Source organism: Streptomyces sp. WAC 04229 (assembly GCF_003947455.1).
Classification (GTDB): Bacteria; Actinomycetota; Actinomycetes; order Streptomycetales; family Streptomycetaceae; genus Streptomyces.
In genome coordinates this window covers 56,935-106,219 of record NZ_QHJH01000008.1, presented here as the reverse complement: position 1 = coordinate 106,219, position 49,285 = coordinate 56,935, and the positions used below count along the sequence as shown (strand labels likewise).

30 protein-coding genes and 1 pseudogene are annotated in these 49,285 nt (G+C 68.6%); 15 read left to right on the top strand and 16 right to left on the bottom strand.

Translation table 11 applies throughout. The features are described 5' to 3' along the window. Positions 1-28: 28 nt before the first annotated feature. From DMH12_RS04055 to DMH12_RS04045, 3 genes are all read right to left on the bottom strand, one after another. Positions 29-2,233: an MMPL family transporter gene (locus tag DMH12_RS04055; protein WP_125490141.1), complete on the bottom strand. Its 2,205-nt coding sequence runs from the start codon at positions 2,231-2,233 to the stop codon at positions 29-31. A gap of 188 nt (positions 2,234-2,421) precedes the next feature. After that, positions 2,422-3,327 carry a serine hydrolase gene (locus tag DMH12_RS04050; RefSeq protein ID WP_260474039.1) on the bottom strand — a complete coding sequence of 302 codons (906 nt, stop codon included), beginning with the start codon at positions 3,325-3,327 and terminating at the stop codon, positions 2,422-2,424. A 99-nt stretch (positions 3,328-3,426) separates the two neighbouring features. Next, complete coding sequence (locus tag DMH12_RS04045; protein WP_125490140.1) at positions 3,427-4,599, bottom strand: non-reducing end alpha-L-arabinofuranosidase family hydrolase; 1,173 nt, start codon at positions 4,597-4,599, stop codon at positions 3,427-3,429. Between the two features lie 665 nt (positions 4,600-5,264). Here DMH12_RS04045 and DMH12_RS04040 point away from each other — a divergent pair. Beyond that, positions 5,265-6,698, top strand: coding sequence for an endo-1,4-beta-xylanase (locus tag DMH12_RS04040; protein ID WP_125490139.1), 1,434 nt, complete (start codon positions 5,265-5,267; stop codon positions 6,696-6,698). A gap of 278 nt (positions 6,699-6,976) precedes the next feature. On the opposite strand, the gene DMH12_RS04035 is transcribed toward DMH12_RS04040, so the two are convergent. Both DMH12_RS04035 and DMH12_RS04030 read right to left on the bottom strand, forming a co-directional pair. After that, positions 6,977-7,630 (bottom strand): zinc-binding dehydrogenase, encoded by a 654-nt coding sequence (locus tag DMH12_RS04035; protein WP_260474037.1) that lies wholly within the window; start codon positions 7,628-7,630, stop codon positions 6,977-6,979. Positions 7,631-7,976: 346 nt separating this feature from the next. Next, positions 7,977-8,642, bottom strand: a complete 666-nt coding sequence (locus DMH12_RS04030; protein WP_125490138.1) for a TetR/AcrR family transcriptional regulator — start codon at positions 8,640-8,642, stop codon at positions 7,977-7,979. A 66-nt stretch (positions 8,643-8,708) separates the two neighbouring features. Here DMH12_RS04030 and DMH12_RS04025 point away from each other — a divergent pair, with 66 nt between their 5' ends. From DMH12_RS04025 to DMH12_RS03990, 7 genes are all read left to right on the top strand, one after another. After that, a complete protein-coding gene (locus DMH12_RS04025) occupies positions 8,709-10,223 on the top strand; it encodes a monooxygenase (protein ID WP_125490137.1) in 1,515 nt (504 codons plus the stop codon). 648 nt (positions 10,224-10,871) lie between these two features. Next, positions 10,872-12,191, top strand: coding sequence for a helix-turn-helix domain-containing protein (locus DMH12_RS04020; protein WP_125490136.1), 1,320 nt, complete (start codon positions 10,872-10,874; stop codon positions 12,189-12,191). After that, on the top strand, positions 12,188-12,925 hold the full coding sequence (locus DMH12_RS04015) for a toll/interleukin-1 receptor domain-containing protein (protein ID WP_125490135.1): 738 nt from the start codon (positions 12,188-12,190) through the stop codon (positions 12,923-12,925). The genes DMH12_RS04020 and DMH12_RS04015 overlap by 4 nt, the downstream gene beginning before the upstream one ends. Next, entirely contained in the window at positions 12,922-14,910 is a 1,989-nt protein-coding gene (locus DMH12_RS04010; RefSeq protein ID WP_125490134.1) for a hypothetical protein, read from the top strand. Before DMH12_RS04015 ends, DMH12_RS04010 begins: the two co-directional genes overlap by 4 nt. Then, the gene (locus DMH12_RS39615; protein ID WP_260474034.1) at positions 14,907-15,974 is read left to right on the top strand and encodes a hypothetical protein; all 1,068 of its coding nucleotides are present in this window, start codon (positions 14,907-14,909) and stop codon (positions 15,972-15,974) included. Before DMH12_RS04010 ends, DMH12_RS39615 begins: the two co-directional genes overlap by 4 nt. Before the next feature lie 10 nt (positions 15,975-15,984). After that, positions 15,985-16,434: a hypothetical protein gene (locus tag DMH12_RS03995; RefSeq protein ID WP_125490133.1), complete on the top strand. Its 450-nt coding sequence runs from the start codon at positions 15,985-15,987 to the stop codon at positions 16,432-16,434. Between the two features lie 1,494 nt (positions 16,435-17,928). Then, complete coding sequence (locus DMH12_RS03990) at positions 17,929-18,306, top strand: DUF1330 domain-containing protein (protein WP_125490132.1); 378 nt, start codon at positions 17,929-17,931, stop codon at positions 18,304-18,306. 57 nt (positions 18,307-18,363) lie between these two features. Here DMH12_RS03990 and DMH12_RS03985 read toward each other — a convergent pair whose 3' ends face one another. After that, complete coding sequence (locus tag DMH12_RS03985) at positions 18,364-19,740, bottom strand: alpha/beta hydrolase domain-containing protein (RefSeq protein WP_221763106.1); 1,377 nt, start codon at positions 19,738-19,740, stop codon at positions 18,364-18,366. 342 nt (positions 19,741-20,082) lie between these two features. Between DMH12_RS03985 and DMH12_RS03980 the strand changes: the two genes are divergently transcribed. After that, positions 20,083-20,967, top strand: coding sequence for an alpha/beta hydrolase (locus DMH12_RS03980; RefSeq protein WP_125490131.1), 885 nt, complete (start codon positions 20,083-20,085; stop codon positions 20,965-20,967). A 219-nt stretch (positions 20,968-21,186) separates the two neighbouring features. Here DMH12_RS03980 and DMH12_RS03975 read toward each other — a convergent pair whose 3' ends face one another. Continuing rightward, complete coding sequence (locus DMH12_RS03975) at positions 21,187-22,470, bottom strand: cellulase family glycosylhydrolase (RefSeq protein ID WP_125490130.1); 1,284 nt, start codon at positions 22,468-22,470, stop codon at positions 21,187-21,189. Positions 22,471-22,961: 491 nt separating this feature from the next. Here DMH12_RS03975 and DMH12_RS03970 point away from each other — a divergent pair, with 491 nt between their 5' ends. The 3 genes from DMH12_RS03970 to DMH12_RS03960 all read left to right on the top strand — a co-directional run bounded on the left by DMH12_RS03970 (position 22,962) and on the right by DMH12_RS03960 (position 26,939). Continuing rightward, a complete protein-coding gene (locus DMH12_RS03970) occupies positions 22,962-24,611 on the top strand; it encodes a cellulose binding domain-containing protein (RefSeq protein WP_185832133.1) in 1,650 nt (549 codons plus the stop codon). Positions 24,612-24,662: 51 nt separating this feature from the next. Continuing rightward, positions 24,663-25,898 (top strand): mannose-6-phosphate isomerase, class I, encoded by a 1,236-nt coding sequence (manA, locus tag DMH12_RS03965; protein ID WP_125490128.1) that lies wholly within the window; start codon positions 24,663-24,665, stop codon positions 25,896-25,898. 87 nt (positions 25,899-25,985) lie between these two features. After that, positions 25,986-26,939, top strand: coding sequence for an ROK family protein (locus tag DMH12_RS03960; protein WP_125490127.1), 954 nt, complete (start codon positions 25,986-25,988; stop codon positions 26,937-26,939). A gap of 159 nt (positions 26,940-27,098) precedes the next feature. Here DMH12_RS03960 and DMH12_RS03955 read toward each other — a convergent pair whose 3' ends face one another. Together DMH12_RS03955 and DMH12_RS03950 are read right to left on the bottom strand one after the other, a co-directional pair. Further along, positions 27,099-28,127, bottom strand: a complete 1,029-nt coding sequence (locus DMH12_RS03955; protein ID WP_125490126.1) for a LacI family DNA-binding transcriptional regulator — start codon at positions 28,125-28,127, stop codon at positions 27,099-27,101. After that, positions 28,124-30,559, bottom strand: a complete 2,436-nt coding sequence (locus DMH12_RS03950) for a glycoside hydrolase family 2 protein (protein ID WP_125490125.1) — start codon at positions 30,557-30,559, stop codon at positions 28,124-28,126. Before DMH12_RS03950 ends, DMH12_RS03955 begins: the two co-directional genes overlap by 4 nt. 272 nt (positions 30,560-30,831) lie before the next feature. On the opposite strand from DMH12_RS03950, the gene DMH12_RS03945 reads away from it, so the two are divergent. The 3 genes from DMH12_RS03945 to DMH12_RS03935 all read left to right on the top strand — a co-directional run bounded on the left by DMH12_RS03945 (position 30,832) and on the right by DMH12_RS03935 (position 34,106). Then, positions 30,832-32,154, top strand: coding sequence for an ABC transporter substrate-binding protein (locus DMH12_RS03945; RefSeq protein WP_125490124.1), 1,323 nt, complete (start codon positions 30,832-30,834; stop codon positions 32,152-32,154). A 108-nt stretch (positions 32,155-32,262) separates the two neighbouring features. Then, on the top strand, positions 32,263-33,237 hold the full coding sequence (locus tag DMH12_RS03940) for a carbohydrate ABC transporter permease (protein WP_125490123.1): 975 nt from the start codon (positions 32,263-32,265) through the stop codon (positions 33,235-33,237). Continuing rightward, positions 33,234-34,106, top strand: a complete 873-nt coding sequence (locus tag DMH12_RS03935; protein WP_125490122.1) for a carbohydrate ABC transporter permease — start codon at positions 33,234-33,236, stop codon at positions 34,104-34,106. The genes DMH12_RS03940 and DMH12_RS03935 overlap by 4 nt, the downstream gene beginning before the upstream one ends. Positions 34,107-34,664: 558 nt before the next feature. Here the strand turns inward: DMH12_RS03935 and DMH12_RS03925 are convergent. The 7 genes and pseudogenes from DMH12_RS03925 to DMH12_RS03895 form a co-directional block, all read right to left on the bottom strand. Beyond that, entirely contained in the window at positions 34,665-35,057 is a 393-nt protein-coding gene (locus DMH12_RS03925; RefSeq protein ID WP_125490121.1) for a type II toxin-antitoxin system death-on-curing family toxin, read from the bottom strand. Continuing rightward, positions 35,054-35,248 (bottom strand): ribbon-helix-helix protein, CopG family, encoded by a 195-nt coding sequence (locus DMH12_RS03920; protein ID WP_125490120.1) that lies wholly within the window; start codon positions 35,246-35,248, stop codon positions 35,054-35,056. Before DMH12_RS03920 ends, DMH12_RS03925 begins: the two co-directional genes overlap by 4 nt. Positions 35,249-35,755: 507 nt before the next feature. Then, positions 35,756-36,016: pseudogene (locus DMH12_RS03915) on the bottom strand (VapC toxin family PIN domain ribonuclease); the annotation flags it as partial. Between the two features lie 176 nt (positions 36,017-36,192). Continuing rightward, a complete protein-coding gene (locus tag DMH12_RS03910) occupies positions 36,193-36,606 on the bottom strand; it encodes a hypothetical protein (RefSeq protein WP_125490119.1) in 414 nt (137 codons plus the stop codon). Continuing rightward, a complete protein-coding gene (locus tag DMH12_RS03905; protein ID WP_125490118.1) occupies positions 36,603-43,436 on the bottom strand; it encodes a polymorphic toxin-type HINT domain-containing protein in 6,834 nt (2,277 codons plus the stop codon). Before DMH12_RS03905 ends, DMH12_RS03910 begins: the two co-directional genes overlap by 4 nt. Before the next feature lie 98 nt (positions 43,437-43,534). After that, the gene (locus DMH12_RS03900; protein ID WP_260474032.1) at positions 43,535-47,137 is read right to left on the bottom strand and encodes a LamG domain-containing protein; all 3,603 of its coding nucleotides are present in this window, start codon (positions 47,135-47,137) and stop codon (positions 43,535-43,537) included. A gap of 62 nt (positions 47,138-47,199) precedes the next feature. Next, positions 47,200-48,729, bottom strand: coding sequence for a VCBS repeat-containing protein (locus tag DMH12_RS03895; RefSeq protein ID WP_125490116.1), 1,530 nt, complete (start codon positions 48,727-48,729; stop codon positions 47,200-47,202). Between the last annotated feature and the right edge of the window lie 556 nt (positions 48,730-49,285).

Genomic DNA, 49,285 nt, shown 5'->3' with positions numbered 1-49,285 from the left:
GGGCTCCTCCGAGCGGGGGGGGACGGGTTCAGTTGCCGGGGAGGTGGCCCGCCGGCGCACCGACGGGGTCGGCACCGTTCTCCTCGGCCGTGACGCCGCGCGGGCCGCGCTCCAGCCGCTCTCCCTCCACGTCGAGGTCGGGCACGAGCCGGTCCAGCCACCGGGGCAGGCTCCATGCGCTCCGGCCGAGCAGGGCGAGGACGGCCGGGACGAGCGTCATGCGGACGACGAAGGCGTCGAAGAGGACGGCGGCGGCGAGCCCGAAGCCGATGGTCTTGAGGATCTGCTCCTCGGATCCGAGGAACGCGGCGAACACCGAGATCATGATCACGGCGGCGGCGGCCACCACCCGCCCGCTGTGCTCGAACCCGCTGATCACGGAGTCCTTGGGCGACTGCCCGTGGACGTACGCCTCGCGCATCCGGGTCACCAGGAACACCTCGTAGTCCATGGCGAGGCCGAAGACGACACCGACCATGAAGACGGGCATGATCGACACGATCGGCCCCGGCTCGGTGACCCCGAGGACGGAGCCCAGCCATCCCCACTGGAAGACCGCGACCACCGCGCCCAGACCGGCCAGCACCGACCCCAGGAAGCCGAGCGCCGCCTTGAGCGGGACGAGCAGCGAGCGGAAGACGGCGATCAGCAGGAAGAACGCCAGACCGACCACCAGGCCCAGGTACGGGATCAGCGCGTCCGACAGCTGCTGCGAGACGTCGGCGTTCATCGCGGTCGTACCGGTGACCAGCACCCGGGTCCCGGTGTCCGCGGCGAACGCCGGATCGCGCAGGGCGTGCACCAGGTCGGCGGTCTCCGTGCTGCTCGGAGAGGCGGCCGGTACGACGGTCAGTACGGCGGTGCCGCCGGACGCGCTCAGGCGGGGCTGCCCGACGGCGGCGACGTCCTCGCGTCCGTCGATCTGCCGGGCGACGCGCCGCGCGGCGGGCTCGGCGCCGGTGTCGTCGTCGGCCTCGACGACCACGGTGAGCGGGCCGTTGTGTCCCGGGCCGAAACCCTCGGCGATCATGTCGTAGGCCCGGCGCTGGGTCGTCGAGGCGGGCTTGCTGTCGTCGCCGGGCAGACCCATCTCCAGGGACGCGGCGGGGAGCGCGACCACACCGAGCAGTGCGGCGCCGGCGAGAAGTACGGCGACCGGGCGGCGGACGACGAACCGGGCCCAGCGCACGCCCATGGACTGCCGCCGTGCGGTCTTCCGCCGCGGGCGGGCCGGGCCGATCCGGCGGCCGCACAGTCCGAGCAGGGCGGGGATGAGGGTGACGGCGATCAGCACCGCGATGACGACCGTGCCGGCCGCGGCCAGACCCATCTGCGTCAGCAGCGGGATGCCCACCACGGCCAGCCCCGCGAGGGCGATGACCACGGTGAGCCCGGCGAACACGACCGCCGACCCGGCGGTGCCCACCGCGTGCGCGGCAGCGTCCTCGCGCCCGCGGCCGCGGGCGAGTTCGGCACGGTAGCGGGAGACCACGAACAGGGCGTAGTCGATGCCGACGGCCAGCCCGATCATCACGGCGAGGCTGGTCGTCGTGGAGCCGAGGCCCAGTGGCTCGGCCAGCACCCGGATGGTCAGCGCACCGATGCCGACGCCGAGCACGGCGGTCAGCAGCGGAAGCCCGGCCGCGAGCAGCGAGCCGAAGGTGAGGACGAGCACCACGGCGGCCACGGCGAGGCCCAGGGCCTCCGAGGAGTGACCGGCGGCCCTGGCGTCGACGGCGTTGCCGCCCGCTTCGACGGTCAGCTCCCGCGAGGCGGCCTGCTCGACGGTCTCGCGCAGCGCGGCGCGGGACTCCTCCGCCAGCTCCGCGGAGGACACCTCGTAGGAGACCTGTGCGTAGGCGGTGGTGCCGTCCTGGCTGACGGACCGGGTGGTGAACGGGTCGGTGACCCGTTCGACCTGAGGATTGGCACCGAGGGCGCGGACCGTCTCCCCGATCGCCCCGCGCGTTTCGGGATCGGTGACCTTGCCGTCCTCGGCACGGAACACCACCCGGGCGCTCGCTCCGTCGGCGTTCAGCTGCGGAAAGTTCTTCTCCAGCAGGTCGTACGCCTGCTGCGCCTCGGTGCCGGGCATGGAGAAGTCGTTGGGCGGCGCGGCGGGAGCCCGTCCGGCCAGCACCCCCGTCCCCACGAGCAGTACCACCCACAGCAGCGCGACCAGCCGGCGCCTGAGGAAGGAGAACCGGCCCAGCCGGGAGAGGAATGTCGCCACGGAAAGGGCTCCAAGTCAGGTCGAGGCTCACAGAAGAAGTACTGGGCCCCGAACCTGTCAGCCCTCCCTGACCGAACTCGGAGAGATGCTGGGAGCCTCCTGAGAGTTCCCGCCGCCGTCACCGGGAGCAGTCGGACATGTCGCATGCCCGGCACGGCCCGATTCACAGAAAGTTCCCGGACCCGCGGTCAGCCCAGACCCGCGAGGTGCGTCCCGATCCGCAGGAAGGCCTGGGCGAGCGGGGCGGCCGGCACGGAGGGCGAGACGACCTGGGAGCCGAAGTGGACGACGACGAGGTCGAGACCGGGTGAGACGAAGAGCCGCTGGCCGTGGATACCGCTGGCCATGTAGGAGTCGTACGGGTCGTTCAGGATCCACCACAGGTCGTGGTACGACAGCGTCGCGGGCGACGTCGAGGGTGCGGCGGGGAAGCGCACGCGACGCGGATAGCCGTCGGGGGCGCAGGTGATGGACCTGACCACCTGTTCCGGCACGACCTGCCGGCCGCCGACCGCCCCGCCGCAGCGCAGCATCTCCCCCACGCGGGCCACGTCCCGGGCCGTCGCGCTGAAGCCGCCGCAGGCAGCCTCGACGCCATCGTCGTCGACGATGTAGTAGGCGTCCTCCTCCGCACCGATCCGGGACCAGACGACTTCGCTCAGCAGGGCCGACGTGCTCGATCCGGTGACGCGGCGCAGGACTTCGGCGAGAGCCTCGACGTTGCCGTTCTCGTAGCGGAACCCGGTGCCCGGCTGTCCGGTGGCGCGGGCGGTCAGGAGGTGTTCGCGGATGGTGGTGGGGCCGTTGTAGCCGAAGGGGCGCAACCGGGGCGCGATGACGGCGTGGTAGCGCTGGGCCTCGAGCGCCTTGTCGTAGGGCCGGCCCGCGTAGCCGACCTGGGTGCCCATGTGCAGCAGGTCCTCGATCCGGGCCTCACCGAAGGCGGTTCCGGCGAGTTCGGGGACGTGGGCGGCCGTCCGGGCGGAGCGGTCCAGGAGCCCGTCGTGCGCCAGCACGGCCGCGAGGAGGCCGACGTAGGACTTGGCCGAGAGGTGAGAGGAACCCCGGCCGTCGCACGGCCGGGGTTCCTCTATGCGGTGGTGTCGGTCAGCGGCAGAACCGGCCCAGCCGCGAACCGCTCACTCACCCGCCCGCGGACCGCGCCACGTCACGGTCACCGTGAACCGGGAAGGTCAGCGTTGCAGGGTGAGGACGCCCGGCCGCCACGGCAGCCGGTTGTACTCGCCGCCCGCGTCAGGGTCCTTGCCCTGGTAGAGGAACCGCAGGTTGCAGGGGTCGATGGTCATGGTCTGGTCGGGGTTGTCGCGGACCAGGTCACCGTGGCTGATGTCGTCGGTCCAGGTGGCGCCGCTGTTGGCCCTGCCCGCGAAGGGGTTGCTCTCAGTGGCGGCCTGCGGGGTCCACGCCCCGTTCAGACTGGAGGCCGTGAAGGAACGGAAGTAGCGCCCGTTCGCGCCCATCGCCTCGACGATCATGAGGTACTGGTTCTGACCCTGGACCTTGTAAACCTGCACGCCCTCGAACAGGTTGGCCTTCGTGTCGCTCATGATCGTCGAGTACGACGAGCCGAAGTTGCCGGGGAAGTTCCCGATCGGCATGCTCGCCCGGTAGATCTTGCCGTTGTCACCGGCGAAGAACAGGTACATGTTCTGGCCGTCGGCGATCAGCGTCTGGTCGATCGGGCCGGTGTCGGAGCCGGAGATGCTCCCGGTGAACAGCGGCTGCGGGGAGGACCAGCCGTTGGGGTTGGTGGGGTCGCTCGACGTGCGGTAGATGAAGGGCCACGAACCCCACTGGTACGCCAGCACCCAGATGTTCTTGGGTGCGAAGTAGAACAGCGTGGGCGCCACCGCGGCCTGGCTCATCGCGTTCTGGCCGGCCGACGCCATGTCCGGCCAGTCGGTGAAGGGACTGAACATCATCGAGCCGTACGACGATCCCGAGAAGTTGGACGCGTAGACCAGGTGCTTGCCGTTGTGCGTCACGGTGGTGAAGTCCTTCACCGCGGCCCACCCGTTCGCCGGCTGCGCCAGTACGCCCGTCGACGTCCACCGGTACGTCGACGGAAGCGAACACGCGCCGTCCGTCGGCGGCGTCCCGGACAGGCCGGTCCGCTTCTGGCTTGTTCCTCCCCAGCAGTCGTAGATCTGCGGGTATGTACCGTTGGTCCGGTCGGCGCCCGACACATCGAGACACCGGTTCGAACCAACGCCGCGCAAGGCGCCACTGGTGGCCGCCTGGGCCGGGGTGGTGGCGACGAGCAGTGCCGCCAACGCGGCCAGGGCCGCAATCATGGTGGTGATCACCGCAGACGGATGCCTGCGGCTCAAACTTCCTCTGCGCATGGGAACTTCCTCAGCCTTGAGACGAAGAGAGTGCCGACAAGAGTTTGACAAGGTCATGACATACGAGCGCATGCGGCACGACTCCTTGCGGCTCCGTTCGATCGGGCGGTGCAGTCGGAGTCGCCCCGCTGCGACGGAACGCCCCGAGTGTTCGATATGTCGAACGCGATGCGAAGTATCGAGCACCCAAATGATAGGGAGCCGGAGAATGGCGTCAACACCCCTCGCACACGTCGCCCTCGGTATCGAAAGATTCGCGTCAGCCCCAACACGAAGCGCCCCACACCACCTCACCGACGCCGACGCATGACCCGTCGATCCCGTCTTACGAAGTCCGACGACATGAGGGTGGCGCGCCGCATTCGATGCCCACCCAGCGGGTTCGAAAGTTTCGACTATGAGACAGAAACTTTTCTTGCCGCAAGGATTGACGATGCGTCATCAACCCCTCGATCATTCCTGTCTGGAAAACGGGCCGCGGCTCGATATCCCGAACCGCAACAGTCTTGGGCAATCCGTACCGCTCGCAGATCCCGCACGACCGCCGTGTCCGTGATCCCGTGCCGCCCGGGCCCCGGCCCGCACCGTCCGTCTGCCGAATGGGGGCGGACGGCGATCCCCTGACGCTCCAGTCCTTCCGTGATGTCCCCTTTGGAGGCACAGCAATGGGCTCGTCCACCTTTCCCAGATCCACTGTCCGCCGGAAGATCCGCGGCCTGCTGTTGGCGCTGGTCGTCGGCGCCACCGGTACGGCCACCGCACTGGTCACGCCGCCGCCCGCACACGCCGCCGAGAGCACGCTCGGCGCAGCGGCGGCGCAGAGCGGCCGCTACTTCGGCGTCGCCGTCGCCTCGGGCAGGCTCGGTGACTCGACCTACACGTCGATCGCCAACCGTGAGTTCAACTCGGTGACGGCCGAGAACGAGATGAAGATCGACGCCACCGAACCGCAGCGGGGCCAGTTCAACTTCAGCGCCGCCGACCGCGTCTACAACTGGGCGGTGCAGAACGGCAAGGAGGTGCGCGGTCACACCCTGGCCTGGCACTCCCAGCAGCCCGGCTGGATGCAGAGCCTGAGCGGGAGCGCACTGCGCCAGGCGATGATCGACCACATCAACGGCGTAATGGCCCACTACAAGGGCAAGATCGCGCAGTGGGACGTCGTGAACGAGGCTTTCGCCGACGGCAGTTCGGGTGCCCGGCGGGACTCCAACCTGCAGCGCACCGGCAACGACTGGATCGAGGTCGCCTTCCGCGCCGCGCGCGCCGCCGACCCGTCCGCCAAGCTCTGCTACAACGACTACAACGTCGAGAACTGGACTTGGGCCAAGACCCAGGCGATGTACGCCATGGTGCGGGACTTCAAGCAGCGCGGCGTGCCGATCGACTGTGTCGGCTTCCAGTCGCACTTCAACAGCGGCAGCCCCTACAACAGCAACTTCCGCACCACCCTGCAGAACTTCGCCGCCCTCGGCGTCGACGTGGCCGTCACCGAACTCGACATCCAGGGCGCCTCGCCCACGACCTACGCCAACGTGGTCAACGACTGCCTGGCCGTCTCGCGCTGCCTCGGCGTCACCGTCTGGGGTGTGCGCGACAGCGACTCCTGGCGATCCGAGCAGACACCGCTGCTGTTCAACAACGACGGCAGCAAGAAGGCCGCCTACACCTCCGTCCTCAACGCGCTCAACGGCGGCAACTCCACGGAGCCCCCCGCGGACGGCGAACAGATCAAGGGCGCCGGCTCGGGCCGCTGCCTGGACGTGCCCAACGCCAGCACCACCGACGGCACCCAGCTCCAGCTGTGGGACTGCCACAGCAACAGCAACCAGCGGTGGACGTACACCGACGCGGGTGAGCTCCGGGTCTACGGCGACAAGTGTCTGGACGCCGCGGGCACCGGCAATGGCGCCAAAGTCCAGATCTACAGCTGCTGGGGCGGCGACAACCAGAAGTGGCGCCTCGACTCCGGCGGATCGGTCGTCGGCGTCCAGTCAGGCCTCTGCCTCGACGCCGTCGGAGCCGGCACCGCCAACGGCACCCTGGTTCAGCTCCACGCCTGCTCGAACGGCGGCAACCAGCGCTGGACCCGCGCCTGACACGGCCTGCCACGCGGAGATCGCCGATGCCCGCGAGGGTCGCCGCCGTGACGGCGGCGGCCCTCGCGGTCGGCATGCTCGCCGCGGTGCATCCGGCGGCGGCTCGCCGCCCCTGCCGACGTGCAGGAGAGGTGTCCGCTGCGAAGGCCGTCCGAGCGTCCGGAATCTCCGAACGCCCTCCCCTTGCCCGCAGGTTCCGGATTCGCCACGCAGTTCGACCACGGTCCACGCCCTCGTACACCGCGGATCGTGCATCCGTCGGGCAGTGCCCTCGCACGTCACGGGACGATTGTGATCTTGCCTACGTGGGTGCCGGCCCGGAACGCCTCCTGCGCGGCGTGGATGTCGCTCAGGGGGAAGCCGGCCGCGACGCGGGGCCGCACGATCCCGGTGCGGGCCAGGTCGGCCAGGGCCGAGAAATGGGCGCGGGTGTGCATGGAGGAGCCGATGAGGCGGAGGTTGTGCAGGTAGAGGCGGCGCAGGTCGAAGGTGACGACAGGGCCCGCGACAGCGCCGGCGATGACCCAGCGCCCGTCTTCCCGCAGGGCGGGCAGGAACTGCTCGACCCACGGCCCTCCCGCCACGTCCGCGACGGCGTCCAGGCCCTCGGGTGCCGTCGCCGCCAGCCGGCGTTCCAGGTCGGCGGGGTCCGCGTTCCTGGGCAGTGTCTCCGAGGCCCCGGCATCCCGCAGCGCGGCGGTCTTGGATGCGCTGGTCAGGGCCACCACCCGTGCCCCGCGAGCCGCCGCGAGCTGCACCAGGGCCAGCCCCACCCCGCCGGAGGCGCCGGTGACGAGCACCGTCTCACCGCTCCGGATCCCCGCACGCTCCAGCATCCCCATCGCCGTGCCGTAGGCGACCGGGAGGGCGGCCAGCTCCTGGTCGGAGAGCGGGGAGGTGCTCATGTCGTGCAGGCGGTCGGCATCCACCACGACGTAATCGGCGAAGCCGCCGTTCCGTGCCTGACAACGGCTGAGCCTGCCGGTTTCACCCACCTCGTTCCCGGCCCGGTGCCTCGGCTGTCACCGGGTCTTCGACGGCCCGCACGGGCCGCTCGCTTCGTCGGCCCCGGCTCGTCCGAAGAGGCAGGCGTCCCGGGCGCTTGGCCGTCAACGCACCGCCGGGCGGTGCCTCATCGGCAGAACGCAACCGAGGTGCGGAGTGTCACCGGCCCATCAGGCGTTGATGGCAGCTGCGGCCGAGGCGGGTGGCCGGCACCGGCTGCACGGGCGATCGCTCACGTCCGCACGGGTACCGCGGCGGGGACCGCCGGCGGGCTCACCGGTGGATGGCACGCAGTCCGTCCAGGAGCAGCCGCAGTCCGAACTCGAAGTGCGCCGTGAAGTCCGTACCGGTGAGCACCGGGAGGGAAGCGGCGAGGTGCGGATACGTGCCTGCCACCACCGCCTCGCGCAGGGCCCCGGCGTCGGTGGGCCCCCCGTCCCCCGGCGTGAGGGCGGCCTGTTCCTCCAGTGTGTGGCCGACGGTGAAGTTGGCCACGGAGTACAGCGCCCGTGCAGCATCGCCGTCACCGAAGCCCGCCTCGCGCAGCACGCCGACGAGGGCGTCGGCGAAGCGCAGGGTGTTCGGGCCGGTCGCGTGCGTGCCGGCGAAGACCCGTGCGCCGTCGCGATGGGCGAGCAGGGCCGTGCGCAGTGCGCGGGCGAGGCACGCCGTTCTCTCGCTCCAGTCACCGTCACCGGCGGGTCCGGCGGCGTCGGCGACGCCGTCGACCATGTGCTCGGCCATCGCGGTGAGCAGGTCCTGCTTGGCCGCGAAGTAGCGGTACAGCGCACCCGCCTGGACGTTCATCGCCTGGGCGAGCCGGCGCATGGTCAGCGCGTCGAGACCGGACTCGTTCAGCAGGTCGAGGGCGGTCAGGACGGTGCGGGTCCGGTCGAGTCGGGCGGGCCGGCCTCTGGTCGGGGTTGACGGGGTGCTCATGGACCCCACTATAGTGAACATCGTTCACGTGAACAGCGTTCATTAAATAAGGGAGGAACATCTCCGATGGACACCGACGTGATCGTCGTGGGCGCGGGCCCGACCGGGCTGATGCTCGCCTGCGAGCTGGCACTGGCGGGCGTACGGACCCGGATCCTGGAGCGCCGCACCGAACCGCAGCGCGACTCGCGGGCGCTCAGCCTGCACCCGCGCAGCGTGGAACTGATGGACCAGCGAGGGCTGCTCGACCGGTTCCTCCCGCTCGGCCGGACCGTGCCTGGCTGGCACTTCGCGGGCCTGCGCACTCAACTGGACTTCAGCACCCTCGACTCCCGGCACGGCTACACCCTCTTCCTGGCCCAGGCGCGAACCGAGGCGATCCTCGAGCAGCGTGCGCACGAGCTGGGGGTGGAGATCAGCCGGGGACACGAAACCCTCGGTGTGCGCCAGGACGGCGACGGGGCCGAAGTGGAAGTGCGCGGCCCCGGCGGCGGCACCGAGACCGTTCGTGGCCTGTACACGGTCGGGTGTGACGGCGGGCGCAGCGTCGTACGGCACGCCGCAGGGATCGACTTCCCCGGTACCGACGAGACCTTGACCGGGGTCCTCGGGGACTTCAAGGTCGTCTGCCCACAGCCCGGCGCTCTCGATGCGGCACGGGCCCGGGGTGTGATCGTCGCGCCCCTGGAGGGCGGGCTCACCCGGTTCGTCTATCTGGACCCGGAAAGGATGCGGGTGCCGGCCCGGGAGCCCGTGACCCTGGAGGAGTTCCGTACGTCGCTCACCCGCATCACCGGCTCCGACTTCGGCGTCGCCGAGCCCCGCTGGCTGTCGCGCTTCGGCAACGCCACCCGGCTCGCGGAAAGCTACCGCTCGGGACGCGTCCTGCTGGCGGGGGACGCCGCCCACATCCATTTCCCCGCAGCGGGCCAAGGGCTCAACACCGGGCTCCAGGACGCCGTGAATTTGGGGTGGAAGCTGGCCGCCGTGGTCGGCGGCTGGGCCCCGCCCGGGCTGCTGGACAGCTACGACGGGGAGCGCCGCCCGGTCGGCCGGTCGGTCACCGAGAACACCGAGGTCCAGACGCTGCTGGCGGAGCTGACGCTGGTCGCGCAGTACCAGCGCCCGGCCGCGGCCCTGCGCAAGCTCTTCGACCAGCTGCTGACCATGGCGGAGGTCAACCGCAGGCTCGCCGACCAGGTCTCCGCGCTCGGCACCCGCTACCCGCCGCCGGACCCGGGCACCGATCCGCTGGTGGGACGGCGCATGCCCGACGTCGGACTGACGGCCGCCGGTACGGGGGCGACACGCGTGTACGAACTGCTCGCCCGGGGCCGCTTCGTCCTGCTCACCCTGTCCGGGGCTCCGACCCCGCGGGAGGCCGTCGCCGCGGGCTGGGAGTCCCGGGTCACGGCCCTCGCCGTCGACCGGCACGACGAGCACGCGGAGCTCGACGGCGTGACCGAGGTCCTGGTCCGTCCCGACGGCCACGTTGCCTGGGCCACCCGTACCCCCGACGACGGCGCACGCGGCGACGAGCGCGCCCGGGCACTGGCCGCCTGGGCGGGCACGCCCTCCTGATGCAGCCGGTCATGCCCGTGAACCGCGTCGGTCCACCGCCCGTGCACAAGTCGTCCGACCAGATCAGCCAGGCCGCCACCGTCGACGGAACCCGGCCCGTACATCTCTCCGGGCAGGTCGTCCGGGATGCGCAAGGGCGCAATTGTGGGGCTCGGCGACCAGGCCGAGCGCGCCCGGCCTCGCCGAAAGGCGTCGACCTGAGCGCTCGTCTTCAGCAGCCCGCACACCGCGGCGACACCGTCGCCACCTCGGTGTCGCGTGTTCGGCGTAGCGGCTCCAGGAAACGTGACTACGTTCCTGACGGTGGAGTGGCTCGTCGGCTGTGCCGCGGGCCCGGCCGTATAGGCGGGGGCACCATGCGCTTTCCTTCGGGTCGTCGTGCGGACCCCATGGTGCCGAACGAACCGCATCTCGGCTCAGGCGCCCGAGTGCCCTCCCACACCCACTGAAACGAAGGCAGCCCACCCGCCAGCCGAAACACGAGCACCGGTCTTCGGGAAACCCAACTGCCCCGCACGAGCTTGCCGCGCCCGCCGTAGGAGAAGGAAACGGGAAACAGCTTCGATCGCCTTGTCCGTCCGGGAGTTGGTGCCGCACTCTTCCGTGCAGTACCGCCTCAGCCCGGACGACCGGGTTCGGGAGGTTCCCGTGCCACATCCGTCCACATCGTTCGGCGAGGAACTGAGGAAGCGGCGTCTGGAGGCCGGACTGAGCCTGACGAACCTGTCCGGTCTCGTGCACTACAGCAAGGCGCAGCTCAGCAAGGTCGAGCGGGGCATCAAGGCGCACAGCCGTGATCTCGCGCGGCTGTGCGACGCCGCACTCGGTGCCGATGGAGCACTGATCGCCCTGGGCACCCCTACCGCTGTCGACTCACCTGCCGTGTCGGCGCCAGGCCGGGTCGAGGAGGAGAACTGGATGATGCAGCTGTCACCGGACGGCCCGAATTCGTTCGGACCCGTGGGCCGGCGGGAGGTGATGAATGCCGGCGTCGCCTCGCTGATGACCTGGAGGTCGGACGGATCAGGTCCGGCTTCCCCAACCGCCGGCGCGGGCATGCTGGAAGCCTCACGCTCCCTGTTCACGCACTACCGCAGACTCGGCCAGACCGTGGATCCCGGCCTGCTCCTGCCCGTTCTGATCGCGCAGACACACACGCTGCGGGAGCTGTCGGCGCAGAGCGACAGCGGCACCAGGCGTCGCCTGCTGGCACTCGGTTCCCGGTACGCCGAGTACGTGGGCTGGTTGGTGCAGGAGACAGGGGACGAACGTGCGGCGCTGTGGTGGACACAGCGTGCGGTCGACCTGGCCGCCGCCGGCGGTGATCAGGCACTGGCCGGTTACGCGCTGGTCCGTAGGGCGTTGGTCACGCTGTACAGGGAGGACGCCGAGCAGACGATCGCGCTGGCCCGCCGGGCGCAGAGCGACGTGCTGCCGTCGCGGATCCGCGGTCTCGCCGCACAGCGCGAAGCGCAGGGTCACGCCCTCGCTGGTGATGTCGGCGCCTGCCTACGTGCCCTGGACCGGGCTCGTGCTCTGCTCGCCCGCCAGGAACGCACTGCCGAAGGTGCTGACGGCCCGGTGATCGGCTCCATGCACCTTCCCGATTCGGTCGGCATGGTCACCGGCTGGTGCCTCGTCGATCTCGGTCGACCGCGCGAAGCGGGCGAGGAACTGGATCGCCAGCTCACTCTGGTCGGCCCCGACGCGGTGCGTACGCAGGTCCGGTACGGCGTACGTCGCGCGCTCGCCTATGCCTGCGCCGGCGAGATCGACCACGCCTGCGCGCTGACGGAGCCACTGCTCGACGGCGTGACGGCGGTGCGCTCGGCGACTGTCACGACCGACCTCAGACGGCTCGTCAGGGTGTTGGGTCGCTATCCGGACCACCCGCCGGTACGTCGGTTGGCACCGCGGCTCGGCACCTTGTCACGCCCGACCATCCCTCTTGAGGAGTCACCGTCATGAGCGAGATTTTCATCAACTACCGCACAGGAGACGGAGAGAAGACCGCGGCTCTACTGCGTCAAGGACTGTCGCACCGCTTCGGTCCGGGACACGCGTTCCACGCGTCACAATCCATCGTCCCCGGTGAAAGCTGGCCCGAACGGCTGTTGGCCGCGGTACGGCGCAGTTCCGTACTCCTGGCCATCATCGGTCCGGACTGGACGAACTTCCGTACCCGGTTGGAGGATCCCGAGGACTGGGTGCGCAAGGAGATCGAGGAGGCTTTCGAGTGCGAGGTTCCGGTGGTCCCTGTCCTGGACGGACGCAAAACCAGTCGGCTGAGTAAGGCTGATCTGCCGCACGCGTTGCAGCGGCTCGCCGATCTCCAGTCCATCGCGTTCGACTCCGGTGACACCGAGGTGTGTGTCGCGCGCATCGGTGACCTGATGGCCGACCTGGTTCCCGGCCTTGAAGACCGGTCCGGGACAGAGACGGGGACGCCCGCGCCGGGCAGCGTTACCAATTCCATCGGGACCGTGAACGGTACAGCCGTACAGAGCCGTGACTTCAGCGGTGACGTCGGCACGGTGGTCAAGGGCACCCACGGTCCTGTTCACACCGGGAACGGCAACATCTACTCGCATTCACGTCATGTCTCGGGTGGAGACGGGATGACGTACTCCGAGGGTGACCACCACGGCGCCGTCCAGCACCGGTTCGGTGAACGGGGCGGACGCGAGGACGAGGACCGGTGAGCCAGCAGACCAGTACCTGGGTCCGGGACTCGGGCGTCACGGTCACGGGCCCCGGCGACGTCTACATCGGAACGCAACTGCAGGACTCGGACAAGCCGGCGTTCCGCCGCATCGCCGAGGACCAACTCCACCGACTGCGCTACGTACTGGTCGCTCCGCCGCGCATGGGTGAGGCTCGTGCCGTACTCGCCGACACCGGCACCGTCATCCTGGACGGTGCCCCGGGCATCGGCCGGTCGGCTACGGCCCGTGTACTGCTGCACGAACATCACCGGGACAGTGGTGTCTTCCACGAACTCCTGCCCGGTGAGGAGGAGGAGCTGGCCCTCCAGGACCCCGCTCTGGTCGGGACCGGTGATCAGTTGCTGCTGGATCTGTCCGCCGCGGACGACCGCCGCTGGGCCGCGGCCCAGGCCGACCTCCCGGCGCTGCGCAAGGCCGTGCACGAGCAGCGGGCTCACCTGGTCGTGGTCATGCCGACCCGCGGCATTCTCGACCCGGACCTCCAGTACTGCCGTGTGGAACTCGAACAGCCACCCGGAATCGGCGTTCTGCGGCGGCATCTGCGCCTGCACGGTGTGCCGCCTGAGCAGTATCTCCGGCCGGATGGCACCGTCACCGGGTTCCTGACGGCGAACAGGCCGATGCGGGAGATCGCGGAATTCGCCGACCTGGTGCGCCGAGCACGCGAGGCCGGTCAGCCCGGAGACGGATTCGGTCAGTGGTGTGAGGCGGCCCGGCGAGCGCGAAACGACGGCCGACGAGAGGCCGCCGCGCTCGTCACCAAGCTACGGGAGGCGCCCCAACGGGCCCTGATGATCGCGGTGTCCATGCTGCACGGGGCGCACGCCGATGTCGTTCACCGCGCGGCCGAGCAACTGCTGAGCGCCCTCGGGCCTCCGTCGGAGGGCGACTCGCCGCTGCAGCACCGGGACCTCGCCGAGCGACTCCATGAGATCTCGGCCACTGCCACCCTCAACGGACAGGTCCGGTTCGAGAGGCTGGACTTCGACTCCGCCGTTCGTGCCCATTTCTGGGACCACATGCCCGATCTCCGCCCTCACCTCGGCACCTGGGCCGCGAGCGTGGTGGAGCTGAACGACCCGCACGTCGTCCCCGTCGTACGCGACGGCCTGGTGGAACGAGTGGCCGGTGAATATCTGCGGACCGGACGTGCGGACGGGCTGGGGACCCTCATCGAAGGCTGGAGCACCGGTGGGACGAGCCGCCCTCGCCTGGAAGCGGCCGTTCATGCGCTCACCTGCGGGTTGGCGGACCCGGTGCACGCCAGAGCCTTCCGTGAGCAGATCTACCAGTGGTGCGCCAAACGGAGCCTGAAGGGGGAGCTCGCGCAGGTGCTGGTCCGCGTCTGTGCCGACGTCCTCGCGACCAGTCATCCCGATCAAGCCCTGGTCAGGCTCTACCATCTGGCCCGGCGCGAGCGCGGCACGACGCGTGCCCGGCAGGCGCTGTGCGAGCTGGTGGCGCGCAGCCGCCGACTGCACCGCGTGCTGATCGACCGTCTCGCCCATTCCGACTTCTCACCCGCCAATCTCGGGATCTTCCTCCAGGCCAGCGACCCCGGACTGTTGACGCAGCACACCGGCACCTCGCACACGCTGGTCGACGAACCGGGCGCACAGGGCTCCCTGACGACCTGTTGGCACGCAGTGCTGGCCGAACTGCCGCCTCCGCAGTGGCAGGCCGAAGTACGCCGTTGGTTTCACTGGGCGGCCGCCGACGCCGGACCGCACGGCGGGCTCCTGCTCGACCTCCTCGTCAGCGCGGCACAGCGGTGCACAGAGAAACGGGGCAAGGTCTTTGCTCTGCTGTACGCGTGCGCCCGAGACGCCGAGCGCACCGGCCCGGGAGATGCGGCGCGGGCCGCGGAGATCACCGGTCTGCTGCTCCGCAAGATCAGCGCGGCTCAAGGCACCGCTCCGGCCACACCGCCGACGACCTCACCCGGGGGGACTCGACCATGACCACCGCACGGAAAACCACAACCGTCTTCCTCACCGTTCTGAGCGGCCTCCTGCTGAGCATCGTCGGTCTGACTCAGCGGTGGCCGGTATGGACTTGGCCACTGCTGGCAGTGCTGCTGCTCGTCGTCCCCGCAGTCGTCTTCCGGATCGCCGCGATACGCCGCGGCACAGTACCGGTGGCTTTCGAGGAACAGCTCACGGCCGCCCCCGTGGAACGCACGGAACACCGTGTCAGCCGGGTCGTGCTGCCCAGCAAGTGGGCCGACTACGACTTCGTCTTCTCTGCGACCGTGCGTTGGTACCTCGCCGACGCTTCCGTGAGGGGCCCCGTTCTCAACCCGGCGGGTCTCGCCGTCGACGCGGTCCTGAAGCGGGCCCGCGCCATCACCGAGCAACGAGAACCAGTCCGGGCCTCGCTCGTCGAGCAGGAACTGTCCGGCGCCCTCAGCCGGATGCTGCCCGAGCCCACCGGGCACCTCCAGGCGATGGCGGAGAACATCCAGCTCGTCCTGGCGGAACAGGACCAGGAACGCCTCGACAAACTCGCCGACGTACGCAAGGACGAGGAAGTCTGGGTGCACCAGCGCAAGTACGAACAGAGCAGGCGCCGGTACCTGGGCGAGGACGTCCTCAAAAACACCGGCAGCGCCGTGGTCTGGTGGCTCACCAAGAACGACGAACACGTGGAACATACGGTGCACGACCTGGCCCTGCTCGCTCAGCTCACCTCGGCGGCCAACGACACCGACATTCCCGAACGGCTTCGGGAACTGATCTCTCAGCAGGCCGGCGAGCCGACGACGTCGGACTTTCCCAGGGCGGAGCCTCCCTCAGCGCCGCAGGGACGGGAGACGGCCACGATGCATCTCTCCGACTTCCTGAACAGCATCGGTTTCACCGACGGTGATGTACGCCGTCCGATGCTCGCCGCACAGATCGCCGGCCTCATCAAGGAGCAGAACCGCCACGAGACCGCCGAGGAGATCCAGCGCCACTTCGATCCGCCGGCGTCCCTCACCCCGGACGACGACGAGGCACCCGCCTCCGGCTCTCCCCTTACCTAGGAGAAGACATATGGACAGCGAACTGGCCGTACTCGCGGCGTCGGGTGCCACCACACTGGTCTCTCTCATGGTCACCGATGCCTGGACACACGCCCGGGGACTTGTCGGGCGGTACCTGACCCGCACAGGCGCGGACCCCGGCACGTTCGACGACCTGCAGGACGCGAGGAACCTGCTCCTCGCCGCTGACGCCACGGAACGTGAACGGACCGCCCGCGAGATCAGCCGACGATACGGTGGCCGTCTGCGCCGACTCGCGGAAGCCGATGACGGCAGCGGTGAGGCCCTGCGTACTCTGCTGACCTCGTTACTACAACTCTCGGCGTCCGCGGCAGACAGCCGGCGCACGGTGGACAACCGCATCAGCGGTGGAGTCCAGCACGGCCCCGTCGTCCAGTCGGGCACCGTTACTGGGCTGACCTTCCACGTGGATCACGTCGATCCCACGGATCGCCAGTAGTGCCGGCGCAGCGAGGGCACCTGCCCGGCTCGGATGATACGGGTGCCGTGGCAACGCGAGTTGACCGCCCCGCGGCAGCCGCGTAGAGCTACGCGACGCCCGATGCTCACGGCACCCCGGAACCCATCCGGCGAGGTCGCCGTCATCGTCGGCATTGCGTCGAGCGACGGGGCGGGAATCGGCAGGAGGTGTCCGTCGACCCAGGTCCCCCCCGGTTGGCCCAGGAGGCGTCGATCGCGACAGAGCCGGGTACGAGACGCCGTGGCAGAGGCCCCAGTGCGGCGCGTCGAAGCCCTTTGATTGGCACAGCCCGATACTCCCGAACCAGCCAATGCGGCCATGTGGGGGTGGCGTTCGAAAGCTCGTGGGCAGGGCACGCGCGTGCCCTGCCCACGAACGTCAGGAAACGGGGAACCAGACCGCCAGACGCTTGGCAATCCATTCCTGGCATCGCGCAGTCGGAGATGGTGTCTCGCAGCTATGGGCGGAGGTCCAGAAGCGACTTCCGCTCCGGGCGTCGTCCGAGCGTCAAGATTCTCCGAACGCCCCTCTCCGTGCGTCACCCATGCAGCACCTCGCTCACGGAACCGCAGGTCAGCATGGTGCGAGGATCAATCCCCCGCTCAAAGCGTTACTCATGGGGAAACAGGTCGAGCAACCCACCCGGACGACAAAAGCGCAGGTCAGGACCCCTTGCCTGCAGGCTCCAGAATCGCCACGCACTCCACATGATGCGTCATCGAAAAGATGTCGGCCTGGACGCTGCCGGTAAAGTGCCAGGTCAGGGAGTCTTCCGAGTCCGGCTTGAGGACCGGCGGGCACCCAGAGCGTCAAACGAGCGTCACAGCCGTACGTCAATTCGACCTCGGTGATCATACGCCCGTGGCAATCACGCCTCTTGGTGCAGCGGAGCGCTCAGCATGCGCACGGGCGCGTGCCGGTGCGGACGACCGTGAAACGGTACGGGTGACCCGAACGACGAGCGGGTGCACACTCATCCCCGTTGCTCCGCGATGGCAGGCCGGGGAAACAAGGCGATGACCGCCGCGAGCGACAGGAGTACCGCGAGTCCTGCTGCGGACGCGGCCTCGGGAACGAAGCCCGTGACTCCACTGCACCCCGGTCGGCGGCGAAGTCCGGTCAGGAGGGAGGTCCAGCAGGTTCTCCGTGCGGGTGAGCGAATACGCCTGAGCGCGGGTGAGCAACACTGCTGCCCTTTGCAACCTGCTTTTCGAGCCCGGCCGTTGGTGAGCCGACGCTGGCCAGTTGCCACATGGGCGGCATTGTTGTCGCCCTGGCCGGGTCGGCAGGCGACCGCGCCATGCTCTGGGCGCACTCCCCGAATGCGGGTGGTGTCTCCGCAAGCTTGCTGATTGCGATGGCACCGCTCAGAGCAAGACGTACCGACTGGATGGTATCCCGCGCCGGATTGCCCCTAAGCTTCGGGCGTCCCGCCGGCCGTCACGGGCCGGACCAGACGAAAAGGAGGCCGCTATGGCCGTCGATCCCACGGGCGCGGCGCTCGCCGGACTGGGCGCGCACACCCCGGACGGGCCCTTTGTCATGCTGAACCTGTTGCGCTTCGCTCCCGGCGGACGGGCTTCGTACGCCGACTACTCCCGGCGCGCGGCCGAGTTCCTGCACCGGTACGGCGGCGAACTGTTGTATGCCGGGGACGGCGGCACCCCCCTGGTCGCCGAGGACGGCCAGGCGTGGGACGCCGTACTGCTCGTTCGCTACCCGAGCCGGGAGGCATTCGGCCGCATGGTGGCCGACCCCGGATACCAGGAGGTGACCGCGCTGCGGAGCGGCGCCCTCGCCGAGGCCGTGCTCCAGCCGACCGTGCCCTGGGAGGGCCGGCGGCCACGCTGAGCCCCGCGTCATGCCGCGTACCGCGGCGGGGGCCGGGCCGCGCCCCCGCCGCGCACCTCAATTCAGGTCCGCCTTCGAGGACAGCGCGTCTCGCAGATTGGCGCGTGCGTCGGCAGGCAGCAGATGGCCGTGCCGTACGGCGCGGACGTCGGCGTCGACGACCCGGGCGACGTAGCCCGCGTGGGTGGGGTACAGGCGGTCCAGTTGCGCGGCGGTGAACGGCACATGCGTTCCGAACAGCACGCAGAAGGTCTCCCCCGTGTTGTCCCCGGTGTTCAGCGCCCTCGGGACCTCCACCTGGGACAGCCTGATTCCGCCGAGGGCGAGTCCGTGGGCGTCGCGGGCCTTGGTGCCGTCCGCGGAGAACCGCAGCCCCGGTGCCGACGGCGGGAGCACCTTCCGCTCCACCCACCGCTCGAGGTGGCTGTAGGCGGCGGCGATCACATGATGCAGGGGCACCTCGCTGAACGGCGGACGGTCGCAGGCGAACTCCGGTGCGGCACCGAGGTCGCGGGTGAGCAGCGGTTCTCGGGATGCCTGTCCGAAGCGGCCGGAGTGCGCGGCGCCGGCCACCTCCCAGCGCCGGTAGTGGTCGTCGTCGGGGCGTCGGACCGGCGTGCGCACATCGGTCTCCGAGAGCACGTGGAAGACGGGTTCGTCGCCCTCGCGAGCGGGGGCCTGGCCCACGATGAAGCCGTAGCCGTCGAAGACCGGCTCCGTCTGCGGGAGCACGTGGTCGTAGTACACCGTCATCCGGCCCGCCGACTGCGAGGCGCCGATCCCGAGGATCGTCTTCGCGCGGAGGGGGCCCAGCAGCCCTCCGGTCCCCGTGCGCAGGGCCCTGGCGGCCTGCGCGTACACGTCGTAGGACAGTTCGTCGGCCGTGAACCGCCCGCCTCCGGTCACGTCGAGGCCGCCGTAGCGGGCAGGGCTCCAGGACCTGAGCTGGTCCACGCCGACGCGCTGCGCGGACACCCCGACCCAGACCTGCCCGGCGCGCGTGATCTGGTCGGGTGCCCACAGGGCGTCCAGGTCGTAGCCGCCGCTGACGTTCTGCCACTCCGTCAGGACCGTGCCGTCGAACCGCGCCGGGTGGGCGGGCCTCCGTATCACGACGCGCGTGGTGTACGGCACGTCCTCGGCGAGCCGTGCACCGGTCGGGCTGTAGGCGTCCGCCCGGCCGGAGAGGAAGAACTCCTGCTCGACGTAGCCTGCTTCGGCCAGCCCGGGCGCGGACAGCCAGGGATAGGTGCCCGCCGCGTCCGGCGCTTTCGGATCACCCGGCACGGTCCCGGGTACCGGCCCCTCCACAGCCGGTGTCCCGGCCTCGGCCTGCGGAGCCTTCGGCGTTGCCGCCGCTGTCGCGCCGGTGCTCGCGACGACGACGGCCAGTGTTGCCGCGGCCAGTTTCAAGGTGGTGCGCCACGTTCGCAAGGGCTTGCCCCTTTCCACGTTCCTCCGCCGGCGGGCGGATCCCGCCATCCCGGGCCACGGTGCCCCTGAGCCTCCCAGCACGCATCGGTGGGATCACCAGCCTTCACGGTGGCCGAGCCTTCGCGCCCTCGGCCGGGCTGCCGTACCGCGACACGTACGGCCGGCTCGTGGGGGCGGGCAAGGTGCAGGTGCCGAGCAGCGGCGGCACACCTCACCGGGCGCTCCCCCGCATGACTGGTGATTTCGCCGATGGCCGTCAGCCGCCGGTGCGCTTGTCTGACACGTCAGGCCAGGCGGTGAAGTCCTCGAGGTTTCACCGCGCCCCCTGACAAGGAGACATGCATGAGAAGCACGAGCTCTCGTCCCGGGTTTCTGCGCCGTCGCGCTCTGCAGGGCCTGACCTCCCTGCTGCTGGCGGTCGGGCTGAGCGCGGGCGGCGTCCTGACCGCCGCGCCGGCCAGCGCCGATGAGATCGGCCAGGCTCCGACCCCGGCCAACATCATCGGCAACGGAAGTTTCGGTGTCGCGTCGACCGGCATCGGCAACCCCTCCGGATTCGGAGGTGGCCAGGCGTACTACCCCACCACGCCTGGTACCTACCCGGTGATCGCCGTGGTTCCCGGCTACCTGTCCTACTGGTCGAGCATGAGCTGGATCGGCCCCCGCCTGGCCTCCTGGGGCTACGTCGTCGTCGGCATCGAAACGAACACGATCTACGACCAGCCGGCCAGCCGCGGCAGCCAGCTGCGCTCCGCGCTCAACTGGGCGGTCAACTCATCCCCCAGCGCGGTGCGCTCACGCGTGGACGCCAACCGGCAGGGAGTGGCCGGCTGGTCGATGGGGGGCGGCGGCTCGCTCGAAGCCCTCAAGGCCGACACCAGCGGAAGGATCAAAGCGGCGGTCCCGATCGCTCCCTGGAACGGTGACAAGTCCTGGCCCGAGGTCAGTGAGCCGGTGGCGATAGTCGGCGGCCAGTCCGACTCCGTGGCACCGGTGGGATCACACTCGATCCCGTTCTACAACAGCCTGCCCGGGCAGAAGGCGTACGTCGAACTCGGCGGTGCCGACCACTTCTTCGTCAACCGGGACAACGCGCACCTGTCCTGGATGCTCGTGTCGTGGTTCAAGCGGTACCTCAACAACGATGCCCGCTTCACCGCGTACACCTGCGGCTTCGACGATGCAGGCGTCCCCGGCGTCTCCAGTTTCCGCACCAACGCCTGCTGACGGAACGCTTCTCGCTCCCCTTCCCGGAGACGGGGCACAGGACCGCACCGTCCTGCCCCCGGCTGCCGGCGCGCGACTCACGGGAGGCCGAGCACGCGCCGTAGCGGCCCCAGGCGACCCGAGGTCGGCACCTCACGTCCGTGGTGAACGTCTGCGTCCTGCGGCCGAATGCCCCGCCCCTGGGACTTCCCTCGGGCGGGGCATCACCGCATCCGTCGGTCAGCGATCCGCAGCGCTGCCCCGGACGACACAGGACCGGCTGTTCTCCCAGCCCCACCCGTCACCGTCCGGGTCGGAGGCGCTGCCGTTCACGCAGTACGAGTAGCCGTTGGGCGCAAGGCCGCCGGAAACCACGCACGAGCTGCTGTTCTCCCAGCCCCACCCGTCACCGTCCGGGTCGGAGGCGCTGCCGTTCACGCAGTACGGGTAACCGTTGGGCGCGGTACCGCCCGTGCCACCGTCGTCACCGCCACCGTTGTCACCACCACCGTCGCCGTACACGGTGGCCGTCTTGGAGGTGGCGGCGATCCCGTTGCTGCCGTTGAAGAAGCGGTCGCCCCAGCTGGTCAGCGAGTTCGGGTCGAAGCCGTTGACCATGTCGAGGTACTCGACACCGCTGCCGTTGCCGCTCCACGACCAGCCGATGTAGCCGACGCCGAGGGACTGGGCCGTCGCCATGATCGCGCCCTCGTCGGGGTTGCCGTCGCTGTGCTGGTCGCCGAACTCACCGACGACGATGGGCAGTCCGTTGCCGACGAAGGCGTTCAGGTAGTCCTGCACCTCGGCCGCTGTGTCGTAGACCCCGTACATGTGGATGGAGAAGATGGTGTTGCGGTCGGGGTCGGAAGCGAAGACCGAGGCCGCGTTGGACCGCATCGTGCCGGACCAGTCCTGGCCCCAGTTGGGCGCGTCCACCATCAGGGCGTGGTCGATGCCGGCACCGCGGAGCTTGCCGATGGCCGACTTGGTGGCGTCGGTCCACGCGGTGTAGTTCGTGTTGCCGAAGGGCTCGTTGCCGATGTTGACGACGACGTAGTCCTCCTGGCCCTCCAGCGCGCTCTTCACGCTGATCCAGTAGTCGGCGGCCTGGTCCAGGCTGGTGGCAGCGCCGTCCTCGCCGTACCCGGTGGTGTCGTGCACTTCCAGGACGCAGATGACCTTGTTGGCCTTGCACTGGCCGATGAGCGTGGAGACCTCGGACGCGCTCGTCTTGGTCCAGCGGCCGCCACTGCCGAGCACGACCCGGACGGTGTTGGCGCCCTTGGCCGCGATGTCGGCGATGGAGCTGGTCTGCTCGGGGTACCAGGTGTAGGCGTGGTTGACGCCGCGCATGACGAACGCGTTGCCGTTGCCCTCGACGACGCGTCCGTCGCTGACGTGGATACCGCCTTCCGCCGCCTCAGCCTTGCCGGTGGACGGCCCGGCGAGCGAGAGGAGCAGCCCGAGGACGGCGGCGAACGCCATCCCCGCCGTCGTGATGAGCGTGCTTCTTGGCTTTCGCATGTGTCTCCTCGGGTGAGTGGGACGGAGTGACGGCACCTGACCCGGCCTGGACGCACCGTGCCGACGCATGCGAATGACAACGATGTCAGGTGGCGGGAAGTACCGCCCGACACAGGCCCTCACAGGCGTCGGAGGTTGCGAAGCAGGCACCGCGCAAGCGGTGTGACGGGTCGTGGAGGCGGCCGGAAGTGGGCCGCGACCGCCCAGCGCCACACCATGAGGCACCGGATGTTCCATCCATGTCAAGAGACGGTTCAAGATTCACATCGGCGAGCCAGGAAGCCTGCGAAAGGTAAACCGCTAAACTTGCTGCCCAACCCCAAGAGGCGCCCATGAGTGGGCATTTACCAGCAGGAAGAGACTCTGCGCGACTGATTGACAGCCGAAGTAGCCGCCTCTACGTTCCTCCCCGGTTAACCGGTACATGCAGTCATCCTCCGAACGGGAGAGCCGCTATGCATGGTCACCCCCTCCCCTCGACCAGACGGTGCGTGACGCCTCTGGTGCTCCTGCTCGTGGCCGCGTTGGCGGGCGCGTGTCTGTCGCTCATGCGCCCGCCCTCGGCCTCGGCCGCCGAGGACTCCTTCGTCACGCGCTGCGGGATCCGCTTCTGTCTGGACGGGGAGGAGTACTACGTCGCCGGCGCCAACGCCTACGACCTGTTCACCTTCGGGTCGGGCTCCGGCGACACCGAGACGCAGTACATGGACAAGGAACGCATCGACGCCCACCTCGCCCGCATGCGTGACGACGGTGTCGACGTCGTCAGGCTGTGGATGTTCAGCCACGAGAGCTGGCACGGCTTCGAGAAGTCCGAAGGTGTCTACGACGAGCAACAGTTCGCGCTCTTCGACTACGTCATCGAGTCCGCCAGGACGCACGGGCTGCGCCTCATGCCGGTCTTCGAGAATTACTGGGAGGCGTATGGCGGCATCGACACACGTTTGCGCTGGGAGGGGCTCTCCGGTGGCCAGCCGGCCCGTGCCGCGTTCTTCGACAAGGCCCGCTGCCCGGGATGCTTCACGTCCTACAAGAACTACGTGAGCCACGCCCTCAACCGGACCAACCACTACAGCGGCGTCAAGTACAAAGACGACCCGACCATTTTCGCCTGGGACCTGATGAACGAGCCGCGCTACGAGGGCCAGAGCGACGTGGAGAACGTCCAGGGGACCACGCTGCGTGCCTGGGTCGACGAGATGGGGGCCTTCGTCAAGGAGATCGACCCCAACCACCTGCTCGGCGCCGGCATCGAGGGACACGGCACGCAGTACGGCTTCGGCGGCGACGAGGGCAACCCCTTCGTCCATCTCCAGCAGTCGCCGTACCTCGACTTCACCTCGGCGCATCCCTACCCCACGGAGCACTGGGCCGACCTGCCCCTGGACGAGACGAAGGAACTGATCCGGGCCTGGATCACCGACTCGCACGAGAAGGTCGGCAAGCCCTTCTTCATGGGCGAGTTCAACGTCCACAACGTCGACCGGGCGGCCTGGTGGAGCGAGATCTACGCCGACTTCGAGGCGGCCGGCGGCGACGGCAGCGCCTTCTGGTGGTATCAGGACCGCGAGATCGACGGGAAGTTCGGTGTCACCCAGGGTGATCCGGAACTCGACGTGTTCCGCGCCCACTCCGACCGCATGGCCGCCAAGAGCGGTCACACCTCCCCCACGGGCTCCCCGACCTCCTCGCCCTCCACCGGAGAGCCGACGACGACCCCTGAGCCGACCACCACACCGGACCCGACCGGCACGCCCACCGCGTCACCCACGGCCGGTACACCGTGCCGGGTCGACTACCGGCTGTCGGACTGGGGGGCCACCTTCAACTCCGACGTCACCATCCACAACACCGGCAGCACGACGCTCGACGGGTGGGAGCTGTCGTTCACCTTCCCCGGCAGCCAGTCCATCACCCAGATCTGGAACGCCACCCACGTCCAGGACGGTCGCAGCGTGACCGTGGCCCATCCCTCCGGCTACAACACGTCCATCGCCCCCGGTGCGACAGTGAACTTCGGGTTCAGCGGCGCCTCCCAGGCCGGCACGAACGGCGCCCCGGCCTCCTTCACGCTGAACGGAACGGCGTGCTCATCAGCCCGATCCGAAAGTCGACGACCCACTACTATACCGGTTCAATAACAGGGGTCGGAAAACCTGCGGAATCTGTTCGGACGCGGTTAACGTACCGCCGTGGATCTACTTCAACCGATCATCAAGCCGTACGCATGGGGTTCACGTGACGCACTGGCCCGGCTGCAAGGAAGGAGCACCCCTTCGGCCGGGCCGGAAGCGGAGCTGTGGATGGGCGCGCATCCCTCCGGCGCCGCGGGGACGACCCGCGGCGGACAGGCCACGACACTCCTGGACGTCGTGGCCGAAGACCCGCACAGGGAGCTGGGAGCCGCATGCGTCCGGGAGTTCGGGGACAGGCTGCCGTTCCTGCTCAAGGTGCTGGCCGCCGAGCAGCCTCTGTCCATACAGGTCCACCCGGACCGGGAACAGGCACGCTCGGCCTTCGCCGCCCAGCAGGCCGAGGGCGGAGGCGGCCCCTACGCGGACGACTGGCCCAAGCCCGAACTGCTCCACGCGCTGAGCCGTTTCGAGGTTCTGGCTGGTTTCCGTGACCGCGAGGAGGCCGCACAGCTCCTGGAGAACCTCGGGGTCGACGGCCTGCGTCCGGTGATCGGACTGCTGCGTGGCGGTACCGACGCGCAGGGCCTTTCCGAGGCCCTGCGCGCTGTCCTGGAACGGGCGCCGGACGAGCGCGCGCCGCTGGTGTCAGCCGTCGTGGAATCGAGTCGGCGCCTGGCACGGTCCGCGAACCCCCATGCCGCCGCGTACGCCGCGCTGGTGCGTATGGCGCGACATCACCCCGACGATCTCGGCCTCGTGGCTTCCCTGCTTCTGAACCACCGCGTCCTGGAGCCCGGCACGGCCCTGTTCATGCCGGCCGGCGGACTGCACGCCTATGTGCACGGTGTCGGCCTGGAACTGCTCGCCAACTCCGACAACGTGCTGCGCGCGGGACTGACGGCCAAGGAGGTGAACGTGCCCGAACTGCTGCGGATCACCAACCCGGCGGTGCGCGTGCCCGTGGTCACACCCACCGGGGTCGCGGGGCCGGGACCCACGTGGCTGTACGACTGCCCGGCGCGGGAGTTCGCCCTCTACAAAACCGAACTCGACGGCTCTCACGGACCTCTCGTGCCCGCGTCCGGCCCTCGCATCGCCTTCTGCGCGGACGGATCGGCCCGGCTGTCCACGGGAGGCACCGAACCACTGCGCATCGCAGCCGGCAGTTCCTGCTTCCTCCCCGCCTCGGACGATGACGTCCTGGTGGAAGGCAGGGGCACCCTGTTCGTGGCCGCCGTCGGCCTGAGCCCGGACAAGCCCTCCTCGCTCGTTCAGGACTCTCCTTCCCATTGACTGACAACGTTGTCGCCCCTGCGAGTTCCTCGACACCGCACCGCCCGGTTCGAGGCCGTGGGGCCGACCGGAGAAAGGACCGTATCGGTGTACGCCGCCCTGGACATCGGAGGGACCAAGATCGCGGGAGCGCTGGTGGACGAAGGGGGGTCCGTCGTCCACCGCGCCGAACTTCCCACGCCCGCGAGGGAATCCACCCACCGCATGGCGCGAACCGTCGACGCCGTGATCGACACGCTGTCGGCCGCTCCGGCCTGGGGCACCGTGCGTGGTGTGGGCATCGCCAGCGCCGGCCCCGTCGACACGGTGGCCGGCACGGTGAGCCCCGTGAACATCCCCGCCTGGCGGACTTTCCCCCTCGTCGAGAGCGTGCGCGCCCATCCCATGCTTTTCGCGGGCCTCGAACCCGTCCTGCTCGGGGACGCCGTGGCCATGACCGCGGCCGAGCACTGGCTCGGCGCCGCCCGCGGTGTGGGCAATGCCCTGTGCATGGTCGTCTCCACCGGCGTCGGCGGCGGATACGTCCTGGACGGCCGGCTGCATCCCGGCCCCTCGGGGAACGCCGGACACATAGGCCACATCTCCGTAGGCATCGACGGACCGCCCTGCGCCTGCGGTGCGCGGGGATGCGTGGAGGGCTACGCCAGCGGTACCGCCATCGCCCGCTACGCGGTACAGGCGGGCTGGTCACCCCGACCGGGTTCGCAGCCTTCCGCCGCCGCGGTCGCCGCGTCCGCGCGCGAGGGCGACGAGCGCGCCCTGGCCGCGTACGACCGCTCGGCCCGAGCACTCGCCGCCGCGATCGCCGGCAGCGCGGCGCTGCTGGAGATCGAGGTCGCGGTCATCGGCGGCGGTGTCGCGCAGGCGGGCGAGACACTGTTCACGCCGCTGCGCCGCCATCTGCGCGCGTTCTCGGTGCTCGACTTCGTCCGCGGCCTCGAGGTGCGCCCGGCGGCACTGGCGCGGGACGCGGGTCTGATCGGTGCGGCGGCGGCCGCCCGGCAACATTCCAACAACGTGGGCGGAGCCACTGCGGCTTAACCGGTTTTGGTGAGCGTGCCAATCGAGTGTCTCTGACGAGCTTTCCTTCTCGTCTCCGACATCCCTTGCGCACACTCTCGGCGGACCGTTCCCGAGCGGGCCCGCACGCGAAGGGGCGCGGCATGGCGCCGCGCCCCTCAGCAATCCGTCTCCGCCACCCTACGAAGGGGGTGGGGCGGTCGACGCCCGCGGTACCAGTGACGGTGTCGCGACGGGCTGGGACGCGACGTCGTGACCGGCCAGCACCTCGAACAGCACCCGTGCGACCTGTGCACCGAAGCCGTGCACGTCGTGGCTCATCGCCGACAGCGTCGGATGCGTCAGCCGGCACAACTGGGAGTCGTCCCATGCCAGCAGCGACACGTCGTCCGGCACGGAGACGCCCATCTCGGCGGCGACACCGAGTCCGGCGACCGCCATGATGTCGTTGTCGTAGAGGATGGCCGTGGGACGCGCGGCGGACAGCAGCAGGGAGCGGGTGGCGCGTGCGCCGTCCTCGCCCGAGAATCCCGTCTCGATGTGCGGCCCGCTGTCCAGGCCGAGTTCGGCCATGGTCTGCTCGAACGCGGTCGTGCGGATGGCGCTGTGTCCGAGCCCGTGGGGGCCTCCCACGTGTGCGATGCGCCGGTGTCCCAGCACCGCCAGGTAGCGCACCGCCTCGGCGACGGCGGCGGCGTCGTCGGTCCACACCGACGGGAACCCGCCGGTGAGGGACGGGTGGCCGACGGCCACGGCCGGGAGGCCGATGCGCCGCAGCGGAGCGATCCGGGGATCCTCGTGATGGAAGTCGACCAGGATCGATCCCCCTATCTGCCGCTCCCGCCACCAGCGCTCCTGCAGCCCGATCTCCTCGTCGAGCGAGCCGACCAGACGCAGCAGCAGGGAGCAGTCGCGTTCGGCCAGCACGCTCTCGATGCCGGAGACGAACTCCATGTAGAAGGGCTCCAGGCCCAGCAGTCGGGCAGGCCGGCAGATCGCCAGCCCGACGGTGTCCACCGACTGGCGCGACAGGCTGCGGGCCGAGGAGTTCGGGGCCCAGCCGAGCTGCCGGGCCACCGCGAAGATCCGCTCCCGTGTGGCGTCGGAGACCCCCGGCTTGTCGTTGAAGGCCATGGACACGGCCCCCTTGGACACGCCGGCGGCCGCGGCCACGTCCTTGATGGTGACCCGTACGGACTGTCTGCTCACGCCGGTTCCACGCAGAAGAGTGCCGCTCGCACGGCGTTGGCCCCGGTGTCGGTCGCACCAGAGACCCGCAGGCGGAGCCGTTCGCCGGGGAGCAGGGTGCGCAGCCCGGTGTCGCAGACCGCGTCGGGGCCGAGCCGGTCGGCCTGCAGGAGGAGGTCGCGTACGAGGGTGTGTGCGGTTACCACGACCTCGACATTACCCGTCCCGGCACCCATCGGGGACTCCACGGCCACGTCGTAGTGCGGTACCGGGTAGGCGAACTCCCGATCCGTCACGGAGAAGTGCACGCTCCGCAGGTCCTCGCTGTCGGCGACGAGGAACTCCTTGGCCGACTGCGGTGCGGGGGCCAGGTCCGGCGGCACGGCCCGCCGGTGCACCGAGCGGGCGGCGACGGTCACGTCGAGCACGTGCTCGGCCACCGCGGTGCCGTCCGCCCGCAGCCGGCGCAGGGTCACGCGTGTCTGCCAGGGCTCGGCGGCCTGATTGACGACGGCGAGTACGGGGCCGTCGTCACCGTCGCCGGGCTGGAGTGTGAGGAGCCGGTCCGCGTAGACCCGGCGCAGTTCGTGGTGGAGCGGCTTGAGCCGGCCGTCGCCGTCGATGGCCGACCAGGAGCTGACCGGCCAGCAGTCGTTGATCTGCCAGACGACGGTGCCGGCGCACACGGGCCAGTGCGAGCGCCAGTGCTCGATCCCGGTGGCGATCGCGCGGGCCTGCACGACCTGGGTGAGGTAGTGCCAGCGGTCGAAGTCGTCCTCGGGCAGTGCGAAGTAGCGCTCCACGCCCCGGTTCAGCTTGCCGTTGCCGTCCTCGGCCTTCTGGTGGTGCAGCATGCCGGGCGAGTCGGGCGCGAGCCGTTCGCCGGGCAGCGCGCGCCGCAGGGTCTCCATCGCGGGCGGGGCCTGCCAGCCGAACTCCGACACGAAGCGGGGCACCGAGTCGCGGTACTCGGCGTAGTCCCGGCGGTTCCAGACCTCCCAGGAGTGATACGTGCCGTGGGCCGGGTCGTTGGGATGGTGGTCCCAGGAGCCCGACCAGGGGCTGCCGGCGGTGTAGGGGCGGGTGGGGTCGAGTTCGGCGACGATCCGCGGGAGCAGGTCCAGGTAGTAGCCGCCGCCCCAGGAGTCGCCGCGCAGCTCGGGCTCCCAGTCCCAGTCGCGGAAGCCCCAGAGGTTCTCGTTGTTGCCGTTCCACAGGACGAGTGAGGGGTGCGGCATGAGCCGGACAACGTTGTCGCGAGCCTCGGCCTCGACCTCGCCGCGCAGCGGCTGCTCCTCCGGATAGGCCGCGCAGGCGAACAGGAAGTCCTGCCAGACCATGAGGCCCAGTTCGTCGCAGGCGTCGTAGAAGGCGTCGTCCTCGTAGATGCCGCCGCCCCAGATCCGCACCAGGTCCACGCCCGCGTCGGCGGTCTGGCGCAGTCGGGTGCGGTAGCGCTCGGGGGTGATCCGGGACGGGAACACGTCGTCGGGAATCCAGTTGACCCCGCGCGCGAACATCCGTTCGCCGTTGACGACGAGGGTGAAGCCGGTGCCGTGCCGGTCCGCCGAGCGGTCCAGTTCCACGGTCCGGAAGCCGATCCGCCGGCGCCAGGTGTCGAGGAGGCGCTCCTCGCCGGCCTCTTCGACCAGCGTGACTTCCAGGTCGTACAGGGGCTGGTCCCCGTAGCCGCGCGGCCACCACAGGGAGGCGTCGGGCACCTCAAGGGTGAGTACGGCGTGCGCGCCCTGCACCGCGGCGCGCGCCTCGGCGAGGCCGTCCCCCACGGTGGCACGTACGACGAGCGGGCGGGCCGTCCCCTGCGCGGTCCGCTCGACCTCGACGCGCACCTCGACGCGGCCCGTGCCGCCGTGGACCGTCACCAGGGGGCGCACGTCGGCCAGCCGGGCCGTCGACCACCGCTCCAGCCGGACCGGGCGCCATATCCCGGCGGTCACCAGGGTCGGGCCCCAGTCCCAGCCGAAACTGCAGGCCATCTTGCGGATGTACTGGAACGGCTCCGGGTAGACGTTGGGGCGCTCCCCCGTCACCGCCCGCACCGAGGCCGCCTCGTCGTAGGCAGAGGCGAAGGCCGCCTCCAGGCGCCCGTGGCAGCCGGTGACGTCGAAGCGGTAACGCCGATGCATGTTCCTGGTGCGGCCCAGTTCCCGGCCGTCGAGCGTGATGGTCGCGGCGGTGTCGAGTCCGTCGAAGACCAGGTCGGTCCGCTCGTACTGCTCCCCGGCCGTGTCGGCGGCCGGCAACTCGCGGACATAGGTCCAGGACCGCTGTCCGACCCAGGCCACGTCGGATTCGTTGACACCGAGGAAGGGGTCCGGGATCAGCCCGGCCGTGAGCAGATCGGTGTGGACGCAGCCGGGGACCTGGGCGGGCAGTAGGTCATCGCTGTGGCTCAGGCTCCAGCCCTCGGCGAGCGGGACGACTTCCTTCATGTACGGCTCCTTCGGCGGGACGGGCCCGGTGTCGTATGCAACGCGGCTCAACCTAACCCCACAGAAGTGAACCGGTCTAGCCCTCTCTGCACGACAGAAGCCCTCCCACCGGCACAGGAGTTACTTGAATCACCTTGCTATGGCTCTCACCTCAGGTAACGATTGAGTATCGCGATGGATTGGGAAGCTTTACCGGTTCACGACCGACTGACATAGTCGCCGTCAACCACCACCGGAGCCCGAGCCGTAATCCTTGGAAAGGAGCTGGGCACATGGGGAAGAGGACGCTGAGCGTCGCACTGCTCGCCACCGCGATGCTGACCGTTGCGGGGTGCAGCGGAGGGGGAAGCGCGGATGCCGGCGAGACCGCCGCAGCGCCGGTGAACCCGGACGGCGTCTCGGGGGACATCACCGTGCTCACCAACCGCACCGACCTCGTCGAGGACGGGACGATGAAGAAGTACGCCGCCGAGTTCAACAAGACCTACCCCGACGTGAAGGTGAAGTTCGAGGGCCTCACCGACTACGAGGGGGAGGTAAAGATCCGTATGAACACGGAGGACTACGGCGACGTCCTGCTGATCCCGTCGGCGGTGGCCAAGGGCGACTATCCCAAGTTCTTCGCGCCGCTCGGCGACACCACGTCGATGAAGCCCACCTACCGCTTCACCGACAAGACCGACGTCGACGGCAAGACCTACGGCATCGCCACCTTCGGAACCGCCAACGGCCTGGTCTACAACAAGGCGCTGTTCAAGAAGGCCGGGATCACCGACTGGCCGACGACGACCGAGCAGTTCCTCACCGACCTCAAGGCCGTAAAGGACAAGACCGGGGCGACCCCGTACTACACCAACTTCAAGGACGGCTGGCCGCTCGAAAGCCCCTGGACCAACAGCGTCGGCTCCATCAGCTGCGACACCCAGGGCCACGACAAGCTCGCCGAGATGGACGAACCGTGGGCCGAGGGCAATGACCTCAACACCCTCGACACCCTGTTGTACGACATCGTCCACGAGAAGCTTTCGGAGAAGGACCCGGCCACCACCAACTGGGAGAGCTCCAAGACCCTCCTGGCCAAGGGCAAGGTGGGCAGCATGGTGCTCGGCTCCTGGGCCATCAACCAGATGCGGGACGCCGCCGAGAAGGCCGGCCAGAATCCCAACGACATCGGCTTCATGCCGCTCCCGTCGCAGAAGGACGGCACGTTCTGCTCGACCCTCGTCTCCGACTACCAGCAGGCCGTCAACATCCACTCCGACCACAAGGAGGCCGCACGGGCGTGGATCGACTGGTTCACCGAGAAGTCCGGGTACGCGGCCAAGGAGGGCGCCGTCTCCGCCCTCAAGTCCGAGGGTCTACCGGAGACACTCAAGGACTACGTTGACAACGATGTCAAGACGATCGAGCGCTCGGCGGCACGGACGGCCGAAGTGGACGCCATCGACAACGCCTCCGAGATCGGACTCAACAAGCCGGACTACCGGAAGAAGCTCATCGACATCGCCCGCGGCGCCACCGACGGATCACTCAAGAGCTACTTCGACGACCTGAACAAGCGCTGGTCCGAGGCCAGGCAGACCGCCGGCTCCTGACCCCGGCCCCGCCTGCGCCCAGCACCCGCCGGGTCCCCGCCCTGTCTCCCCGGAGCGGGACCCGGCGCCCAGCGCCCTCAGCGGACGACGAAAGGCCCTGACTCCGCGATGACCCGAACCGCATCCACCGCTTCACCACCCGCCCCGGCCACCGGGCCGGGCCACACCGGCAAGCAACGCTCCCGGCACCGCGCACAGGCCGGCGCCTCCTGGCGCGACCGGCCGATGCGCAAGATCACGCCGTGGCTGTTCCTCCTGGCCCCCCTCACCCTGCTGATCACGTTCACCTACGTGCCGGTGGGCAACATGATCTACTACAGCTTCACCGACTGGGACGGCGTCAGCCCCGACCGCAACTACGTCGGCACGGAGAACTACACCGAGATCTTCACCCGCCCCGAGTTGTTCCGGGTCTTCGCGGTGAGCTTCTACTACCTGGCGGCGTCCGTCGTACAGATCCTCATCGCGCTGTACTTCGCCGCGGTCCTCAGCTTCGACCTGCGCTTCAGGAACCTCTTCAAGGGCATCCTGTTCTTCCCGTACCTGATCAACGGAGTCGCCATCGGCTTCGTCTTCCTGTACTTCTTCCAGGACGGCGGCACGCTCGACTCGGTCCTGTCCTGGTTCGGTGTCGGCACCGACCACGCCTGGCTGGGCAGTCCCGAGTCGGCCAACACCTCCATGGCCGGGGTGTCCGTGTGGCGCTTCACCGGCCTGAACTTCGTACTGTTCCTCGGCGCGATCCAGTCGATCCCCGGCGAGCTCTACGAGGCCGCCCAACTGGACGGCGCGAGCCGCTGGCAGCAGTTCCGGCACATCATCGCGCCGAGCATCCGGCCGGTGCTGAGCCTGAGCGTCATCCTGGCGATCTCCGGCTCCCTCTCCGTCTTCGAGATCCCGTACATCATGACCGGCGGTGCGACGGAGACCTCGACGTTCGTCATCCAGACGGTGAAGTTCGCCTTCCAGTTCAACAAGACCGGCCTGGCCTCGGCCTGCGCGGTAGTGCTGCTGGCGATCATCCTGGTGATCACCTGGATCCAGCGCCGCCTCGTGCCCGACGAGAAGGTGGACCTCGTATGACCCTCACCGCCCCCACCCGCCGCGCGCAGGAGCAGGCGCGCCGCCGCCCGCGCGTCAGTTCCGCCCTGACGTACCTGTCGCTGGTCGTCGCCTCTCTCGTGGTGCTGCTGCCGCTCGTCGTGATCTTCCTGACCTCGCTCAAGTCCTACGGCGAGATCTCCGACGGCCAGGGCGCCCTGGCCCTGCCGGACGACTGGCTCAACTTCTCCAACTACGCCACGGCGTTCAACGACGGCCACATGCTGCAAGCCTTCGGCAACACGGCCTTCATCCTGCTGTTCTCCATCACCGGCACCGTGATCATCGGCTCGATGACCGCGTACGCCATCGACCGCTTCGACTTCCGCTTCAAGAAGCTCGTCATGGCCCTCTTCCTGATCGCCACGCTGGTGCCGGCCGTAACAACCCAGGTCGCCACCTTCCAGGTCGTCAACAGCTTCGGGCTGTTCAACACCCGCTGGGCCCCGATCCTGCTGTACATGGGCACCGACATCGTGGCCATCTACATCTTCCTGCAGTTCATCCGCGGCATCCCGAAGTCCCTCGATGAGGCGGCGCGGCTCGACGGCGCCAACTCCTTCACCATCTACCGCAAGATCATCTTCCCGCTGTTGAAGCCGGCCATCGCCACCGTAGTCATCATCAAGGGCATCACCACGTACAACGACTTCTACATCCCCTTCCTCTACATGCCCGAAGAGGACCTCGGGACCATGTCAACGGCCCTGTTCCGGTTCAAGGGGCCCTTCGGGGCGCACTGGGAGAACATCTCCGCCGGAGCCGTCCTCGTCATCGTCCCGACACTCGTGATCTTCCTGTTCCTCCAGCGCTACATCTACAACGGCTTCGCCCAAGGAGCCACGAAGTAGGCGGTTTCCATCGCCGCACCGGTTCTGTTGGACGAACGTGCGGGCGGGCTGAAGGCGCCGTTGGGGCCGCCCAGGTCACCAACGAGCTCGTGCAGGGTAGGCAGATCGGCGTCGAGGGTGGCGGTGGGCTCGGTGTTCACCTCTGCCACGCCGACGTCGAGTCCGCGGTCTGTTGACGGGACAGCAGGCCGGCGACGGCCTGGACGGTGTCGCTCATGTGCTCACGGCGGCCGGCCAGGTCCCGATGGCCCTTCAGGTGGGCGATCCCGTACTCGACACGGATACGACGTGAGGACTCAGCTTTGCGCTGTCGTCGGCATCGGCGAGAATCTCCACCGCGAGCCCGCCGACCAGAAGCCCGACCAACCCCAACTGGCGTGCGTGGGTGACGTCCGCGCAGCTCGCGGGCCGTGCTGGGCTGCACCACAGCAAGCGTCGTTCGCTGTCCGTGACGACCATGGGGGACTGCTGCACGGACAAGTGATACCTGACCCGGGCAAGGCCGGACAGCGCGTGAGGGCGGGGCACGCGCCTGCCCTGCCCTCACGTCATTGAACGTCAGGAAACGGGGAACCAGGCTGACAAGCGCTTTGCAATGACCGGTACATCGACGTTGTCCTGCGCGACGTCCTCGACGAACGGGCCGGCAACAGAGACGGGCGGCGGGACGGTACCGGCGCTCACGCCGTTGAATCGCAGGAAGACACGCATGGCAAGCCAGGCAGTGCGCTTGTTGCCATCGATCAGCGCGTGATTGCGGGCGACGGAGTGCAGCAGTGCCGCGGCCTTTTCGTGCAGCGTGGGATACAACTCGGCCCCGAACACGTTCGTGCGGGGTCGCTCGATCGCCGATACCAGAAGGCCCATGTCACGCACGCTGTGCTCGGTACCGTTGACTGCGCGGGCAATGGCCAGGATCTCGTCGATTTGGAGGTAGCGCACGTCCGTCACTTCAGGTAGTCCAGAATCTCCGCATCACTGTCCATCAGCTCGGCCAGAACGTCATCGACTCTCAGCTCGGCCCGGTCCTGGGCATCACGGATGGCCTCGATAGCAAGCTCCTGCTTGCTACGGCCTTCCCGACGAGCCCGCTCGGACAGCTTCGCGTCAAGGTCATCAGGCAGTCGAAGTGTCATCGCCATACAGGCATGATACCTGACCGGTATCACGGTTGTCTCAGTCGAGCCGCGATCCCCGAAGGCGGAGGACCCAAGGCGGCGGCGTACAGCGCCTCAGGAGGGGCAGCAGAGGCTTCTGCTGCGAGCGTCATCCGAGCGTCAAGATTCTCCGAACGCCCCTCAAAGACGTCACCGATACAACGCACCTCGCTCACGAATCTGCAGGTCAGCGAGTTATCGAGGTCGATCCGCCCGCTCGAACCGCCGCGCTTCGGAAAACAGGTCGAGTACGTCCAGCCGCGTATGAGAAACCCAGGAAAACAGCAGGTCAGAGCCTCTTTGCAGCAGGCTCCAAAATAGCCACGCACTCCACGTGCGAGGTCATAGAAAAGACGTCAGCCGGTATTGCATCCGGGAAACTGCAGGTCAGATAGTTTTTTCCGCCTCATCAGAGAGTCCACGCGCGCCGCGAGCGTCATGCGAGCGTCACGACCAACGGCATCTGACGACACAGCCCGGACAGACCTGACATCAGATCGGAAGGTCGTCGGGCAGCACCCGGAACGCCTTGTACCGGCCCAACGGGCGCACAGCCCGGAAATCGCGACGGTCGAGCGTGAGTACCGCGTCGGTGTCGCACTCAGCGGCAAGGGCCACGTTCACCGCTTCCACGAGGTCCAGGTCCAAGTCGCGATAGCGGGCGCGCACCGACTGGGCGACACCCAGTTGATCCTCCGTGATCTCGGGCAGAACAACACGGCCTCGGCGCACCCAGTGGCGGATGTCGTCAATGATGTATATCTATTGCGCCCGAGCGCTCCATGAGCGATGCATCCCGACGATGAACCGCCATCCTGCGCCGCACTCGTCCGCTGACGTTGCCGTCAACTACTGCCGTCACCCCACGCAGAAGCCCCGCCAGGACACACCTGACGGGGCTTCTGATTCGCTACCGAGATTCGGTGAAACTACTCAATCTCCGCGATTTCCAGGCGGTATTCGCGGCGCATATCCTCCACCAAACGCTTCCGCCCGTATCGCACCACGCCACGCGCCCACCAAAACTTCTCGTCAATTCTAGGGAAAGCATCCGGAAGCAGCATGGAACGGAATCGCACATCCACTGCTTCAACTTTTGCACGGAGTTGCGAGAGCTCAGGAAATTTCTGCAGTTCCACTGCACCCATTGCCCGCTCCAGGGAATCCCGCGAAGTCAGATCGTTGAAATAGTCTTGCGCATCACTTCGATAGCCATGCTCACAACTCTCAACGAACCTTACCCAACGAGCCAGTAGCACCTCTGGCTCAACGTCCCGCCATCGACCCGATTCCCTCAGGAAATCAGAGAAAGCGACACGAAAGCCGCTATCGGGATGAGTCATCGAGCCACCTCTCGTTCGAAGTAAGCGAGGGGATCGTCCGGCCGGAAGTACGAGACGATGTTTCCGCCTCTCTTCATGCCCAGTTTCCCAGTACTCGGCTCGTACCTGATCAACGTGCCGTCGCTTCGCGTACCCTCTCGCACACCAACGGGACACGAATCCGAGCACATGAGCCCTCTGGAATCTGCGACGTACCTGTCGAATCCGTCGTCGGTGTCATATTCAGGCATGTCCGGGTTTCGAGTCAGATTTCCATCATCGTCCATACCGAGGACATGCTTGTCGTAGTGCGCGTCCGCGCTGGCGTCGCCATACGCTTCCCAATTGCAATTGTGAACGAGTACCGGCGTGGCCCCCGCCAGCACATAGTACGTGTGCGCGTCGCTGACGGTCAGGTTGTGTACGGTCTCCGACTGCGCTGTCCAGCGCTTGACCGCGGCGACCTTGACGTAGGTGCCGGCGCTGGTCTTCAGCCAGGTGCCGGGCTGCAGGTCGGTGGCGTTGATCCACTTGCCGAGTGCCTCGACCCAGAAGGGGTGGCCGTCGGTTGCGGTGACGGATGCGGTCTTGCTTCCTTCGTCTCCGTCGAGGTCGATGGTGACCCGGACCAGGTGCTTGGCGCCCTTGCCCTTGATCTTGGCGGTTACGGTCTGGACTGTTGTCTGTCCGGTTTCCGGGTCGGTGGCGAGGACCCTGTCGCCTATGTCGACGTCCTTGATTTCCTTCGTTGTTCCGTCGGCCATGAGGACGTGGGTGCCAGCTGTGAAGCTGTTGCCGACCGAGCATGCCTTCTTGGCGAGGCGGCTGCTCTGCCACCACTCGCCGACGGCATCGATGAGTTTCCGTCCTAGTGCCCAGAGTTTCTTGCCGAGTTCGTATCCCTTGGCCCATTTCCATGGGAGTCCGTATTTGACCGCTAGTTTTCCGACGACGCCGCCTACGAGGCTGGTGACGACGTTGACTGCGGTTGCGGCGCAGGCGCCCAGGGAGCCGGTGGTGAAGCAGTCGAGTGCGTCGGTGATGCCGAGTTCGTCGGCGATGATCTGGGCTACTTCTTTGGCGATGGCTATGGCTCGGCGTTTGGCCGCATCGGCCTGGGCCTTTGCTGCCTGCTGCTGGCGTTTCTTCACTGCGGCGGCGGAGTCGTTGCCGATGGCTTGGCTGAGGGTCCAGCCGGCGGCGGCCGCGTTCTGTGACAGCTTGGGCGGGCCCGGTTCGTGCCCTGGGGTGGTGTTCTCGCACTGGGGGCACGGCCGGGTGCCGCAGTCGATGAAGGGACACAGACCCGAGGGGTCTGCGTGTGTGGCCGGGTTGTTGTTGCCGTAGTTGTAGCCGTTGATCTGCTGGGGGTTGGTCAGGTTCATCACCGGGTCGAGGGAGATGAACCGTCCGCTGGAGGGGTCGTATTCGCGTGCGCCGAGGTGGACGAGACCGGTGGTCTGGTCGTTGGTGCCGCCGACGAAGCCCTTGTCGTTGACCCAGGAGGACGGGTTGGCCGCCGTCTGGTCCCGGGCGACGCCGAACGAGTCCATGCGTCGGCGCTGGGTGGTGCCGTCGGTGGAGGCGATGGCGAGCTGGGCGGTTCCCTGGTGGTCGCCGGCCAGGTAGGTGACGCCGTCGGTGGTGCGCTGGGCGACGGTCTGACCGCCGAAGGAGTAGTAGCGCGTGGCCTGGACGGCTTTGCTGGTCTTGTCCAGGCGGAGTTCCATGCCCGGCAGGTAGAGGGTCTTGTCCTGTGCGGTGTCGCGGAGCAGGCGTGCGCCGGCTGCGTCGTAGACGAAGTTGGTGTCGGTGCCGTCGGCTTCTTCGGCCTGAGTGAGCTTGTTCTGTTTGTCCCAGGTCAGCGTCTGCGTGTCGCCGCCGATGACGCGGCTGGTGGTGTTGCCGGCCTTGTCGTAGGTGTAGGTGTCCTGGGCGGTGATGGCGGGGGTGGTGCTGGTGGCCTCGGTCTGGGTGACGGTCTTGGTGAGCTGGTGGGGGCCCGCGTCGCCTTCGCCGTAGGTGTAGGTGGCGGTGGAGGTGGGGGTGTCGGCGATGCCGTGGCGGGTGATTCCGGTGCGGTTGCCGGTGACGTCGTAGGTGTAGGTGTTCCAGTACGGGGATATGCCGCCGACGTTGGAGGCGGTGGGCGTCGCGGTGCAGGCGGCGTCCCGGGTGCCGGTGCCGGCTGCGCCGTTGGGGGTGCTGGCGGACGTCCACGCCTCGGTCATGCGTCCGAGGGCGTCGTAGGTGAGGCACTGGGCGTCGGTGGGGCCGCCGGCCGGCCGGTCGGTGATGGAGCGGACGTTGCCGGCGTCGTCGTATCCGTAGGTGGCGTCGAAGGCGGGCGAGGCGGCGTTCTCGACGCGCACGCTCTGGCGGAGGAGGCGTTCGGTGCCGCGTTCGTAGCGGAAGTCGAGCCAGGTCTTGCGGTCGGTGGAGCGTCCGCTCCACAGCTCCACGCCCTCCAGTTGGCTGGTGGGTGAGTAGTCCGCCTGGGTGACGTAGTCCGTCGAGCCGCCCAGGGAGGTGCCCATGGAGACGGGGCGCTGCAGGGCGTCGTAGTCGAAGGAGACGCTTTCGCCGGGCAGTCCGCCGGCAGCGGGGTAGCTCTGGGCGAGGATGGTGCCGTCTTGGTTGTAGCCGGTGTTGAACTCGTAGGTGCCGCCGAGTTCGGGTTCGGCTGTCTTGGAGATGGTGTAGCGGGCGAGTTCGGGCTGGTACATCGGGTCGAGCGAGGGGTACAGCACGGAGCTGTAGACGGCGCCGTTGCGGTAGGTGTACTGGCCGTAGAGCTCGCCCTTGGCGACGGTGTCGTACTTGGTCAGGCTCAGGCGGGTGCCGGTGTCGGCTGGGCCTTGCCAAGTGCCGGTCGGGCGGCCTATGGCGTCGTAGGTGGTGGTCGTCGTGTTGCCGCGCGAGTCGGTGACTGCGGTTTTGCGGTCGAGTTCGTCGTAGGCGGAGGTGGAGCGGCCGGCGTCGGGGTCGGTGGTGGCGGTCTGGCGGCCGCGCTGGTCGTATTCGTAGCTCCAGGTGTTGCCCGCCTGGTCGGTGACCTTCTGCAACTGGCCGGCTGGCGTGTAGGCGTACTTGGTGGAGATGTAGTCCTCTGCGGTGCCGGTCGGCCGCGGGGCGTCGCTCTTGTAGTGCCGCAGTTCGACCGTGCGGTCGCGGATGTCGGTGATCGTGGTGGTGGGTGTCTGTCCGTTGGGCGGGTCGACGTGGACGCGGTCGCCGCCGTAGGTGTAGGTGGTGCGGTTCTCCTCGACGTTGCCGACCTTGAAGATGGTGGCGGTGGTGCGGCCGGCGCCGTCGTACTCGGTGAGTGTCTGGGCGTCGACGTCGGCGTTGTCTGGGTCGAAGATGACGGTGGTGGGGGCGCCCTCGGTGTAGTAGGTGTCGTTGGTCTTCACGACGCGGCCGGAGCCGTCGTAGTGGGTGTCCGCGACGAGGCGTCCGCCGTCGGGGCCCTGGGTCTGGATCTGGCGGGGGCGCAGGAGTCCGTCGTAGAGCTGGTACTCGCTGCCGTAGGTGGTGCCGCTCTTCTCGATCTTCTCGGTACGGACGTAGGAGGGTCCGTCCTTGCGGACTGCGTAGGTGTACTTGATGGAGGGGGTGAAGTCGGCGGCCTTGGGGCGGTCGGGCATCCAGACGGAGGTCAGGCGGCCCAGGGCGTCATAGGCGAGGTCGCTGCGCTTGCCGTTCATATCGGTCTGCGCGGCCGGCTGCCCCCATTGGGGCGCGTACTCAGTGGTGGTCGTCCAGCCGAGGGGGTTGGTGTCTTCCTTCTTGGTGGCCAGTCCGTACGTGTCGGTGTATTTGCTGGTCGTCGTCTTGCCGTCGGCGTCCGTCACGGTCAGGGGACGGCCGTAGGCGTCGTAGGTGGAGGTGCTGACGGTCTGGTAGGTGGCGGTGGTGCCGTTGTGGGAGGCCAGCCGCTTGACGGTGGTCGGGTCGCCCTTGGTCGGGGCGGCTCCGGTGGTGGTCGTGCCGTCGTACAGGGTGATGTCGTCCGAGACGACGTCCTTGGCGCGGTCGGGGGTGGCGGGGCAGTCGACGGCGAGCGTCTCGACGCGGGCGATGAGGCTGTAGATGTGCCGGTCGGGGTTGTCCGCGTACTGGGTGGTGGTGCACTGGTTGTCGGCGACCGCTGTCTGGCCGTAGTCGGCGGTCTTCACCAGGCGGCCGGTGGTGGAGTCGTAGGTGTTGAGGGAGGCGGACTGTCGCCAGCCGCCTGCCGCGAGCGCCTCGTAGGAGTCGGTGCGCAGGCTGCGGACGTAGCGTGCGCTCCTGGTGCCCCAGCTTTCGGCGTCGGTGGCGGTGACCTGGTTCCACACCGTGCTGATCGACTTCTCGGTCACGCTGTCACCGTTGTAGGTGAGCGTCTCGAGTTCGAAGCCGGACTTCCAGTCGTCGTCGCTGTGCGCCGTGCCCTGGGAGTCGGTAACGGTAGAGGTGCGGGTGCCGCCGCTGGGGGTGGGATCGCCGGTCAGACCCTGGAAAAAGACGTGCTCGGTGCGGGTGTTGGCGGGGTTGTTGGTGCCGTCGGAGGTCTGGACGCGGACGCGCTGGTAGCCGCGCCAGTCGCTCCAGGTCAGGTCGTCGGGGTCGCCGAGACCGTCCGGCTTCGCCTTGCGCCAGCCCGCGTCACCCAGGTAGGTGTACGAGGTGATCTGGTCGGGGCTGCCTCCGATGAGGTCCTGCTCGGTCACGGACGAGACGACGTACTTGTGGAACCAGTCGGTGATCGGGTCCTCTTCACCCGGCGGGCTCCATTTGACCGGGTAGCAGCGCACCTTCGACGAGCCGGGCGTGGGCAGGTTCGCGGCAGCGCACTGCGGAGTGGCGTAGTCGACCGACAGGATGCCGCCGGACTCGCTCTCCACCGCGGTGAGCCGGAACCGGACGAAGGGCTGGATGTTGTCGTCCGGCTTGTCGACCCGGTTGGCGAGCTGCAGGCCGTGCAGCTTGACGGACGGCACGGAGACGTCTGTGCCGGTCAGGCCCTTGTGGTCGACCTGGCTGAGCCACAGGGACTTGGATCCGTCTCCGTTGTCGGTGAACAGGTGGCCCAGGCTCCAGGAGTCGACGTCCTGGTAGGTGGTGTCACCGGTGCGGATCTGGGTGGTGATCTTGTCGAGCTGCTTGCGGGTCCAGAAGGTCGGCGAGTTCTGGCCGGGGCACTTGCTGTCCACCTTGCAGTTCCGGTCCCACGGCACGTCCGGCCAGTCCGCTGCGGTGGCGTCGGTCAGATCGGCGGCCTCGCAGTCGGTGAGGTCGCCGATGCAGCGCTCGGAGGTGGAGAAGTTGACCCGGGCTGCGGGCTTGGTGTCGTACACGGTGCCGGCGCGCTGGCCGTAGTCGATGCGCTTGAGGTAGCCGCCACGGATGTAGGGCTTACCGTTCTCGGTGGTCTTCAGGCCCTGCGTGTAGTAGTTGGTCTCGGTGCCGTAGAAGTACGAGACCTGGTTGCCGTGCCGGTCGATGACGGCGTCCAGGTTCCAGCGCCATGCCTGGTTGCAGTAGGCCGTGGCGAGGGTGGCCTTGTAGCAGGGTTCGCCGGAGTCGTCGCCGTAGACGGGGACGGTCCAGGCCGAGTTGGTCGATTCGTCGCCACTGGCCCAGCCGGACAGGTGGTTGAGCCCGAAGAAGAACTGCGTACCGTCGGTGTCGGTGACCTTCCAGTACTCTCCGTCGGCGTCACCGTTGCTCGCACCGGTCAGCTTCTCGATCTTCGAGAAGTCGTCGGAGCTGATACGCCACTCGCCGGTCTTGTCGTCCTTGATCAGCTCTCCGGAGGCGCCCCCGGCGATCGAGATGGTGGCGTTGTCGGTGCCCCAGCACTGGTCGCCGTTGGTGTCGTCGTGGCCGTCGTCGGCGCACGCCTTGTAGCGGCGCTCGATGTAGCCCGGCTCGTAGGAGAAGCCCTGGCCGATCCAGGAACCCTGGTTGTTCGTGGCAGACGTCTGGCCGTCGATCGACTGGGAGTTGTAGCTCAGCCCCACCTCGGGGGCGAGGCCCCCCGGCACGGGCGGCGTGGTGATCGGGTAGGACCAGGTGAAGGCACCCGACGAGTTGGACACGCTCCACTTCGAGGACGGGGCCAGGGAGGTCGCCGTGTAGCTGCCCTGCGCGCCGGAGTCACCGGCGGTGGCCGCCAGGACGGTGGGCGCCGCGCTGGTACCGGCGCCGGCTGCCCCGGCCGTCACCCGGGTGGTGGCGGTGAGGGTGCGAGTCCTGGTGTCGTTGTCCGATTCCAGCGGGACCGGCTTGGTGCAGGCGGTCTTTTCCGGGCTGGTCAGAACGCATGCCGGGTATTGCACCAGGCGGAGGCGGGAGGAGTAGTCCCCGCCGTAGGCTGCAGCGAACGGTGCGTAGTCCACGGACAGCTTCACCGTGCCCGGTTTGTGCTGGCCGTCAGCGCGGGCCACGGTCATCAGGGTTCCGTCGATGCCGGCTCGTTCCGCCGTGCCGTGGTCCGCAACGGCCACTTCGACCGCCGTGGGGCTCGCAGCGCCTGTCTTCGCGATCCGTATCGGCAGTTTCCCTGCCCGTTGGGCCTTGGCGCCCACCTCGACCTTGGCTCGGCCCGCAATCGGCCACGCGTGCTTGTCCGCCTCCGTAACGGCGGCCTTGCGTGCCGGGTCCGGCTTCTTGTACCTCTCGGGCTTGAGGTTCTTCCCGTCCACGGGGTGGTCAAGGTCCGTCTGTGTGGGCAGCCGGTCCAGCCCTGCGGCCTGCGCGTCGGCGGGCAGAGGGCTGATCTGTGGCAGCAGGGACACAGCGAGGGCCAGGCCCAGGGTGGCGGCGACGCGTCTGGCGGCGCTGAGTCTCCAGGAGGTTGAGCGCATGACAGCTCCAGGTGAGCAGGGGCGCGGGCACGCCGCGGACGTCAGGGGGCCGGCGAAGAGGGGCGCCCGGCCGTGGCCGGGCACCCGCTCCGGGGCGATCAGGTCGCCACGTCCGGCTCCCCGATACTCGAGCCGGCGGGCAGGCGGCTCACCTGTGCGACGACGCTGGTGTCCAGGTCGCCGGCGAAGACGCGGAGCTCGTCGAGAGCACCGGCGAAGTATCCGCCTGCCACTGTCCCGTCGAGGGATCGTCCGACCTGCAGGGACGTGGTGGTGAAGTCCCAGGTGTTGTCCCAGGCCGTCGTGGCGGCCAGGGTGCCGTTGACGTAGAGCCGCACGTCTCCGAAGACCGCCGAGTAGACCAGGGCCAGGTGATCACCCTTGCCTTCGCTGCTGGGCAGGGTGCCGGTCGCCAGGGTCGTCGTGGACTTGGCGGTGGCTCCGGTCCCTTCCGTGGTGACCATGGCCCAGCGTTGGGCCGAGGCCAGGTACTTGACGGTCACGGCGCTGTTGCCCGTACCGGCAAGGGAGACAACCGTCTGGTCCCGGGTGGGCAGGGCGGCGGCGAGCCGTGCCCTGCCTGTGAGCGTGAACCCGTCCTGCTCAGCCAGCAAGCCGGCGTCGCGCGCTGCATAGCCGGTTGTGCCGTCGAGTTGGAGGTGTCCGTCGCCCCACAGCGGTTCGGCCGGGAGGGTGCACTCGGGGTCGAGCGCTGGATCACAGGAGTCGTCGGGCAGATAGATCGCGGCCTGTCCGCCCAGCGTCAGGCCGGGGCCGCCGTGTGCGTCCGGGGAGACGCCGGCTGCGGCGCTGTCAACCTGCCAGTAGGCCAGCTGGCGGACGGGGACTCCGCCGAGGCTGAGCCCTTCCGCCAAGGTGATCACCCGGTCGTACAGCTTGACGTCCGCGACGCCGCCCTTGAGGTGGTTGGTGTAGCCGTCCAGGGCGATCTTCCGTCCGATCTGAAGGGCGCCGTCCGCGCTCCAGACGGTGTGTCGGGCCTTCACGGCCTTCTCGATCAGGTCGCCGTTGACGAACAGGCTCATGTTGCCTGTGACGTCGTCGTAGCTGCCGATGAGGTGGGTCCAGGTTCCGGGTACCGCCTTTGCGCCGGACACCGTCCAGCTGCCCATGGTCTGCATGTCGGAGACGGGGATGGAGAAGGTCCAGGACTGCGTGTCCGCGTCGTAGCCCAGGTCGAAGCCCGGCTGGGCGACACCGTCCTGGCTGACGACCGTGACGTCGCCGTCGGGTCGCTCGGCCAGTTGGACCCAGGCACTCACCGAGAACGTCGATCCGGTGTCCACGGCCGAGGCTCCGGCATCGAGGTAGCCGCCGGCCGAGCCGTCAAGGGCCACAGCGGTGTCCGCGCCGCCCAGGGGGCCTGTCCGTCCGAAGGTCACGCCGTTTCCGGCGGCCGCAGCCGGAGAGGCACCGATGCCGACCGCCTGCGTGGAACCGGCGGCATCGCCCAGGCTCCATCCGGCCGTAGGAGCGCGTCCGTCGCCGACGTTGAACGAGTGCGTGGTCGGCGTCTTCTGCGCGTTGCCGGCGTCGTCCACTGCGAGGACGTCGACGAACATCGGTCCCTCGTCCGGTGGCATCCAGGTGGTCTTCGCCGGGCCGCCGAGGCTGGCGGCGTTCACGTACTTCCAGCTCTCACCCTTGAACCGGTAGCGGTAGGCGGCCACGTCCGATGAGGGCGAGTCGAAGGTGAAGGTGCCGTAGTCGCCGACGCCTGCGTGCCACTGTTCATCATCGGGGTAGCGGTCGGACGTCACGACCGGGGCCTTGGGGACGGTCGCGTCGTAGATGAACTCGCAGCGGGTAGCGTCACCGTCCAGGCTCCAGGCGCCATAGGAGGTGCCGTCGTGGCCGCGGACCGTCCAACCGATCACCGCGTTCTGCGGGACGGTGAAACCGGCTTGGCCGTCCCCGGCCAGGTCGGATCCCACGGTGTAGGTGAAGGTCGCCACTCCTGTCTGGTCACTCCAGGAACTGTCCACGGTGCTCTTGGCCGCAGTGGTCGCGTAGTGGTTGTACGTGGTGCCCCCGACGGTCCACCAGACCCGGAACTGAGCCTGCAGCCGCTCCGAGTTCCCTCCCACGTCGCCGTGGTCGTAGTCCCGGATGACAGCGGTCAGCTTCGGCGGGGCGGAGACGTAGTGGTCCGTGGCGCGCCCGTACTCGCAGTTGCCTCCCGGTGCCATGCGCAAATCGCTCATGGGTGACTGCGCGGGCGGCCGGTTGTACTTCACCTCAAGGTTGGCGTTGCCGCAGAACCGTTTCCAGTACGAGTAGTCGCTCTCGCTTCCGGCGGCGAGCCGGAACGTCGTGGTGTCCCAGCCGTAGGTCGACGCCTTCTGCAGGGTGCTTTTGACGTTGAACCGGACGTTCTGGTTGGTGCTGGTGCAGGAACCGGCCGGGTTGGTCGGTGACTGCGAGGCGAGGTTCTCCTTCAGGGAGGGCTGGTTCCCCCAGTTGGTGCCGGAGTTGATGGCGCTGGCGCCGTTGGAGTTGACCCGGCCCAGTTGCACCGACCGGCCGCTGTCGCTGTAGGTGTGCACCATCGTCACGGCGAACTCCGCCGAGATGATGTCCTTGTCCTCGAAGGCACCGGTGGGCAGCGCGAAGAACTGCCGTTTGACGTCGTTGGTCGAAGAGCACCGATAGGACACGTTGGAGGGACAGCGCCCGACACCTTCATCGTCGCCGAACTTCCAGAATTCGGCGGAGGAGTGGTAGGACGACACCATCGTCCATGCGGAGCGGTTCGCCGTCTTGACGACCGGGTCGATGTACACCGGGTACGTCGTCTCACTGCTCGTGAGCAGATCGGTGTCCGGCTCCAGGGCCAGCACGCCGTCGGACACGTCTACCGCTACGTCGGCCACCTGCGCGCCGTCGGGCGGGGTTGAACCCGCGTCGGAGGAGTCGTCGGCTGCGAGGCTCTGTGTCTGCACGCCCCCGGTGTCGGTGTCTTCCGCGGGGTGGCTCGAGTCCCACATCAAGGGCTTCGGTGCCTCGAAGACCACGCCGGAGCCCGAGGCGTCGCGTGCTTCGACCGTACCGGTCTGCGTCGCCGTCAGATCCAGGTTGTGGGCGCGCACGGGGAGTTCGAGACGCGTGAGGTCGGGGTTGGTCGCCGCCTTTGCGTCCTTGACGACCAGGATGTGCGAGAAGCCTTCGGCGTCCGCGTGCAGGCGCAGGTCCACGCCGGGCAGCACGTCGGCGTAGGTGGCCGTCGATCCCTCGACCTGCGGTTCAGGCAGGTCTTGGGGCCAGGACAGGGCCAGTTCCCGGCCGTCCTTCTCGATCCGCGCGAAGGTCCTGTCGCCGCCTCCGGAAAAGGACATCGTGCTGACTGCGGCCTTGGGGCCCCAGCTGCCGTCGGAGCTGCGTTCCAGTGTGGTGTCGATCGCCTGCCAGGCACCGTTCTTGCGGGTGCGCACCGGCTGCACGGATTCCGTCTGGGTGAACGTTCCGTCGGGGTTGGCCACCGTGGTGCTGCGCTCGGAGCGCAGGTCCAGCACTTCTACGCTCTCGCCGCTGGACGCGGCTTCGCGCTGGGCCGTATGCGTGTCGGGCGCGGCTGCCGGGCCGTTCTGATCGGCTGCTTGGGCGGGGGCCGGCTCCGCGGATCCGATCGGCACCACACCGAGTCCGGTGGCCAGGACCGCGGAGACCGCCGTCACGGTCACGACTCGGCGGGAGCGGCTGCGTTTGCGTCTGCCAGGTCTTGGTATGGACTTCATGATCGTGTTCACCCGACTATGCCGAAGGACGTGCCGGCATCGGGAATGCCGCCCGCGCCCGGCCGGTAGAGAGTCGCTGTGCCTTGGTCGGCGTCCACCGCAGCCCAGGTCAAGGAGTAGAGGGCGCCCTTGCTGGTCGCCGGTTCCTTGCTGTAGGGCACGCCCACGTACAGCATGTTCGCCCCGGAGCGCAGGCTGGTACCCAGGTAGTCCCGTGCCGTCGCGACCCCGGGAAGCAGGCTCCCCGAGGCCGCGCGGGACAGAATCTTGTCCGTTGAGCCGAGCGAAGCGTCCAGCGGTTTGAAGACCTGAACGACCCCGGCGTCCTTGGCGGCTCCGACATCCCGGCCGGGGACGGCCACTGCCAGGCGCGCCGTCGCGGGGCCCGTGACCACGGAGGCGTCCCTGTTCGCGAGTGTCACCCGCTGGCCGAAGAAGTCACCGGAGGCCGGATCGCCTTCGACGTCCGCCACCGTCGCGTCGATGGTCGCCAAGGTGCTGACGGCGCCGGTCGGCTGGATGCGCACCACGGACACCATGCCGGCGCTGGGGACCTCGCCGACGGACTCCCCCGGAACACCGATCGCCAGCATCGCGTCCGAGTTGTAGGTCTCGTCAGCGGGACGGTAGTTGTCCATGCTGACCGACGTGGCGAACTGGTCGCCTGCCTCCGCGGTGCCGGGCATCCCGTCGCTCGCCCCGGCCTGGTCCAGGCCAACCAGCGGCTTGGGACAGCCGTTCTCCAGCGTATGACTGAACACGGTCGCCATGCCCGCGAACTCCTGGGTCCCGATCGCCTCACCCGGACTGCCCACAGCGAAGTAGCGATGGGTTCCAGTCAGCGAGCTGCCCATGCGGTCGTAAGCCTCGACAGCACCGGGCACACTGGGGGTGTCCTGAGTGATGCCGCACACGGTCGAGCCCTGCAGGTATTCGACCGCCCCGGCCTCGGGCCGCACGACATTGTCCGACGTCAGGTCTTCGCCCGGCACGCCGATGGCGAGCCACGGCTGACCGGAAGCGGCGGTCCCGGACGCCAGTGAATAGCCGAACAGGTCGCCGGCCTCGGTCAGAGCTCCGGCGTTGATCACGTGCTGTGTCCAGTTGTCGATGCGCGCGCCTGGAGTCCCCAGGCCGGTCGCGGAGCCGTGGTACACGTACACGGCACCCGCATCGAGCTGGTTCGCGCCGTCGACGACCACGTCCTCGTAGGGCACCCCCACGACCAGGTCCGCGCAGGCGTCCCCATCGGCATCGCGCACCGCCCACGAGAAGCCGAACTGGTCCCCGCGCTCAGGTGCGGCAGCGTCTTCGGGCAGGGCTTGCGAGATCTCCGACGTCCCCTTGCCCCCGCCGTAGATCACGCGGACCAGCCCCGCCTGAGGCACCCCGTCGACCGTCGCCTGCGGGTCCGCGACGACCACATCAAAAAGGCCATCGCCGTTGAAGTCCTGGCCGCTTCCCGCACATGCCGCCGCCGGTGCGGCCACCGGTTGGGCGTGTGCACCACCAGGCACGGCGGCCACGATCACCGCCATCCCAACACAGGCGCCAACCGCCTTGCCGAAAACGCGCACACCCCACCCCGAGTCCATCAAGTTCACAGAAATTTCGCACTCGTCACACCGAGTGCATAAGGCACAACTGACCGGAGCGTAATGATCATGCACGTGCCACACAAGATCGATTCAAGCCAGCAGGGGCACTTTTCGGCCTTTGGTCTGCGCTGGTCCAGGACGTTGGCATTCGGATCGCGTCGCCGTCGGCGTAGGTCGCATGAAGGCTGCTCCGCACCAGGCCGCGACTGTCGCCCTAACCGAAGCGTGAGACTTGTTCAATGAAGGAGCCGGCCCACAGGCATTCCGCCGGGAGCTGGACGAGTGGGAGCACCGCCTTGACGCGCTTGGGGCTGAGGCTGGCGTCGAGTAGCCGACCGGGCCTCGCAGCGCCTGGGCGACCATTGGCCCCGATGACCCGATAAACCCGATAAAGGTGACAGCGAACGACTCGCCATCGACGCAGATTGCGGTGCGCGAACCGGCCGACGCCCCCTCGGACTGGCTGGCGGAGAACCCACAGGCTCTCCTCGGCAAA

Excerpts from the sequence above, each read along its gene's own strand:
- DMH12_RS04045 (WP_125490140.1), bottom strand. The coding sequence starts at position 4,599 with ATGCGCAGAGGAAGTTTGAGCCGCAGGCATCCGTCTGCGGTGATCACC.
- DMH12_RS04040 (WP_125490139.1), top strand. The coding sequence starts at position 5,265 with ATGGGCTCGTCCACCTTTCCCAGATCCACTGTCCGCCGGAAGATCCGC.
- DMH12_RS04030 (WP_125490138.1), bottom strand. The coding sequence starts at position 8,642 with ATGAGCACCCCGTCAACCCCGACCAGAGGCCGGCCCGCCCGACTCGAC.
- DMH12_RS04025 (WP_125490137.1), top strand. The coding sequence starts at position 8,709 with ATGGACACCGACGTGATCGTCGTGGGCGCGGGCCCGACCGGGCTGATG.
- DMH12_RS04015 (WP_125490135.1), top strand. The coding sequence starts at position 12,188 with ATGAGCGAGATTTTCATCAACTACCGCACAGGAGACGGAGAGAAGACC.
- DMH12_RS39615 (WP_260474034.1), top strand. The coding sequence starts at position 14,907 with ATGACCACCGCACGGAAAACCACAACCGTCTTCCTCACCGTTCTGAGC.
- DMH12_RS03995 (WP_125490133.1), top strand. The coding sequence starts at position 15,985 with ATGGACAGCGAACTGGCCGTACTCGCGGCGTCGGGTGCCACCACACTG.
- DMH12_RS03990 (WP_125490132.1), top strand. The coding sequence starts at position 17,929 with ATGGCCGTCGATCCCACGGGCGCGGCGCTCGCCGGACTGGGCGCGCAC.
- DMH12_RS03980 (WP_125490131.1), top strand. The coding sequence starts at position 20,083 with ATGAGAAGCACGAGCTCTCGTCCCGGGTTTCTGCGCCGTCGCGCTCTG.
- DMH12_RS03975 (WP_125490130.1), bottom strand. The coding sequence starts at position 22,470 with ATGCGAAAGCCAAGAAGCACGCTCATCACGACGGCGGGGATGGCGTTC.
- DMH12_RS03950 (WP_125490125.1), bottom strand. The coding sequence starts at position 30,559 with ATGAAGGAAGTCGTCCCGCTCGCCGAGGGCTGGAGCCTGAGCCACAGC.
- DMH12_RS03945 (WP_125490124.1), top strand. The coding sequence starts at position 30,832 with ATGGGGAAGAGGACGCTGAGCGTCGCACTGCTCGCCACCGCGATGCTG.
- DMH12_RS03940 (WP_125490123.1), top strand. The coding sequence starts at position 32,263 with ATGACCCGAACCGCATCCACCGCTTCACCACCCGCCCCGGCCACCGGG.
- DMH12_RS03935 (WP_125490122.1), top strand. The coding sequence starts at position 33,234 with ATGACCCTCACCGCCCCCACCCGCCGCGCGCAGGAGCAGGCGCGCCGC.
- DMH12_RS03920 (WP_125490120.1), bottom strand. The coding sequence starts at position 35,248 with ATGGCGATGACACTTCGACTGCCTGATGACCTTGACGCGAAGCTGTCC.
- DMH12_RS03910 (WP_125490119.1), bottom strand. The coding sequence starts at position 36,606 with ATGACTCATCCCGATAGCGGCTTTCGTGTCGCTTTCTCTGATTTCCTG.
- DMH12_RS03905 (WP_125490118.1), bottom strand. The coding sequence starts at position 43,436 with ATGCGCTCAACCTCCTGGAGACTCAGCGCCGCCAGACGCGTCGCCGCC.
- DMH12_RS03895 (WP_125490116.1), bottom strand. The coding sequence starts at position 48,729 with ATGGCGGTGATCGTGGCCGCCGTGCCTGGTGGTGCACACGCCCAACCG.